Annotated in this window: 41 protein-coding genes and 1 pseudogene; 23 read left to right on the forward strand and 19 right to left on the reverse strand. The window is 66.6% G+C overall.

Annotated elements, in window-relative coordinates:
• From J0I42_RS22165 to J0I42_RS22205, 9 genes and pseudogenes are all read left to right on the forward strand, one after another.
• Window positions 1-400 (forward strand): annotated as a pseudogene (locus tag J0I42_RS22165) (aconitate hydratase); the annotation flags it as partial.
• A 205-nt stretch (window positions 401-605) separates the two neighbouring features.
• Window positions 606-887: an acyl carrier protein gene (locus J0I42_RS22170; RefSeq protein WP_047580420.1), complete on the forward strand. Its 282-nt coding sequence runs from the start codon at window positions 606-608 to the stop codon at window positions 885-887.
• A 228-nt stretch (window positions 888-1,115) separates the two neighbouring features.
• Entirely contained in the window at window positions 1,116-1,580 is a 465-nt protein-coding gene (locus J0I42_RS22175; RefSeq protein ID WP_291658138.1) for a 3-hydroxyacyl-ACP dehydratase FabZ family protein, read from the forward strand.
• A complete protein-coding gene (locus tag J0I42_RS22180) occupies window positions 1,577-2,710 on the forward strand; it encodes a beta-ketoacyl-ACP synthase (RefSeq protein ID WP_291658140.1) in 1,134 nt (377 codons plus the stop codon). Before J0I42_RS22175 ends, J0I42_RS22180 begins: the two co-directional genes overlap by 4 nt.
• 11 nt (window positions 2,711-2,721) lie before the next feature.
• Window positions 2,722-4,002 carry a beta-ketoacyl-ACP synthase gene (locus J0I42_RS22185; RefSeq protein ID WP_291658141.1) on the forward strand — a complete coding sequence of 427 codons (1,281 nt, stop codon included), beginning with the start codon at window positions 2,722-2,724 and terminating at the stop codon, window positions 4,000-4,002.
• The gene (locus J0I42_RS22190; protein ID WP_291658143.1) at window positions 3,999-4,745 is read left to right on the forward strand and encodes an SDR family oxidoreductase; all 747 of its coding nucleotides are present in this window, start codon (window positions 3,999-4,001) and stop codon (window positions 4,743-4,745) included. The genes J0I42_RS22185 and J0I42_RS22190 overlap by 4 nt, the downstream gene beginning before the upstream one ends.
• Window positions 4,746-4,773: 28 nt before the next feature.
• A complete protein-coding gene (locus tag J0I42_RS22195; protein WP_291658144.1) occupies window positions 4,774-5,796 on the forward strand; it encodes a zinc-binding dehydrogenase in 1,023 nt (340 codons plus the stop codon).
• Between the two features lie 212 nt (window positions 5,797-6,008).
• Window positions 6,009-6,989 carry a lipid A biosynthesis lauroyl acyltransferase gene (locus J0I42_RS22200; protein ID WP_291658146.1) on the forward strand — a complete coding sequence of 327 codons (981 nt, stop codon included), beginning with the start codon at window positions 6,009-6,011 and terminating at the stop codon, window positions 6,987-6,989.
• 68 nt (window positions 6,990-7,057) lie between these two features.
• Window positions 7,058-7,831 (forward strand): DUF1223 domain-containing protein, encoded by a 774-nt coding sequence (locus J0I42_RS22205; protein ID WP_291658148.1) that lies wholly within the window; start codon window positions 7,058-7,060, stop codon window positions 7,829-7,831.
• A gap of 18 nt (window positions 7,832-7,849) precedes the next feature.
• On the opposite strand, the gene J0I42_RS22210 is transcribed toward J0I42_RS22205, so the two are convergent.
• The 3 genes from J0I42_RS22210 to J0I42_RS22220 form a co-directional block, all read right to left on the reverse strand.
• The gene (locus J0I42_RS22210; protein WP_291658149.1) at window positions 7,850-8,455 is read right to left on the reverse strand and encodes a TPM domain-containing protein; all 606 of its coding nucleotides are present in this window, start codon (window positions 8,453-8,455) and stop codon (window positions 7,850-7,852) included.
• The gene (locus J0I42_RS22215; RefSeq protein WP_291658151.1) at window positions 8,455-9,255 is read right to left on the reverse strand and encodes a TPM domain-containing protein; all 801 of its coding nucleotides are present in this window, start codon (window positions 9,253-9,255) and stop codon (window positions 8,455-8,457) included. The genes J0I42_RS22210 and J0I42_RS22215 overlap by 1 nt, the downstream gene beginning before the upstream one ends.
• A gap of 106 nt (window positions 9,256-9,361) precedes the next feature.
• The gene (locus tag J0I42_RS22220; protein WP_291658197.1) at window positions 9,362-9,913 is read right to left on the reverse strand and encodes a LemA family protein; all 552 of its coding nucleotides are present in this window, start codon (window positions 9,911-9,913) and stop codon (window positions 9,362-9,364) included.
• Window positions 9,914-10,087: 174 nt separating this feature from the next.
• On the opposite strand from J0I42_RS22220, the gene ggt reads away from it, so the two are divergent.
• Window positions 10,088-11,824, forward strand: a complete 1,737-nt coding sequence (gene ggt, locus J0I42_RS22225; protein WP_291658153.1) for a gamma-glutamyltransferase — start codon at window positions 10,088-10,090, stop codon at window positions 11,822-11,824.
• Window positions 11,825-11,830: 6 nt separating this feature from the next.
• Here ggt and J0I42_RS22230 read toward each other — a convergent pair whose 3' ends face one another.
• From J0I42_RS22230 to J0I42_RS22245, 4 genes are all read right to left on the reverse strand, one after another.
• Window positions 11,831-12,310, reverse strand: a complete 480-nt coding sequence (locus J0I42_RS22230) for a hypothetical protein (RefSeq protein ID WP_291658155.1) — start codon at window positions 12,308-12,310, stop codon at window positions 11,831-11,833.
• A gap of 3 nt (window positions 12,311-12,313) precedes the next feature.
• Window positions 12,314-13,540 carry a dual-specificity RNA methyltransferase RlmN gene (rlmN, locus tag J0I42_RS22235; protein WP_291658158.1) on the reverse strand — a complete coding sequence of 409 codons (1,227 nt, stop codon included), beginning with the start codon at window positions 13,538-13,540 and terminating at the stop codon, window positions 12,314-12,316.
• Window positions 13,541-13,642: 102 nt separating this feature from the next.
• Window positions 13,643-14,065, reverse strand: a complete 423-nt coding sequence (locus J0I42_RS22240) for a GFA family protein (protein ID WP_291658160.1) — start codon at window positions 14,063-14,065, stop codon at window positions 13,643-13,645.
• 13 nt (window positions 14,066-14,078) lie between these two features.
• Window positions 14,079-14,678, reverse strand: a complete 600-nt coding sequence (locus J0I42_RS22245; protein ID WP_291658162.1) for a hypothetical protein — start codon at window positions 14,676-14,678, stop codon at window positions 14,079-14,081.
• 186 nt (window positions 14,679-14,864) lie between these two features.
• Here J0I42_RS22245 and J0I42_RS22250 point away from each other — a divergent pair, with 186 nt between their 5' ends.
• Complete coding sequence (locus J0I42_RS22250) at window positions 14,865-15,839, forward strand: NADPH:quinone oxidoreductase family protein (protein WP_291658166.1); 975 nt, start codon at window positions 14,865-14,867, stop codon at window positions 15,837-15,839.
• A gap of 6 nt (window positions 15,840-15,845) precedes the next feature.
• Here J0I42_RS22250 and J0I42_RS22255 read toward each other — a convergent pair whose 3' ends face one another.
• Window positions 15,846-16,181 carry a YkvA family protein gene (locus J0I42_RS22255; RefSeq protein WP_291658199.1) on the reverse strand — a complete coding sequence of 112 codons (336 nt, stop codon included), beginning with the start codon at window positions 16,179-16,181 and terminating at the stop codon, window positions 15,846-15,848.
• A 218-nt stretch (window positions 16,182-16,399) separates the two neighbouring features.
• Here J0I42_RS22255 and J0I42_RS22260 point away from each other — a divergent pair, with 218 nt between their 5' ends.
• Window positions 16,400-17,185, forward strand: coding sequence for an SDR family NAD(P)-dependent oxidoreductase (locus J0I42_RS22260; RefSeq protein ID WP_291658167.1), 786 nt, complete (start codon window positions 16,400-16,402; stop codon window positions 17,183-17,185).
• Between the two features lie 3 nt (window positions 17,186-17,188).
• Here the strand turns inward: J0I42_RS22260 and J0I42_RS22265 are convergent, their stop codons facing one another.
• The 4 genes from J0I42_RS22265 to ftsY all read right to left on the reverse strand — a co-directional run bounded on the left by J0I42_RS22265 (window position 17,189) and on the right by ftsY (window position 20,282).
• Window positions 17,189-17,902: an RES family NAD+ phosphorylase gene (locus tag J0I42_RS22265; RefSeq protein WP_291658169.1), complete on the reverse strand. Its 714-nt coding sequence runs from the start codon at window positions 17,900-17,902 to the stop codon at window positions 17,189-17,191.
• On the reverse strand, window positions 17,899-18,312 hold the full coding sequence (locus J0I42_RS22270) for an MbcA/ParS/Xre antitoxin family protein (RefSeq protein ID WP_291658171.1): 414 nt from the start codon (window positions 18,310-18,312) through the stop codon (window positions 17,899-17,901). Before J0I42_RS22270 ends, J0I42_RS22265 begins: the two co-directional genes overlap by 4 nt.
• Window positions 18,313-18,381: 69 nt before the next feature.
• Window positions 18,382-19,005 (reverse strand): septation protein A, encoded by a 624-nt coding sequence (locus tag J0I42_RS22275; protein WP_291658200.1) that lies wholly within the window; start codon window positions 19,003-19,005, stop codon window positions 18,382-18,384.
• 8 nt (window positions 19,006-19,013) lie between these two features.
• Complete coding sequence (gene ftsY / locus J0I42_RS22280; RefSeq protein WP_291658173.1) at window positions 19,014-20,282, reverse strand: signal recognition particle-docking protein FtsY; 1,269 nt, start codon at window positions 20,280-20,282, stop codon at window positions 19,014-19,016.
• Between the two features lie 157 nt (window positions 20,283-20,439).
• Between ftsY and J0I42_RS22285 the strand changes: the two genes are divergently transcribed.
• On the forward strand, window positions 20,440-21,105 hold the full coding sequence (locus J0I42_RS22285) for an RluA family pseudouridine synthase (RefSeq protein ID WP_291658201.1): 666 nt from the start codon (window positions 20,440-20,442) through the stop codon (window positions 21,103-21,105).
• A 6-nt stretch (window positions 21,106-21,111) separates the two neighbouring features.
• Here J0I42_RS22285 and J0I42_RS22290 read toward each other — a convergent pair whose 3' ends face one another.
• The 4 genes from J0I42_RS22290 to J0I42_RS22305 all read right to left on the reverse strand — a co-directional run bounded on the left by J0I42_RS22290 (window position 21,112) and on the right by J0I42_RS22305 (window position 23,961).
• Window positions 21,112-21,408 carry a 4a-hydroxytetrahydrobiopterin dehydratase gene (locus tag J0I42_RS22290; protein WP_291658175.1) on the reverse strand — a complete coding sequence of 99 codons (297 nt, stop codon included), beginning with the start codon at window positions 21,406-21,408 and terminating at the stop codon, window positions 21,112-21,114.
• Window positions 21,405-21,977: an RNA 2',3'-cyclic phosphodiesterase gene (gene thpR, locus J0I42_RS22295; RefSeq protein ID WP_291658177.1), complete on the reverse strand. Its 573-nt coding sequence runs from the start codon at window positions 21,975-21,977 to the stop codon at window positions 21,405-21,407. The genes J0I42_RS22290 and thpR overlap by 4 nt, the downstream gene beginning before the upstream one ends.
• A gap of 238 nt (window positions 21,978-22,215) precedes the next feature.
• Entirely contained in the window at window positions 22,216-23,271 is a 1,056-nt protein-coding gene (locus tag J0I42_RS22300; protein WP_291658179.1) for an NADP(H)-dependent aldo-keto reductase, read from the reverse strand.
• Window positions 23,272-23,352: 81 nt separating this feature from the next.
• A complete protein-coding gene (locus J0I42_RS22305; protein ID WP_291658181.1) occupies window positions 23,353-23,961 on the reverse strand; it encodes an arylesterase in 609 nt (202 codons plus the stop codon).
• A gap of 180 nt (window positions 23,962-24,141) precedes the next feature.
• Here J0I42_RS22305 and J0I42_RS22310 point away from each other — a divergent pair, with 180 nt between their 5' ends.
• The 4 genes from J0I42_RS22310 (at window position 24,142) to J0I42_RS22325 (ending at window position 29,076) form a co-directional block, all read left to right on the forward strand.
• Window positions 24,142-24,843, forward strand: a complete 702-nt coding sequence (locus tag J0I42_RS22310) for an ABC transporter ATP-binding protein (RefSeq protein ID WP_291658182.1) — start codon at window positions 24,142-24,144, stop codon at window positions 24,841-24,843.
• A 2-nt stretch (window positions 24,844-24,845) separates the two neighbouring features.
• A complete protein-coding gene (locus tag J0I42_RS22315; protein WP_291658183.1) occupies window positions 24,846-27,431 on the forward strand; it encodes an ABC transporter permease in 2,586 nt (861 codons plus the stop codon).
• 219 nt (window positions 27,432-27,650) lie between these two features.
• Window positions 27,651-28,433 carry a Bax inhibitor-1/YccA family protein gene (locus J0I42_RS22320; RefSeq protein WP_291658185.1) on the forward strand — a complete coding sequence of 261 codons (783 nt, stop codon included), beginning with the start codon at window positions 27,651-27,653 and terminating at the stop codon, window positions 28,431-28,433.
• A gap of 106 nt (window positions 28,434-28,539) precedes the next feature.
• Window positions 28,540-29,076, forward strand: coding sequence for a GNAT family N-acetyltransferase (locus J0I42_RS22325; RefSeq protein ID WP_291658186.1), 537 nt, complete (start codon window positions 28,540-28,542; stop codon window positions 29,074-29,076).
• 146 nt (window positions 29,077-29,222) lie between these two features.
• On the opposite strand, the gene J0I42_RS22330 is transcribed toward J0I42_RS22325, so the two are convergent.
• Window positions 29,223-29,591, reverse strand: a complete 369-nt coding sequence (locus J0I42_RS22330) for a DUF2794 domain-containing protein (RefSeq protein ID WP_291658188.1) — start codon at window positions 29,589-29,591, stop codon at window positions 29,223-29,225.
• A 523-nt stretch (window positions 29,592-30,114) separates the two neighbouring features.
• Window positions 30,115-30,663 (reverse strand): peroxidase-related enzyme, encoded by a 549-nt coding sequence (locus tag J0I42_RS22335; RefSeq protein WP_291658202.1) that lies wholly within the window; start codon window positions 30,661-30,663, stop codon window positions 30,115-30,117.
• A gap of 180 nt (window positions 30,664-30,843) precedes the next feature.
• Between J0I42_RS22335 and J0I42_RS22340 the strand changes: the two genes are divergently transcribed.
• Both J0I42_RS22340 and J0I42_RS22345 read left to right on the forward strand, forming a co-directional pair.
• Complete coding sequence (locus J0I42_RS22340; protein WP_465247713.1) at window positions 30,844-35,676, forward strand: NAD-glutamate dehydrogenase; 4,833 nt, start codon at window positions 30,844-30,846, stop codon at window positions 35,674-35,676.
• A gap of 107 nt (window positions 35,677-35,783) precedes the next feature.
• Window positions 35,784-35,981: a Trm112 family protein gene (locus J0I42_RS22345; protein ID WP_047580901.1), complete on the forward strand. Its 198-nt coding sequence runs from the start codon at window positions 35,784-35,786 to the stop codon at window positions 35,979-35,981.
• Window positions 35,982-36,095: 114 nt separating this feature from the next.
• Here the strand turns inward: J0I42_RS22345 and J0I42_RS22350 are convergent, their stop codons facing one another.
• Complete coding sequence (locus tag J0I42_RS22350; RefSeq protein ID WP_291658190.1) at window positions 36,096-37,346, reverse strand: ubiquinone biosynthesis hydroxylase; 1,251 nt, start codon at window positions 37,344-37,346, stop codon at window positions 36,096-36,098.
• 123 nt (window positions 37,347-37,469) lie between these two features.
• Between J0I42_RS22350 and tesB the strand changes: the two genes are divergently transcribed.
• From tesB to J0I42_RS22370, 4 genes are all read left to right on the forward strand, one after another.
• The gene (gene tesB, locus J0I42_RS22355) at window positions 37,470-38,336 is read left to right on the forward strand and encodes an acyl-CoA thioesterase II (RefSeq protein ID WP_291658205.1); all 867 of its coding nucleotides are present in this window, start codon (window positions 37,470-37,472) and stop codon (window positions 38,334-38,336) included.
• A 239-nt stretch (window positions 38,337-38,575) separates the two neighbouring features.
• A complete protein-coding gene (locus tag J0I42_RS22360) occupies window positions 38,576-38,914 on the forward strand; it encodes a P-II family nitrogen regulator (RefSeq protein ID WP_291658193.1) in 339 nt (112 codons plus the stop codon).
• Window positions 38,915-38,942: 28 nt separating this feature from the next.
• Entirely contained in the window at window positions 38,943-40,286 is a 1,344-nt protein-coding gene (locus J0I42_RS22365; protein WP_291658194.1) for an ammonium transporter, read from the forward strand.
• Window positions 40,287-40,440: 154 nt separating this feature from the next.
• Window positions 40,441-41,861: DNA translocase FtsK (locus J0I42_RS22370; protein ID WP_291658196.1), on the forward strand; the 1,421-nt coding region annotated here is incomplete at its 3' end.

Raw genomic sequence — 41,861 nt, forward strand, 5'->3', positions numbered from 1 at the left:
GGAGAAGGTGCCGCTGGTGATCTTCGCCGGCGTCGAATACGGCAACGGCTCCTCGCGCGACTGGGCCGCGAAGGGCACGAACCTTCTCGGCGTCAAGGCGGTCATCGCCCAGAGCTTCGAGCGTATCCACCGCTCGAACCTGGTCGGCATGGGCGTCGTCCCGTTCACCCTGCAGGAAGGCACGAGCTGGGCCTCGCTCGACCTGAAGGGCGACGAGATGGTCACCATCCATGGCCTGGCCAACGTCAAGCCGCGCCAGATGATGGAAGCCGAGATCACCTATGCCGACGGCTCCGTGAAGAAGGTGCCGATCCTCTGCCGCATCGATACGCTGGACGAGATCGACTACTTCAAGAACGCCGGCATCCTGCATTACGTGCTGCGCGGCCTCGCCGCGTAAGCCGCAAACGCAGCAACGAGACAGGTCATGGCCGGCGCAAGCCGGCCATGATTCATTGGGGGCGCCTCCCGGTTGTCCTCGCGCCCGCCGCAGTGTAAGGGGGCGGTTCAGTCATCCTCGGTGGCGACTTGGGGCAGGCGCTGGGCGATATCCCGCGCTCGGATGTCGTCCGCCATCACCGACAACAGACGGGAGCACCCGCAGCATGTCCGCCACGTTCGAGACGGTCGCCGGCATCATTTCCGAAACCTGCGATATTCCGCGGGAGAAGATCACGCCGCAGAGCCACGCGATCGAAGATCTCGGCATCGATTCCCTGGCCTTCCTCGACATCGCCTTCGCGATCGACAAGGCCTTCGGCATCAAGCTGCCGCTCGAGCAGTGGACGCAGGAAGTCAACGAAGGCAAGGCCCCGGCCGAGCAGTATTTCGTGCTCGAGAACCTCTGCAAGCGCATCGACGACCTCGTCGCCGCCAAGAAGGCGTGACCCCTGCGCGAGCCGCCGGACTTGAGCCAGCGCCTCGCTCCCGATAGAGCATAGGGGCCGTTGCGCGGATCATCCGATCCGTGCCGCGGCCTTGCGCCGTTCTAGAGCATTTTCGAGCGAAGTGGGCACCGGTTCGCGTGAAGAAAATGCGACCCAACAAAGAGTAGGAGGATACCCGCGCCTCGAAGAATCGCGGATATCCTCCAAGCCGACAGAGCCAAGGATCACATGCGTCTCGAATATTTCGACATGATCGACAGGGTCGTGACCTTCGATCCGTCGCAGAAGCGCATCGTGACGCGCTCCACCGTCCCCGCCGAGAGCCCGGTCTTCGAAGGCCACTTCCCCGGCCATCCGCTGGTGCCCGGCGTGCTCCTGACCGAGACCATGGCGCAGGCCTCCGGCTATCTCCTGCTCGGCCTCAACGGCCTCTCGCAGATGCCGTTCCTGATGACGGTCGACAAGGCGCGCTTCCGCACCTTCGTCGAGCCCCGCACCGAGCTGGAAGCCAGCGCCGAGCTCGTCATCGAGGGCTCCGGCTACGCCGCGACCAAGGTGAAGCTGACCAGCGAAGGCAAGCCGATCTGCGATGCCGATCTGCGCTTCCGCCTGATGCCTTTCCCCGCCGATATGCGCGCGCTGATGCTAAGCCGCATCAAGACAATCGGCCTGACGCCGGAGCCTGCCCCATGAGCCGCCGCGACGTGGTCATCACCGGCATCGGCATCGCGTCGAGTCTCGGCGAAGGCGTCGAGGCCCATGCCGCCGCGCTTGCCGCGGGCTGTCCGCCGGTCGTCGATACCGAGAGCTTCAAACCCTATCCGCTCCATCCACTGGCGGCGCTGGAGCTCGACAGGCAGATCCCGAAGAAATCCGATCAGCGCCAGATGGAGCCCTGGCAGCGGCTCGGCGTCTATTCGGCAGGCCTTGCCCTCGATTCCGCCGGGCTGAAGGACGATGCCGAGGCCAAGAGCGCCCTGCAGGTCATCGTCGCCGCCGGCGGCGGCGAGCGTGATCATGCCGTCGATGCGGCGATCCTCGAAGGCCTGCGCGGCGCCAACGACCCCGGCGCCTTCCTCAACGAGCGCCTGATGAGCGATCTCAGGCCGACCCTCTTCCTGGCCCAGCTCTCCAACCTGCTCGCCGGCAATATCGCCATCGTCCATGGCATCACCGGCCCGTCGCGCACCTTCATGGGCGAGGAACAGGCCGGCGTCGACGCGATCCGCACCGCTCATGCCCGCATCGCCTCCGGCCAGTCCGACCTGATGCTGGTCGGCGGCGCCTACAATGCCGAGCGCCGCGACATGCTGCTGCTCTTCGAACTCGGCGGCTATCTGCACCGCGACGATTTCAAGCCTGTCTTCGAACGCGAGAATGCACCCGGCCTGATCACCGGCAGCGCCGGTGCCTTCCTCGTGCTCGAATCGGCTGAACGCGCCGCCGCCCGCGGCGCCAGGGCCTATGCGAAGCTGAGCCAGACCAGCGCTGCCCGCAGCCGCCGCGAGGCCGGCTCGATCCGGTCGGCGCTGGCGAAACTGCTCGGCGACTTCGGCCCGATCGCGGGCGACGCGCTCGCCATCTCCGCCGCCACCGGCTGCGCCGGTATCACCGGTGAAGAAGCGGCCGCCATCGCCGCTGCTGCTCCTTCCGCGAAGCGCATCGCGACCGGCGATCTCGTGGGCCATGCCGTCGAAGCGGCTTTCCCGGTTTCGGTGGCGCTCGCCGCGATCGCCCTGTCGGCCGGGCAAGCCAGGGAAGCGATCGTCACCGGCGCCGGCCATTGGCGTGGCGAAGGCGCCGCGCATCTTGTTCAAGCGTGAGGGTTGAAGCCATGACCACGCATCGCGACGCCAAGGGCCGTCCGCTCGTCGCCGTCACCGGGCTCGGCGTCGTCACCTCGCTCGGCCAGGGCAAGGAGACCAACTGGCAGGCCCTCACATCAGGCCAATCCGGCATCCACCGCATCGAGCGTTTCCCCACCGAAGGGCTGAAGACCAGCATCGGCGGCACCGTCGATTTCCTGTTCGACGGCCCGTTCTCCGCTCCTGAACTCTCAGAGAAGCTCGCGACGCTCGCCGCTGAAGAAGCGGTCGGTCAGAGTGGTCTCGGCACCAACGGCGATTTCCCCGGCGAGCTGTTCATGGCCGTCCCGCCCGTCGAGATGGAATGGCCGCAGAAGCAAGAGATGGCCCAGGCCGTCTCCGGCGAGGTCGATTATGACGGGCTGCTGCGCGCTGCCGCGACCGGCAAATACCGGGCGATGCACGAACTCTTCGTCTTCGGCGGCGTCGCCGACCATATCGCCGACCGCTTCGGCACCAAGGGCTCGCCGATCTCGCTCTCGACCGCCTGCTCCTCCGGCGCGACCGCAATTCAGATGGGCGTCGAGGCGATCAGGAGGGGCGATACTCAGGCAGCCTTGTGCATAGGCACCGACGGCTCGATCCATGCCGAGGCGCTGATCCGCTTCTCGCTGCTCTCGGCGCTCTCGACCCAGAACGACCCGCCGGAAGGCGCCGCCAAGCCGTTCTCGAAGAACCGCGACGGCTTCGTCATGGGCGAGGGCGCGGGCGCGCTGGTGCTGGAGGATTACGACCATGCGCTCGCGCGCGGCGCGACCATCCTCGGCATCGTCGCCGGCTGCGGCGAACGCGGCGACGGCTTCCACCGCACGCGGTCGAGCCCGGACGGCAAGCCCGCCATCCTCGCCATGCAGGATGCGATCGCCGATGCCGGCCTGACGCCAGACGACGTCGACTACATCAACGCCCACGGCACCTCGACGCCCGAAAACGACAAGATGGAGGCGATGAGCTGCGCCGCCGTCTTCGGCGAGCGCATGGCGAGCCTGCCGATCTCCTCCAACAAATCGATGATCGGCCATACGCTGACGGCAGCCGGCGCGGTCGAGGCGGTGATCTCCTTCCTGACCATCGCCAACGGCACGATCCCGCCGACGATCAATTATGTGAACCCCGATCCCGCCATCGCACTCGACGTCGTGCCGAACACGGCGCGCAAGGCGAAGGTGCGCACGGTGATCTCGAATTCCTTCGGCTTCGGCGGCCAGAACACCTGCCTTGTGCTGACGGCGCCTCCGGAGGCCGCATGACCAAAATTCTCGTCACCGGCGGCGCCAAGGGTGTCGGCGCCGCGATCGTGCGCGCGCTCGCAGCCGCCGGCCACGATGTCGACTTCACCTTCCGCTCCTCCGCCGATCAGGCGAAGGCGCTGGCCGGGGAGATCACGGCAAGCCATCCCGACCGCAGCATCACCGCGCTGCCGCTCGACCTCTCCGACAAGGAAGCGCTCGACGCCTTCTGCGAGGCGCGCGAGGGCGAGAGCTATTTCGGCCTCGTCCACAATGCCGGCCAGCCCTATGATTCGCTCGCCGCGATGATGACGCAGGACAAGGCGGAAGCGGCGATGCAGGTCAATTTCTGGGCTTTCACCCGCCTCGCCAAGAGCCTGATGCGTACCATGATCCGCGCCCGCTCCGGCCGCATCGTCGCGATCGGCTCGGTCGCCGCGCTGCGCGGCAACCCGGGCAACGCGGCCTATGCGGCATCCAAGGGCGCATTGATCTCCTATGCGAAGACGCTCGCGGTCGAGACCGGCAAGCGCGGCGTCACCGTCAACGTGATCGCGCCGGGCTTCGTCGACACCGACATGATGGCGCCCTATGCCGCCTATCGCGACAAGATGCAGGCACAGATTCCGGCCGGACGCTTCGCCAAGCCGGAAGAGGTCGCCGGCCTGGCGGCCTTCCTGATGAGCGAGCCCGCCGCCTATATCAGCGGCACCGTGCTGCCGATCGACGGCGGCCTGACCGCGCAGCTCGGCGTCCACCGCTGATACCTTTGTTCTGAAAGGTCGAAAACCGATGCGTTCCCTCCAGCTCCACGGCGATCGCGACCTGCGCCTGGAAGAGATCGAGCCGCCGCCGCCGCCTGCTCCGGGTGAGGTGCAGATCCGCATCAAGGCGGTCGGACTGAACTATCTCGACCTCTGGGGCTTCCGTGGCATGGCTTTTGCCAAGCGCAAGATGCCGCAGGCGGCGGGCGTCGAGGCGGCCGGCGAGATCGTCTGCGTCGGCGAGGGCGTCACCGGCTTTGCGCCGGGCGACACCGTCACCGCCTATGGCGCCGATACCTGCGGCCAGTGCAAGGCCTGCCGCGAAGGCCGCGACAATCTCTGCGAGAACGTCGCCGGCATCATGGGCTTCCATATCGACGGCTTCGCCCGCGAATTGCTGAACCGCCCGGCCCGCCTGATCATCAAGGCGCCGAAGGGCGTCTCCTTCGAGGATGCGGCCTGCGCGCCGATCGGCTTTGGTACCGTCCAGCACATGCTCTTCGACAACGCCAGGCTGGAGCCGGGCGAATCCGTGCTCGTCCATGCCGGCGGCTCCGGCATCGGCACGGCCGCGATTCTGATGGCAAAGGCGATCGGCTGCACGGTCTACACCACCGTCGGCGACGACGAGAAAGGTGCCAAGGCCAAGGCGCTCGGAGCCGATCATGTCATCAACTATCGCGAGGACCGCTTCGAGGGCGTCGTCCGCAAGCTCACCGGCCGCAAGGGTGTCGATGTCGTGTTCGAGCATGTCGGCGCCGACACCTGGAACGGCTCGCTGCTTTGCCTGAAGCGCGGCGGCCGGCTCGTCACCTGCGGCGCGACCTCCGGTCCCTCGGCCACGATCAACCTGATGCAGCTCTTCCAGCAGCAATACCGCATCACCGGCTCCTTCGGCTGCCGGATCGAGAACATCGCGCAGTCGCTGGAGAAGATGGCCGGCGGCATGAAACCGGTGATCGATTCGGTTTTCCCGCTCGCCGAATTCGAGAAGGGCCTCGCCCGGATCGAGGGCCGCAAGGTCTTCGGCAAGGTCGTCATCGCCTTCTGACCGGGACCTGTTTCCCGCCAAGCACTTGACGCGGACCGCTTCCTGCCCCAGATCGCCGGTTTAAGGCCCGGTCTTGCTCTCGGCACGGGCGAGTTAGAGCATTTTCAAGCGAAGTGGATACCGGTTCGCGTGAAGAAAATGCCACCAAACGAAGAGGTAGAGCAGGTGTGCGTTGCGCAGCGACGCGGGCCTGCTCTGGGGCAGGACCGACCTTGAGACGATTGAAGGCTATCGCCGCGCGCGCCGGCGCCGCGGTGATGATCGGCGTGATCCGCGCCCTGTTCGGCTTCCTGCGCCTGCTCGGCCCCGAGCGCGCCAGCGATCTCGGCGGCTGGCTGCTGCGAACCGCGAGCCCCCTGATTCCGGTCAACCGCGTCGCGCTGGCCAATATCCGCGCAGCCTTTCCCGAGAAGGACGAGGCTGAGGTCAAGCGCATCGCGCGCGGCGCCTGGGAAAATCTCGGCCGCGTCGCCGGCGAATACGCCCATCTCAAGACACTCTTCGATTACGATTACCTCAATCCCGACAAGCCCTCGCGCGTCGAGGTCACGGGCATCGAGCATTTCATTGCGCTCAAGGACGACGAGAAGCCGGGGCTGATCTTCTCGACCCATCTCGCCAACTGGGAGCTGCCGGCGATCTGCGCCGAGGCCTATGATCTCGAGACCACCGCGGTCTTCCGTGCGCCCAACGATCCCGCGATCGCCGCCGTCGTCCACGAGATCCGTTCCGGCACGATGGGCGGGCTGGCTGCCGCGAAACAGGGCGCGGCCTTCGCGATGCAGGGCGTGCTGGAGAATGGCGGCCATCTGGGCATGCTGATCGACCAGCATTTCACCCGCGGCGTCGTCGTGCCGTTCTTCGGCCGCCCCGCCCTGACCAATCCGATCATGGGCAAATTCGCCAGGCGCTTCGAATGCCCGGTCCATGGCGTGCGCGTCATCCGCCTGCCGAACCACCGCTTCCGGCTGGAATTGACGCCACCGCTCGATCTGCCGCGCGACGCCAATGGCGAGATCGACGTACAGGGCGCGATGGCGATGATGACCGCCGTCGTCGAGGGTTGGGTGCGCGAATATCCCGAGCAATGGCTCTGGATGCATCGCCGCTGGCGGCCCAACATGATCCCGGCCACAGCGCGCGAAGCCTTCGATCACGCCAGCGCGACCATCCCCGTTTTCAAGGCAACGTGATTTCCCTCGCGCGCCGATTGCGGGCTTTGGTAACCTCAGGAAAAGAAGTCGTCCGCAGAGTCCAGAACATGTTCCCTCGCCCGCGCCATCTCGCAGCGACCGTTGCCGCCTTTGCCTTCGGCATGGCAGCAGCACAGGCGCTGGCGCAAGCGCCCGCGAAACCAGTGAAGGCGGTGATCGAACTCTTCACCAGCCAGGGTTGCTCTTCCTGCCCGCCGGCCGATGCACTTGTCGTCGAATTGGCCAAGGAGCCCGAACTGATCGCGCTCACCCTGCCCGTGACCTATTGGGACTATCTCGGCTGGAAGGACACGCTCGGCAAGGATTCCTTCGCCAAGCGTCAGAAATTCTACGCCAAGGCCCGCGGCGACGGACAGGTCTATACCCCGCAGGTCGTGATCAACGGCGCCGCCCATGCGATCGGCTCGGAACGGACGGAAATCGAGAAGACGGTGAATCAGCTCGCGGCGACCGGCTTCGCCGCCACGGTCGACTTGAAGGAGGAGAACGGCGCTCTCCAGATCCGGGTCACTCCAACCGGAGGCGAGAGCGAGACCAGCGCCGGCATCTGGGTCCTGCCGACCACGCATCAGGCGGCAGTTCCGGTCACGCGCGGCGAGAACCAGGGCCGCACGCTGTCTTACGCCAATGTCGTGCGCGGCATGGTCCGTGTCGGCGACTGGACCGGCAAGGAAACGATTGTCACCGCGCCGCTCTCAGCAACCCAGGCACCCGAGGCGGACGGCTATGTCGTCGTCGTCCAGGCCGAGCGACCCGGCAAGCATGGCCTGATGATGCCCGGCGCGATCCTTGGCGCCGCCAAGGGTCTGGCGAAGCGCTGAGCATTTCAGCACTGCTGCCTAAAGCAGGATCACCTTGTTCGAGAGTTCGTCGACATCGCCGGGCACGGGCGGCGCATGCTGCGCCAGCACGGTCCCGACCGAGCCGACGGCCACGATCAACCCCTCGGTCAGGCGATCCTCGCGCGCGGCAGCAAGCAGCGGCTCGATGATACCGCGCCAGGTATTCTTCTCGACCAGCCCGTCGATGCCGGTATCGGCGAGGATTTCGGCATAGCGTTCCTGCAGGGCGATATAGAGCAGCACACCGGTGCGCCCCTTCGTCCGAGTCAGGCCACGCGCCGTGAATTCGCGCAATGCCACATCATGCGCCCGCCCGCGCTTCACGAAGCCGGGTACGAAACGCCCGCCCCGGCCGTACCAGAGCAGACTCGCCAGCAGGGCGGCGGCGCAGATCAACTGAAGCAGGAAGATGCGCGGCGCGCTCATCACCGTCAGCCACAAGAGCGGCCAGGGCACGAAGAGCGCGAGCGCGAGCGCCATGATCACCGGGACATTGCGATAACTCGACGCCGCCCGGTCGATCACCACGACGATCTCGCCCGCCGTCTGCAATTCGGCCCGGCGCACAGCCTCCGCGATCGCATCCCTGTCGGCTGCATCCATCACCAGTCTCCCGAAGCCCCGCCGCCGCCCGAGGAGCCGCCGCCACCTGAAAATCCGCCGCCCCCCGAGCTCCAGCCGCCTCCACCGCTCCAGCCCGAGCTGGACCCCGAGCCAGTGCTCCAGCCCGTGCTCTGCGGCAGCGTCACCCATTGTCCGTTGCGCAGGCGGTGGCGGCGCAAGCCGCCCTGCTGGTTCAGGCCGCGCAGGAACGCGACGATGAACAGGAAGATGAAGATCATCGCGATGACAACGGCGATATCCTCGCCCAGCGTGCTCTCGTCCGAGCGCACCTCGGCCTTGCGCTGCCATTCCTCGGCATCGCCCGCGAGGATGGTCAGGATGGCGTCGACGCCGGCCTCGATCCCCCCGGCGAAATCGCCGCTCTTGAACTTCGGCGCGATCGCCGTGGTGATGATGACCTTCGAAAGCGCGTCAGTCAGCGCCCCTTCGACGCCATAGCCGACTTCGATGCGGACCTTGCGCTCCTTCGGTGCGACGATCAGCAGGACACCGTTGTTCTTGGCCTTCTGGCCAAGCTTCCAGTGCCGGAAGAGCCCGTTGGCGAAATCCTCGATGGCGACGTCCTGAAGCGACGGCACCGTCGCGACGACGACCTGATCGGAGGTCTTGTCCTCATGCGCCTTGAGCTTGTCCTCGAGCCGCTGCCGGATATCGGGCGCGAGCAGGTTGGCGCCATCGACGACCCGCCCCGTCAGCGCGGGATAGGAAGGCTCGGCGGCGAGGGCGAAGCTGCTCCAGAGCAAAAGCAGTAAAAGCGCAACTGCATGCCAAGGCGTCATTCTCGGGCGGACCGAAATGCAAACCCGAGAATCTCTGTCAGGAAATGCCCGGGTCAGGCCCGGACATGACGGGCTGGTCGTGACCACAGGTTTCAGCCGGCCGACCTTAGAACTTCACCGCTGGCGGCCGTTCCGCGCCGGCGGTCGCCGTAAAGGTCTCCATCGGCTTGGCGCCCCAGAACAGCTTCGCCCAGATCACACCCGGGAAGGTGCGGATCTCGGTGTTGAAGGCCTGTACCGCCTGGATGTAGTCGCGCCGGGCCACCGCGACGCGGTTTTCGGTGCCTTCGAGCTGCGACTGCAAGGCGAGGAAATTCTGGTTGGACTTCAGCTCCGGGTAGCGTTCGACCGTGACGAGCAGCCGACCGAGCGCGCCGGTGAGCTGGTTCTGCGCGTCCTGATACTCCTTGAATTTCGCGGGGTCGTTAATGGTCGAGGCATCGACCTTGACCTGGCTCGCCTTGGCGCGAGCCTCGATCACGGCGGTGAGGACCTCGCGCTCCTGCGCGGCATAGCCCTTCACCGTCTCGACGAGATTCGGGATCAGGTCGGCGCGGCGCTGGTACTGGTTCTGCACCTCGGACCAGGCGGCTTTCGCCTTTTCCTCCAGCGTCGGCACGTTGTTGTAGCCGCAGCCGGCGAGCGCGATGCCGAGCATGCCGAGGATGAGCCAGGTGAGCGGCCGGCGAAGTTGAGTCACAATCGACATGCCGAAAACCCCTTTTGGCAACGTCAGAACAAGCGATTCGGACTTTAACCGCCAGCGCCCGTCCATCCAAGCTGTCAGGCCGCGGCGAATAGCCTATCCTGCATGCTTCACCGGAGCTTCGCCATGCGCCTGTCTCTCCTCCTCTCCCTGACGCCCGCCCTGCTCGCCGCCCAGATCGCCGTCGCCCAGCCACAGGCTCCCGCTCCCGAGGCCGCAACCGGGCGAGCCGTCAAATCGCTGGGAACCGCCCAGCGCTTCATGGCCGCAGCTGCCAATCCGCTGGCCGCGACGGCCGGACGCGACATCCTGCACGCCGGCGGCAGCGCGACGGACGCCGCCATCGCGATCCAGCTCGTCCTCAATCTCGTCGAGCCGCAGAGCTCCGGAATCGGCGGCGGCGCCTTCTTCATCCATTGGGACGAGGCCGGCCGGAAGGTGACGACGCTGGACGGCCGCGAAACCGCACCCGCCGCCGCGAAGCCCGATCGCTTCATGAGGGACGGCAAGCCGATGCCGTTCCGGGAGGCGGTGGTCGGCGGCCGATCTGTCGGCGTGCCCGGCACGCTGAAGCTGCTGGAAGAGGCACATCGCCGCTGGGGCAAGCTGCCCTGGGCCGATGTCGTCGCGCCCGCGCTGAAGCTGGCAGAAGGAGGCTTCGCGATCTCGCCGCGACTCAACGGCCTGCTCGCTGGTGAAAAGGACCTGCCCAAGAATGCGCTCGCCGCCGCCTATTTCTACGAGCCGGACGGCAAGCCCAAGGCCGTCGGCACCGTCCTTAAGAACCTGGCCTTCGCAGCAACGCTGCGGGCCGTGGCGGCGCAAGGCTCAGAGGCCTTCTACAAGGGCGCGATCGCCGAGGACATCGTCGCGACGGTAACCAGCCACCCGACCAATCCCGGCGACATGACCCTCGCCGATCTCGCCGCCTACAAGATCGAGGAGCGCGAGGCCGTCTGCGGCGCCTATCGCATCTGGCGACTCTGCGGCATGGGCCCGCCGAGCTCGGGCGCCGTCGCGCTCCAGCAGATGCTCGGCGTCCTCGAAGGCCAGGATCTGCGCCGCATGGGACCGGGCGCGGACGCCGCGCACTGGTTCAGCGAGGCCGGCCGGCTCGCCTTCGCCGATCGCGCGCTCTACCTCGCCGACCCCGCCTTCATCAGCGTGCCAGTACGCGGCTTGATCGACCGCGACTATATCCGCTCGCGCGCCGGCCTTGTCAGTCCCGAGCGCTCGATGGGCCGCGCCAAGCCCGGCGACCCGCCGCATCGGCGTGCGCAGCTCCTCGCGCCCTCCGACGGCATCGAGAACGGCACCAGCCATATCTCGGTGGTCGATGCCGACGGCAATGCCGTCGCCATGACCACGACGATCGAGGACGGCTTCGGCTCCCGGCTGATGACCAGGGGCGGCTTCCTGCTCAATAACGAGCTGACCGATTTCAACTTCGCCCCCGAGGAGGACGGCAAGCCCGTCGCCAATCGCGTCGAGCCCGGCAAGCGGCCGCGTTCCTCGATGGCGCCGACGCTTGTCTTCGACGCTTTCGGCCGGCTCCATGCCGTGGTCGGCTCGCCCGGCGGCAGCCAGATCATCGGCTATGTCGCCAAGACCTTGGTCGCCCTGCTCGACTGGAAGATGGACCCGCAGCAGGCCGTCGATTTCGGCAATTTCGGCAGCCGCAACGGCCCGACCGAGCTGGAGAAGGGCACCGAGGCCGAGGCCTGGAAGGCCGCGCTGGAGGCGAAGGGCCACGAGGTCCGCCTGCTGGAGATGACCTCCGGCACGCAGGCCATCGTCAAGACGCCTGAAGGCTTTCTCGGCGGCGCCGATGGCCGGCGCGAAGGCGTCGCGATCGGGGACTGAGCAGCGTTACGGCTGCGCCGGGCGCTCGCCACCCGCACCGCGCCCGGCGATCAGCCAATAGACGAAGCCCGTCGCCGCACCGACCAGGAAGAGGCCGGAGATGATCTGGATTTCGGCCGTGCTCGGCGCCCGCGACAGCCTGAGCATGGCGAGAGGCAGCAGCGCGGCCAGGAGCCCGGTGAAGCCGCTCTGGAGCAGGCCGCTGCGCAAGCGAAACAGTTCCGAACCGACTGCCACCAGCACGACTGGTGCGACAATGATCGCCAGTCCGAGTTTCCCGATCAGCGCGAAGGCCGCCTGCGCGGCCGGCGCCGGATCGATCCCGCTCTCGGCGAGCCCGAACAGGATGTCGACCAACCGCTCGATGCCGCCGCCGATCAGCATGGCCACGGCCGGCGAAGCGAAGCTCGCCATGCCCAGGAAGAACACGCCCGCCCCCATCGCGACGAGGCAGGCGAACGGGATCAGCAGCAGCCAGCGCAGCAAGGCTTATTCCGCCGCAACGGCAGGAGCGTCAACCTGCGCCTCGTCCAGCATCAGCCGTGCGCGGGCGGAGAGCTTCTCGGTCTCGCTCTTGAGCTGGCCGCAGGCGGCGAGGATGTCGCGCCCACGCGGCGTCCTCACCGGCGAGGCATAGCCCGCACGGAAGACGATCTCGGAGAAGCGCTCGATCCGGTCCCAGTCCGAGCACTCGTATTTGGTGCCGGGCCACGGGTTGAACGGGATCAGGTTGATCTTGGCCGGAATGCCCTTGAGCAGGCGGACGAGCTCGCGTGCCTCGGCATCGGAATCGTTCACGCCCTTCAGCATGACGTACTCAAACGTGATGCGCTTCGCGTTCGACAGGCCGGGATAGTTCCGGCAGGCCTCGAGCAGGTCCTTGATCGGGTATTTCTTGTTGAGCGGCACCAGCTCGTTGCGCAGGTCGTCGCGCACCGCATGCAGCGAGATCGCCAGCATCGTGCCCATCTCCTCGCCGAGCGGGCCGATCTGCGGCACCACGCCCGAGGTCGAGACGGTGATGCGGCGGCGCCCGATCGACAGGCCCTGATCGTCCGTGATCACGGCGATCGCATCGCGCACGCCCTCGAAATTGTAGAGCGGCTCGCCCATGCCCATGAAGACGATGTTCGAGACGAAGCGCCCGCCATCGTTCGGCACGAAGGCGCCGTCCGGTGCCGCGCGGTTCGGGAAATCGCCGAGCCGGTCGCGCGCCACCATCACCTGCGCCACGATCTCCTCGGTCTTGAGATTGCGCACCAGGCGCTGCGTGCCCGTGTGGCAGAAGGTGCAGGTCAGCGTGCAGCCGACCTGGCTGGAGACGCAGAGCGTGCCGCGGTCGACCTCGGGGATATAGACGCATTCGATCTCGGCGCCGCGGTCATGCGGGCCGGTCGAGGGCATGCGCATCAGCCATTTGCGGGTGCCGTCGGTCGAGACCTGTTCGGCGGTGACAGTGGGCAGATCGAGCGAGAAACGCTCGGCGAGCTGCCCACGCAGGCCCTTGCCGATCGTCGTCATCGCGTCGAAATCGCGCACGCCGTAATGATAGATCCAGTTCCAGAGCTGGCCGACGCGCATGCGCCGTTCCTTCTCGGGCACGCCGATCTCGGCCAACGCCTCGATGAGGCCGGTGCGCGTGCGCCCGACCAGCGAGGGGCGTCGCAAAACAGGTTCGGCCGCCGGGGCGGCGGTAGCGGAAACGGTTGCGGTCATCGGAGCTCTGTCGTCGCCCATCGGGGAAGGCGCGGGATTTCGCGGCTCCCTAGCACAATTCGGGAAGAATCGGAAATTGCACGATTCGCGGGCGCCATCCGCCTAGGGGGAATACCCTTCGAATTGTGGCAGATCGTCGGTGATCTCGTACCAGGGCGCCTTCGAGCCGACGAAGATGTGATGGCTGGGACGGATGCCCGGCGTGTCTTCCAGCGTGCCGAGCGCGACATGGACATAAGCCCCGTCGCGGACCACCGAGAATAGTAGCGAGCCACAGCGGCCGCAATGCGCATCGTGCGTGTCGGGCTCGCCGACGATCAGCAGGGCATCCGCGCCCGCAGTGAACGCAAGTTTCGTCCGCTCGATCCCGGCGAATGGCTTGAAAGCCGATCCCGTCGTGCGACGGCATTGTGAGCAATGGCAATTGGCGGCGTAGCGGAAGGCATCCGCGACCTCGAAATGCGACTGCCCACAGAAGCAGCGGCCCTTCAGCCGGCGCTCCACCGCGGCTGCGCCCGCAGCCATCGCCTGAGGCGCCTTACTTGCAGGCGTCCTCGGCCCGCTTCACGATCTGGCTGATGCCGGCGAGCGAGTACTTGTCGCTGGTCGGGTTGCCGCGCTTGGAGGTGCCCTTGACCTCGAGCCCGGAGCCACGGCGCAGCGCGTCGAGCATGCGCGGCTCCTCGGCCGGGTTCTTCAGCCACATGTTCTGGCCCTTGGCGACCAGCGCGAAGCGCTCGTTGCCGATGATCGCCTGATGTTCGACCCCTTCCTTGAGGTCGAAATTCATCACGAAGCTGATCTCGTTGCGCACACCCTCGCCCGGCCGGCTGGAGACGAAGAGCAAGCCTTCGACATCCTTGAGATTGGCGGGGATGCGGGTCTCGGCCTTGGACAGCGCGTAGCAGACCTTGGAGCGGCCTTGGTGCGACGAGAATGCCTGCCACTTGCCGGCGGTCTCCAACAGCATGGCCTGGCCCTGGCCGGAGCTGGCGGCCGCCGCTGCGGCAGGCTTCGGCTTGGCCGGAGCCGCCTCGGCCGACAGCGTGGCCACGCCGAAAAGCCCGGCCATCAGGCCGAGCGCAATGGCGAAACGGGAAAGAGCGGCGTCGCGGGTGCGGAGGAACGAGCTGATCATGGACCGCCATCAGTCACTAAAAAACTTAATACCGCGTTTACCACCTGTTGATCAGGCAGGCTCGCGCGGGGACGGCGGCATAGAGTGTCACGATCCTGGCGAAAATGCGAATGGTGGCAGGGCGGTTCCGCTGCACCTGTGACCATGGCAGGATCGCCGCCTCGGGCGAGGAATGACGGATCGACGATGAAGGCCCTGCTCTGCGACCATCACGGTCCGGCCGAAGAACTGGCGATTCGGGATCTGCCCGATCCCGAACCCGGCCCCGGAGAGGTCGTCGTCGCAGTAAAGGCAGCCGCCCTGAACTTCTTCGACACGCTGATCATCCAGGGGCGCTATCAGACCAGACCACCCTTCCCGTTCTCGCCCTCGGCCGAATGCGCCGGCACCATCACCGCCATCGGCGAGGGCGTCGCCGGCTGGCAGATCGGCGAGCGCGTCGCGGCCTGGCTGGGCTATGGCGCCGCGCGCGAAAAGGTCGCCGTTTCCGCCGATCAGGTCATCCGTATTCCCGACCGGCTCGACGATGCCCAGGCGGCCGGTCTGTTCGTCACCTATGGCACCGCCATGCATGGGTTGATCCAGCGCGCCGGGCTGAAAGCCGGCGAGACGCTGGCTGTCCTCGGCGCCTCCGGCGGGGCGGGGCTCGCCGCGGTCGAGATCGGCGCCCTGCTCGGGGCCCATGTCATCGCCTGCGCCTCCTCGGTCGACAAGCTGGCGCTCGCCCGCGAGCACGGTGCGCAGGAAGAGATCGATTATGCGCGGGACGATATCCGCGCCGCGCTGAAAAAGATCACCGAAGGCCGCGGCGTCGACGTGCTCTACGACACGGTCGGCGGCGAACTGGCCGAGCCGGCTTTGCGCGCGATGGCATGGGAGGGGCGCTATCTCGTCATCGGCTTCGCCGGCGGTGGGATCCCGAAAATCCCGCTCAACCTGCTCCTGCTGAAGGGCTGCGACCTGCGCGGCGTGTTCTGGGGCCAGTTCGTCGCACGCGACCCGGCCGGCCACCGGCGCAATATGGAGCGCCTGCTGGACTGGGCGGCAGGCGGCCATATCCGCGCCCATGTCCACGCCGCGATCCCGCTCGAACGCTGGACCGAGGCCTATGCGCTGATCGCCGACCGCAAGGCCAAGGGCAAGGTCGTGCTGACGCTGTGACGAGCCTTACAGCTCCGTCATCGCCTTCTTGGCCCGCTCGCGATGCTCGATCGTGATCGAGCCGGCAACGGCCGCGATGGCAGCCGCGATCACCGCTGCGTCGTCGGTGAAACCGAGCAGCGGCATGATGTCGGGAATGGCGTCGATCGGCAGCACGAAATAGCCGAGCGCGGCGAGCAGCGTCAGCCGCACGCGCCGCGGCGTCGCCGGATCGCGCGCACAGAACCACGCCGCCAGCAGATCCTCCGCAAACGGAATACGCTTCGCGACGCGCTTGAGCCGGGCCATGAAATCGGCGCCGAACTTCGACTCGTCACGCAGGCTCTTGCGGATCGCCTCCATCTCCTCGCGGCTGAAGCTTGCGCTGAACCCCTCGCTCATCCCTGTCTTACTCCTTGGCGTTCGATGACGCCGATGATCGCGCGCCTCCCATCGAAGCGCCATGTCGAAAGATGGCCCCGGCGAAATCCTGCACAAGAGGCCATCCGCAAAACCCGCTTGGAGCGAGGCAAAACGACCTCTAAACCGGCTGTCGGAACAGGATTGACGGGAAACGCGCCATGAAACTCGATTCCTCCCTTGCCGCCATCGTCACCGGCGGCGCCTCCGGCCTCGGCGAGGCGACCGCGCGCATGCTGGCCAGCCAGGGCGTCAAGGTCGCGCTGCTTGACCTCAATGCCGAGCGCGGCGAAGCGATCGCCAGGGAGATCGGCGGCGTTTTCGCCCTCTGCGACGTCACCAGCGAGGCGTCGGTCGACGAAGCGCTGGCCAAGGCCCGCGCCGCCCATGGCGTCGCCCGCATCATCGTCAACTGCGCCGGCATCGCGCCGGGCCGCCGCGTCGTCTCGAAGAAGCGCGACACCGGCGAGCTCGTCGCCCATGACCTCGCCACCTTCGAAAAGGCGGTCGCGATCAATCTGACCGGCACCTTCCGCATCATCGCCAAGTCGGCCGTCGCACTCGCCGGGCTCGATCCGGTCACCGAGGATGGCAGCCGCGGCGTCATCATCTGCACGGCCTCGGTCGCGGCCGAGGACGGCCAGATCGGTCAGGCCGCCTATGCCGCCTCCAAGGCTGGCGTCGTCGGCATGACCCTGCCGATCGCGCGCGACCTCGCCGGCGTCGGTATCCGCATCGTCACGATCATGCCTGGCCTGTTCGAGACCCCGATGTTCGCCGGCCTCCCCGACGACGCCAAGGCCTCGCTCGCGGTCTCCGTGCCGCATCCCTCTCGCCTCGGCCGCCCGGCCGAATATGCCGCGCTCGCCCGCAGCATCATCGAAAACGACATGCTGAACGGCACCGCGATCCGCCTCGACGGCGCAATTCGCCTCGCGCCGAAATAGCTTTCAGACGACCCGGAAAACCTCGCCGGCACTGCGGTCCCGGTAGAGGTCCACGCGCTCGCCGTTCCAGTGATAGTCGAGATGCCGGCCCTGCACAGGATGGCTCGCGCCATCCGGATAGAACAGCCCGGCGCATTCCCCGCCGGGGCAGCGCACGCTCGGGTAGGCGATGCCGGCCGAGCCGAGGCCCCTCAAGCCGATACCGAGCACCTGGCTCGCGGCATAGTCGGCGGGGTCGAGCACCGGCGCAGCTTCGGCCCCAAGCGGCCGGATATCGTGAAGCTCCGCGTCGACCTCCAGCACGATCTCGCGGAATTGCGAGGTCCAGCCCGGCGGCTGGGCTGTCGCCAGCATGAAGCGGGCGTGATGGTAGATCGTCTCCAGCAGCGCCACCTCGAAGCGGTCGCCGACATAGAGCACGCCGAAGCTGCCATCGCTGAAGCGGCTCGGCCGGTCCGGGCTGACATGGGTGAAGGGCGCCATCAGCCAGCTCGCGCCCGGCCCCGAGACGCGCCGCTCGGCCGGCACCAGATCGAGATTGCCGATCGTCTCCATCAGGCGCGGATTGGTCTTCTGCTCGGCCGCGATCAGCAGCGGCCAGTCAGCGGGGTCGGCGATGTCCTCGAACAGATCGATCGGCGGGAAGATGCTGCGGATGATCCGGACCGCCCCGCGCCATTCGATCCCGGCGACTGGCAGGCTCGCCGGATCGATCACCAGGCGCCCCGCTCGGCATCGAGCAGGCGGCGCACCCGCATCAGGTCGGTGAGTTCGCCGCCGAGCATGACATCCAGCGCCGATCTGCCACCGAAATCACTGTTGGGTCGCTTGATCCAGTCATAGCCGCGCTGCGGCTCGGTGAAGATCAGGCGCAACGCCTTGTGAATGCCCATCAGGTTGGAGAGCCGGGCCTTGCCGTCGCGCGAGATGCGGCCGATCTCGCCGGCTTTCCAGCGCCGGTAGCTCCTGACCGGCAGATCGACCAGCACCGCCGCTTCCTCGTCGGTGATCCGCCAGAGTCGGAACAGGTTGACCGCGGCGCGGAACATCGCGGCCGCCTCCTCCTCCGTGATCGGATCGGGGACGAAATCGCGCTGAGCCGTTTCGATGCGCAGCAGGCCGGTCATGGCATCGTTCTCCATTTGGCATAAAATGGAGATAGTCTTGCCAAATGGCAAGTAGCCGCGATTTTCGACCTATTCCTCGGTCTTCGCTGGCTTGATCTCGTGCTTCAGGATCAGGGGCGTCTGGGCTAGGGCGAAAGCCATGGTCAGCGGCATCACGCCCCAAACCTTGAAAGCGACCCAGAAATCCTGCGTCTGCGTGCGCCAGACCACCTCGTTCAGCCCCGCCAGCACGAAGAAGAACAGGCCCCAGCGGAAGGTCAGCTTGCGCCAGCCCTCCTCGTCGAGTTGCAGCACCGTTTCCAGCACCAGCGAGAGCAGCGACCGGCCGAAGAACAACCCGCCGAGCAGCACCGAGCCGAACAGCGCGTTCACGATGGTCGGCTTGACCTTGATGAAGAAGGCGTCGTCGAGCGCCAGCGTCAAACCGCCGAAGACGGTGACGACGATCGCGTTCACGATCGCCATGCGCGGCAGGTAGCCCATCAGAGCACGTGACAGCGCCAGTGCGATCAGCGATGCCGCGATGAAGATGCCGGTCGCGACGAAGATGCGCCGGTCCTCGGCGACGTGGAACAGCCGGTCGCCATAGGAATTGGCAAAGAAGAAGATCGCGAGCGGCCCGAACTCCAGCGCGAGCTTGAGCAGCGGATTGACAGTCTTGCCTTTCTCCACCGTCCCGGCCGGTTGCTGCATCGTCTCGCTCACGCCGCCTCTCCCAATCCCGCAACCGCACGCGCAAAATCGCTCGCCGAAAACGGCTCCAGATCCTCGACACTCTCGCCGACGCCAATGAAATGCACGGGTAGGCCGAACTGCGCCGCCAGCGCGACGAGAATGCCGCCGCGCGCCGTGCCGTCGAGCTTGGTCATGACCAGCCCGGTCACGCCCGCCGTCTCGCGGAAGGCTTCGACCTGGCTGATCGCGTTCTGGCCGACGGTGGCGTCCAGAACCAGCAGGGCCGCATGTGGCGCGCTCGCGTCCTGCTTGCGGATGACACGAACAACCTTGGCGAGCTCGTCCATCAGCCCCTGCTTGTTCTGCAGGCGCCCGGCCGTATCGATCAGCAGCACGTCGGTATTGTTCGCCTTGGCTTTCTGCAGCGCCTCGAAGGCGAGGCCAGCCGCGTCGGCGCCCTGCTGGCCGTAGACGACCTCGGCCCCGGTGCGCTCGCCCCAGACCCGCAATTGCTCGATCGCCGCAGCGCGGAAAGTGTCACCAGCCGCGAGCATCACGGATTTGCCCTCGGCACGGAATTTCGCCGCGAGCTTGCCGATCGTCGTGGTCTTGCCGGAACCATTGACCCCGACCATCAGCAGCACGAACGGCTTTTTCGTGGCATCGATCGCCAGCGGCCGGGCGACGGGCACGAGGATCGTCTCGACCTCGCGCGCCAGGATCGCCTTCACCTCGGCCGGATCGATCTGTTTGTCGTAGCGGCCGTCGCCGACGGCCTTGGCGATCTTGGCGGAGGTCACAAGGCCGAGATCGGCCTGGATCAGGATGTCTTCCAGGTCCTCCAGCGTGCCGGCATCGAGCTTGCGCTTGGTGAAAAGGTCGGTGATCCCCGTCGTTAGCGCCGAGGATGTCCGCGACAGCCCCTCGGTCAGCCGCCGCCACCAGCTCCGCTTCGGCTGCGGCGCCGGGGCGGGAGCAGGCTCGGGAGCAACGATCGGCTGGGGCTGCGGAGCCACGGCGGTGACAGGTTCCGGCTCCGGCTCGACCGCAGGCGCAACCTCCTCAACCGGAACAGGTGGCGGGACAGGCTCGGCAGCCGGTGCTTCGATGACAGGCGCTTCAGCCTCCGCGACCGGCGGAGGAGCCGCCTCTTCGACCTCCGGCTTCGGCTCCTCGACAGGCTCGATGGCCTGTTTGGTCACCGTCTCCGGGGCAGGAGCCGGCTTGGACGGTTCCTCGTCACGCCCGAACAGCCTCGAAAAGAAGCCGCGCTTCTTCGGTTCCGTCTCGCTCATCGTCATCCTGTCTTCGGTTCGGCAGGCATCTTTGGTTGCGCCGCCGGGCCGGCTTCGCTAGCGCAATGCCATGGCGCAGCCGGACCGACCAGAAAATTCGTACCCTGACGGGCAGATCGACGGGGAGCTGCCGGTGCCGCTGCTCTATCGCGACGCCATGATGCTCGTCATCGACAAGCCCGCCGGGTTGCCTTCGCATCGCGGGCCGCAGGCCAAGCGCCGCATCATTCCCGTCCTGACCGACTACCTCGACGCCTTGCGCTTCGGCCTGCCGCGCAAGCCCGAAGCGGCCCACCGGCTCGACAAGGACACCTCCGGCTGCCTCGTGCTCGGCCGGCATCCCCGCGCCATGGCCGAGCTCAACCAGATGTTTCGCGACGGGCGCATCGACAAGACCTATTGGGCGATCGTGCAGGGCGAGCCTGCACGGGACGAGGGATTAATCGACCTGCCCCTCGCCAAACGCTCGCCCGAGCGTGGCTGGTGGATGAAGGTCGATCCCGCCGGCCTGCCCTCCCAGACTCGCTACCGCGTGCTCGGTCGCGGCAAGAGCGAACACGGACCTCTGGCCTGGCTGGCGCTGGAGCCGCTGACGGGGCGGACGCATCAATTGCGTGTCCACTGCCAGGCTTCCGGCTGGCCCATGCTCGGCGACGAGATCTATGGCGATGCTCCGCGCGAGGGCGGCCCCGGCCTCCAGCTTCATGCTCGCGCAATCACCGTGCCGCTCTACAAGAAGCGCGATCCGATCACGGTCGAAGCCCCGCCGCCACCACATATGTTGGCCGCGCTGCGGGCTTGCGGGTGGGAGCCTCGGGGCTGAGCCGCTTCAGCTCGCGAGTGCGTCAATCGCCTTGGCGAGCTTGACGTCGAGCTCGGTGAGACCGCCGGCATCATGGGTCGCCAGCGTGACATCCACGGTGCGGTAGACATTCGACCATTCCGGATGGTGGTTCATGGCCTCGGCCAGCAAAGCGACCCGTGTCATCCAGCCGAAGGCCTCGCTGAAATCGCGGAAGACGAAGCGCTTGGCGATGGCCTCGCGCCCTTGCGCCAGCTTCCAGCCGGTCAGGGTTGCCAGCGCTTCAGCCTGTGCCTCAGGCGAGAGTCGCTTCGGCCGCGTCATCGGCGCATCTCCCGCGACAGGCGATTCGGGTAGGAGGGGCCGAGCGGATAGGCTGCCTCCAGCACATAGGGCCCACCGCCGATCGAATCGCGCGATGACATCAGGGCCACCCGGCGCGCCGTGAAGGTGAAGGGGCGGACGATCGGGTGCAGGCTCAGAAAATGCGCGAGCTCGATGGGAGTCGTGTCGCGCAGGCGCGCCAGGGTGACATGCGGCACGAATTTGCGTCCCTCTGCCGATAGGCCGAGGCGGCGCATCTGGCGTTCGAGATCGCTCTGCAAATCGGTCAGCGCCTTGCTCGGCTGTACCCGAGCGAACAGAGCCCGCGGCTTGTCACCGCCAAAGCTGCCGAGCGCATCGAGCGTGATCTCGAACGGATAGGCCGAAAGGTCGGAGAGCATATAGTCGATATCGTTCGCCATGCGTCGGTCGACATCGCCCAGGAATCGCAGTGTGATGTGATAGTCGGCCGGCTCGATCCAGCGCGCACCCGACAATCCGCCGCGATGCAATGTCAGCCCGGTCGCGACCTCGGCGGGGATTTCCAGAGCGATGAACAGTCTCGGCATGAGCGAATCCCTGCCAAGTGATTGTGACTCTGGCGAGACGGTAGTGCAGGAAGCCGGCTCAGGGGAATTGTTTTTGGACCATGACCGTAACTGATCCCCACCGCGTCATCCCGGACAAGCCGCACAGCGACGCCGATATGGAAGCCATGCAGGAGCGCCTCCGGTCGAGGTTCAGGCATGAATCCCGGGTCGACCTGTGGTCACCCGGGATAGCTGCGTTCAGGTTGGAACCAAGCCGTTACGGGCAGGGATTGCCGAAGAGCTGGTGAATCGCATCGATTCCCGCTTCGACGTCCGGCGAAAGTCTCACGTCGATCGAGGCGATATCGGTCTTGAGCTGCTCCATCGTGGTCGCGCCGATGATGTTGGCGGTGACGAAGGAACGGCTGTTGACGAAGGCGAGCGCCATCTGGGCCGGATCGAGTCCGGCATCACGGGCGAGCGCGACATAGCGCTTGATCGCCGCCTCGGCGCCTTCCGTCTGGTAGCGCTGGCCACGATCGAACAGGGTTGTGCGCGCACCCGCCGGACGGGCTCCGTCGAGATATTTGCCGGTGAGATAGCCCTGCGCCAGCGGCGAGTAGGCGAGAAGGCCGACGTCCTCGTGCAAAGCGACCTCGGCGAGAGCCGTCTCGAAGGTGCGGTTGAGCAGGCTGTAGGCGTTCTGGATCGACTGCACGCGCGGCGTGCCGCGCCGTTCCGAATCGGCCACGAAGCGCATCGTGCCCCAGGCGCTCTCGTTGGACAGGCCGAGATGGCGGATCTTGCCAGCCTTGATCACCTCGGCGAAGGCGTCGAGCTGCTCGGCGATCGAGGTCTCATCGGCCGCCGAGGCATAGGCGTCCTTGGAGAAGCGCGTCGGGTTCGAGCCCCAGGGCATCGGCCGCTCGGGGAAATGAACCTGGTAGAGATCGATATAATCCGTCTGCAGCCTTTCCAGGCTCTTGTCGACGGCCTCGAAGACCTGCTTGCGTGTCACGCGCGTCGGGCTCTTGTCGTCGCGGAACCAGGTATTGCCGCCGCGCCCGCAGACCTTCGATGCCAGAATGATCTGATCGCGCTTGCCCCGCGCCTTGAACCAGTTGCCGATGATCCGTTCGGTCGAGCCTTGCGTCTCCGGCTTGGGCGGAATCGAGTACAGCTCGGCCGTATCGAAGAAATTGATGCCCTGCTCGAGAGCGTAATCCATCTGGGCATGGCCTTCGGCCTCGGTGTTCTGCTCCCCCCAGGTCATGGTTCCCAGGCAGATCACCGAGACCTTGAGATCGGTGCGTCCAAGGCGGCGGTATTCCATGGCGAAGCAACTCCGGAGGCAGGGGCCGGCAGGCGGCAATGCAAGAATCGGGGATACGCAAGCGGAGAACCCGCTGGCGGATCAGGATCTGGGCGGCAGGGAGGCGATGAAGCGCTCGACCGTCGGCAGGATGGTCCGGACGATGACGGCGACGCCCTCGGCCGTGGGATGAAGCCCATCCGCCTGGTTCAGGGCGCGGTCACCCGCGATGCCTTCCAGGAAGAACGGGTAAAGCACCAGCCCGTGTTGTTTCGCAAGCTCGGGATAGATCGCATCGAAGCGCTTGGCGAAATCCTCGCCGAGATTGCGCGGCGCATACATGCCCGCGAGCAGCACCGGAATTTTCCGCTCGCTCAGCCGGGCGATGATCGCTCCGAGGTTTTTCCGGGTCAGGGACGGGTCGACGCCGCGCAAGGCATCGTTGGCGCCGAGTTCGAGAATGACGCCGTCGGTGCCATCCGGCACCGACCAGTCGAGGCGTTCGAGCCCGCCTTGCGTTGTGTCGCCGGACACGCCGGCGTTCACGATTTCGACAGCAAGGCCATTCTGGCGCAGGGTCTTCTCCAGCACCGCCGGAAAGGCCGCGCTGGCCGGCAGATTGTACCCGGCCGACAGCGAATCGCCGAAGGCGACGAGCTTCAGCGGGCGCCCTGTACTCGCGTTGGACGGAGACGTCTGGGCGCCGGCCATGTCTGTGAACCCGACAAAAAGCAGCATGAAGGCGACGAAAAACGTCGCAGCCGATTGGACAAGCACGAAACGGCGCCCATATGGCCGCAGACCGTGCCGTGCCGAGAGCCTGCCCCGTTCGGGGCGCGATTCCGTGCGAGCGGGGATGGCGATGGGTAGCGAAGTCGGGATCATGGCGTGATGAGCGGGAAAGCCGTTTCGGCAATCGAGTTGCAGGATGTCCACCTGAGTTTGGGGCGTGGCGCCGCCCGCGTCCATATCCTCAAGGGCGTCTCGGTGTCGCTGGCGGATGGCGAGGCAACCGGCCTCGTCGGCCCCTCAGGCTCCGGCAAGTCGACGCTGCTGATGACCATGGCCGGGCTGGAGCGCCCGGATTCCGGCCTCGTCAAGGTCGCGGGCCAGGATCTCGGCGCCCTCGACGAGGACGGGCTCGCGGTCTTCCGCGGCCGGCATATCGGCATCGTCTTCCAGTCCTTCCATCTCGTGCCGACCATGACGGCCCGCGAGAACGTCGCGCTACCGCTGGAACTCGCCGGGCATCCCGACGCCTTCACCCGCGCCGAAGCGGAACTGCGCAATGTCGGGCTCGGCCATCGCATGGACCATTACCCGGCCCAGCTCTCCGGCGGCGAGCAGCAGCGCGTCGCCATCGCGCGCGCCGTCGCGCCGGACCCGGCGATCCTCGTCGCCGACGAGCCGACCGGCAATCTCGACGAATCGACGGGCCGTTCGATCGTGGACCTGATCTTTGCGCTCAAGCGCGAGCGCGGCGCCACACTGGTTCTCGTGACCCATGATCTCTCGCTCGCCGCTCTCTGCGAGCGCACCGTCCGCCTGCGTTCCGGCGTGATCGAGGCCGAACCCGAGACGGCGGTCGCCTGACGATGCATGCACCCGTCAAGTCGACCCCGCCCCCTCCTGCCCGCTCTCCCGGGATCGGTCTCGTCCTGCGTCTCGCCATCCGCGATCTGCGCGCCGGCGTGCGGGGCTTCGGCATCTTCATCGCCTGTTTGGCACTCGGTGTCATGACCATCGCCGCCGTCGCCTCCGCCTCGCGCGGCCTGACCGAAGGGCTCGCCCGCGAAGGCCGCCGCATCCTCGGTGGCGACGCCGCTTTCAGCCTGATCCATCGTGAAGCCACGCCGGCGGAGCTTGCCTTCCTCACTGCGCGCGGCACCGTCTCCAGCATCGCGACCATGCGCGGCATGGCCAATGCCGGAGAGAAGGGCGCGGCTCTCGTCGAGATCAAGGCGGTAGACGCGGCCTATCCGAGCATCGGCACGGTCGAGACCGATCCGCAGGCGCCATTGCCCGGCCTGCTCGGTCAACGCGACGGAGCCTATGGCGCCGTCGCCGATCCCGTCCTGTTCGGCCGGCTCGATCTCAAACCCGGCGATACCGTTACGGTCGGCGGCGCCAGGATTCAGCTCCGCGCCAATCTGGTTTCCGAGCCCGACAAGATCGCGGCCGGCGTCGGCTTCGGCCCACGCCTCCTCATGTCGCAGGAGGCGCTGAAGGCGACCGGCCTGATCCAGCCCGGCAGCCTGATTCGCTGGACCTACCGCCTCCAGCTCCCGCAGACAGCGACCAGCGATGCCGACCTCGACAAGCTGATCGCTGACGCAGGCACGCAACAGCGCGAAGCCGGCTGGGAAATCCGCTCCCGCGCCAATGCCGCGCCGAGCTTCCAGCGCAATCTCGAACGTTTCACCCAGTTCCTGACGCTGGTCGGCCTCACCGCGCTGCTGGTCGGCGGCGTCGGCGTCGCCAATGCCGTGCGCCGCTTCGTCGAGGCCAAGAAGCTCGATTTCGCCACGATGAAAGCGGTCGGTGCCACCGGAGGCCGCGTCGTCGCGATCCACCTGACCGAGGTCATGCTCGTCGCCACGATCGGCACCGCCATCGGCCTCGCGCTCGGCGCCGCCGCGCCCTTCGGCCTCGGTGCGGTCGTCCAGAGCATCCTGCCGGTGCCGTTTGAGCCGACGCTGGCGCCGGGCGAGCTCACCATCGCGGCGCTCTACGGCCTGCTGACCGCGCTTGTTTTCGCGATCATCCCGCTCGGCCGCGCCCATGACACCCCGGTCTCCGCCCTCTTCCGCGACAAGGTCGAACCCGATCCGCGCCGCCCGCGCACGATCTATCTCGCTGTTTGTGCGCTCGCACTGGCAGGCCTTGCCGGCGTCGCCATCGGCTTCGCCTATGATCGCCGGATCGCGCTGATCTATATCGGCGTGATGTTCGGCGTATTCCTGTTGTTGCGCGCGGTCTCGCTTGGCCTGATAGCGCTGGCCCGCCGCATCCCGCGCCCGCGCCGCCCGGCCCTGCGCATGGCGCTCGCCAACAGCCACCGCCCGGGCGCGCTGACGCCGGCCCTCGTGCTCTCGCTGGGCCTGGGCGTCGCCCTGCTCTCGGCGCTCTCCTTCATCGATGTCAGCCTGACCCGGCAGCTCACCGGGGCCCTGCCCGACAAGGCCCCGAGCTTCTTCTTCCTCGACGTTCCCAGCCGGGATTCCGAGCGTTTCGACGCCTTCCTCGCAGCGGAGCGGCCGGGCGCCAAGACCGAGCGCGTGCCGATGATGCGCGGCCGCATCGTCTCCGTGAACGAGACCCGCGCCGAGGATATCAAGGCGAGCGAGCAATCCGCCTGGGTGCTCGACGGCGACCGCGGCATCACCTATTCCGCCACGCTGCCGGAAGGCTCGCGCATCGCGGCGGGCGAATGGTGGCCAGCCGATTACCGCGGCGAGCCGCTGGTCTCCTTCGACGCTCAGAACGCCGCCGGCATCGGTCTGAAGATCGGCGACAGGCTTACCGTCAACGTGCTCGGCCGCAACATCACCGCCCGCGTCGCCAATTTCCGCACGGTCGACTGGCGCTCCTTCGGCATCAACTTCGTCATGGTATTCTCGCCCAACACCTTCGCCGGCGCGCCGCACACCAATCTCGCCACCGTTGCGACAAGCCCGGACGGCAAGGGCGCGACCGACGCAGCCCTCATGCGCCGCCTCGCGCTCGACTTCCCGGCCGTCACGGCGGTGCGGGTCAAGGACGCGCTCGAGGCGGTCAACACGATCGTCGCCCAGCTCGCCATGGCGATCCGCGGCGCCTCCGGCCTCGCCATCGCGGCCAGCCTCCTCGTGCTCGGCGGCGCGCTCGCCGCCGGACAACGGGCGCGGCTCTATGACGCGATGATCCTGAAGACACTCGGCGCGACCCGCCGCTTCATACTTTCGTCGTACGCCCTTGAATACGCCGCGATCGGCCTCGTCGCCGCCCTCTTCGGCGTTCTCGCGGGTACAGCCGCGGGATGGGGCATCGTCACGCAAGTGATGCGAATCGAATTCGTCAGTGATCCCAGAGGAGCGATACTGGCTGCGACTGCCGCTGTTGGCGTTACCGTCCTGTTCGGGCTCGTCGGGACGATAAAAATACTGACGAAAGCGCCGGCTTCTCATCTCAGAAATTTATGATGACTATCTGAGGCCCTGACTCGATAGACATTAAAATCCTGTAATTCTGCATGGTCGTCGTGCCGAACTTCTATGAACCGGCCGGCCTTAACCATGGCGGGGTCTTGTAAGGAAGGCGAAAGCCCCTCATATTCCCGTTATCGCGACGATCGATCGCGAGGACGGCTGGCGCCTGGGCGTCTTCCGTCGTCCGAAACACCGTCAGGGGAAACTCGCTTAATGAGCAACTTCGACCGCAATGCTCCAGTCTGGGGTGCCGGCCGCGCACAGCAGACCAGCGCCGTCGAGATGGATCAGGGCCTGCGCTCGTTCATGCTCGGCGTCTACAACAACATGGTGATCGGCCTTGCGATCTCGGCGCTGTTCGCGCTGGGCATCAACAAGATGGCCGTGACCGATCAGGCCAACGCCGCCGCCAGGATCGGCAACACCTATCTCACCTCCTTCGGCCAGCTGCTTTACGGCACGCCGCTGATGTGGGTTGTGGCGCTGGCGCCGCTGGCCTTCATCTTCTTCTTCTCGTTCCGCGCCGACAAGATGTCGGCCTCGTCCGCCCGGACGATGTTCTTCGCCTTCGCGGCGGTGATGGGCGTCTCGCTTTCGACGATCCTGATTCGCTACACCGGCGCGTCGGTGGTGCAGGTCTTCTTCATCACCGCGGCGGCCTTCGGTGGCCTCAGCCTTTACGGCTACACCACCTCGAAGTCGCTCTCCGGCATGGGCTCGTTCCTGGTCATGGGCCTGATCGGCCTGATCCTGGCCTCGATCGTGAACATTTTCCTGGCCTCGGGCGCTCTGGGCTTCGTCATCTCGCTGGTCGGTGTCGGCATCTTCGCCGGTCTGACCGCCTGGGACACCCAGCGCCTGAAGGAGATGTATCTCTACTCCGAGCTCGGCCCGGAGGAAGCTGCGAAGCTCTCGGTGAACGGCGCGCTGTCGCTCTACCTGAACTTCATCAACATGTTCCAGTTTCTGCTCTCGCTGATGGGCAACCGCGAGTGAGAACGACTGGCTCCTGAACGGGAGCGACGAGCCCCGGCCTCACGGCCGGGGCTTTTTCTTTGGGCAAGCCTTTCCTTTTGGCACGCAGATTGCTCATGCTGCGGGCATGACGACGCCCTTGATCCGCCCGGCCTTGCCGGGCGACGTCCCCGCCATCACCGCGATCTATGCCCATGCGGTCCTGCACGGCACCGCCTCCTGGGAGCTGGAGCCACCGGATCAGGCGGAGATGCTGCGGCGCTTCGAAGCCGTCCTGGCCGGCGGGTACCCCTATCTCGTCGCGCAGCGGGACGGCGGAATCCTCGGCTATGCCTATGCCGGCGCATACCGGCCGCGCCCTGCCTATCGCAGCACCGTCGAAAATTCGATCTATGTCGCGCCGGCCGCGCAGGGGCGCGGCATCGGCAGCCTGCTGCTCGATGCTCTCATGCAGGCCTGCACCGAGCGCGGCTTCCGCCAGATGATCGCGGTGATCGGCGACGGTACCGGCGCCTCGGTCGGCTCGCACCGCCTGCATGAGCGCGCCGGCTTCCGCCTGATTGGCGTGGCCGAAAAGGTCGGCTTCAAGCACGGCCGCTGGCTCGACCAGATGCTGATGCAGAAGGAACTGGGCGAGGGCGACCGCAGGCCGCCGCGATTCTGACCCACCGACAGACCTTGTCCTGAGGAGCCGCGGAGCAGGGTCTCGACGGAAGGTCCAGGTGGTTCGGGAGCCTCCTGAAGAGCCCATCGAGACGCGCCTCCGGCGCTCCTCGGAATGAGGCTCGGCCAAAACCTATCCTCGGCGCATCAGTTCACGACCCTGAGCTTGTTGTCGAGCACCTTGAGCACGCGCGAGAGTTCCGAGCCGCGCTTCAGGACCAGCCCCGTCGCAGCGACGACCGAATAGGCGCCCTGCCGCCGCGCCAATGCCGGATCCTTGACGATCCGGTAGAGCGGCATCTCCGACGAGCGTCGGAAGACCGAAAACTGCGCTTTGTCCTTCAGGAAATCGATGGCGTAGTCGCGCCATTCGCCGGCCGCGACCATTCGCCCATAGAGGTTGAGCAATTCGCCGAGTTCACGCCGGTCGAAGGTCACGGCCGCAGGCCGCGCGGGGGCCGGAAAATTCACGACCGCACCGGCGGCTTGCTGTTGCGGCGTTTCGCTCTCGCTCATGGCGCCTCCCTGGACGGGGCCTCACCAAATCATGCCCGGATGATGCGCCCGCGCTCCTGCGCTGGCAAGAGACCGCGGACAAGCGACCACGAGCGACGGATCGCGGACCGAGTCGGCATTGCCTGAGAATGCCCCATTTTCGCCGCGAACGCGCCAAGCGAGCGCCAAGTTGCGGCGCTCAACTCCCCTCGTTGCCTCGACGGCCCGGTTTCGCTGATCGCCGGTTTGTCAGCCCCCCAGCCCCCCGGAGTTCGGGCGGAGCCGGGCCACCGAGTCGGGGCCAACTAGCGGCTGGCTTAACGCCGGCCGTTTTTCTTTTTGGGCTTCCGGAGCCGCCGTTATTTCAGCTCCGTCATCCTCACCATCCGGGCGAGCATCCACGTCTTGAACGTGACCTTCGACCGGACCGGCGAAGACGTGGATCGCCGGGACAGGCCCGGCCACAGCGACAAACGCCAACCCGCGGCTGCCGGGCTCTGTGCGCTCTGCGCACAGCCCCGAAATGACGCCCACAGACCGTGTTCTACCGCACTTGCCCGTGATACTCGGCATTGGGTCGCATATCGACCGCCGAAGCCATGCGGTTCGACATGTTGTAGAAGGAGGCGACAGCGCCGATATCCCAGATGTCGCGCTCGCCGAAGCCCGCCTGGCGTAGTGCTTCCCGGTCCTCCTCGCCGATCAGATGCGGCGTCTCCGTCAATTTGACCGAGAAATCGAGCATGGCGCGATGCCGCTCCGAGAGCGCTGCCACCCGGTAATTCATCACCATCAGCTCGCCCAGCACGGGATCGCCCGAGAGCTGCCGTACGGCCGCGCCGTGGGCAGTTAGGCAGTAATAGCAGCGGTTCACGCTGGAGACGGCGACTGCGATCATCTCGCGCTCCAGCTTCGACAGGCCCGAAGGCGCCAGCATCAGGTCGTTGTAGAAGGCTGCGAAGGCGGTGAGCTTGGCGTCGTCATGAGCGTAGGAGGTCAGGACGTTCGGCACAAAGCCGAGCTTCTCCTGGCATTTCGCGAAATAAGCCTGGTTTTCTGCTGAGAGCGCCCCCGGTTCCAGGTTGAGCCCCATCACGGCCGGTGGAGAATCCTGGCGCGCCGGCTCTTCTCCGACCTTGGGTTTGTCATGCTTTGTTGCCATCGTGTGTCCTGTCGAGTCGGAGCGGCGTCGGTTTGCCCTTTTTTCGGGCACGCGAGTTGAAAGGCTCCGCAGCCTATGTCATCGCTGCGGCAAAATAACTGGGGTTGGAATATGGGCAAACGGGTGACGAACGCGACCGCTGGTGCGATCGCAGCGATCGAGGCCGCAGCCACCGGACTGAAGAGTTCGATGCCCGCCGAGTTCCCCCGCCTGCTTTTCGGCCGCTCGGTTGCCGAGGATATCGAGGCCCTTCCGGCCGCGATGCTCGCCCGCACAGCCGCAGCCGCCTTCGAGCACCTCGCCCAGCCGCGCAAGCCCGACACGATCAATCTACGCTTCCGCGACGAGGAATACGGCGAGGGCGAACGCAAGAACCAGCTCACCGTTCTTGAGGTCGTCAACGACAACAAGCCGTTCCTGCTCGATTCGACGCTCGCCGAACTGCAGGAACAGGGCCACGAGCCCCGCCTCGTCGCCCACCCGATCTTGGCCGTCGCCCGCGACGCCAAGGGCAAGTTCACCTCGCTCGCCGGCGAAGCCGCCGGCCGCGCCCCCGAGGGCACGCGACGTGAGAGCCTGCTCCACATCCACGTCCCGCGCATCGATACGCCGGAAGCGCGCGAGAAGCTGCGCGCCGGGCTCGACCACGTCTATGCCGATGTCGCACTCGCCGTCGACGACTGGGCCGCGATGCGCGGCCGCATCACCGAGGTGATCCAGGCCTACCGCGCCAATCCGCCGCCGCTCCCGGAGGACGAGATCAACGAGGCGCTGCAGTTCCTCGAATGGATCGCCGGTGACAACTTCACCCTGCTCGGCATCCGCGCCTATCGCTTCCCCGGCGGCGACGTCGCGGCCGACCCGATCGAGGGCTCGGGCCTCGGCATCCTGCGCGACCCCACCGTCAAGGTTCTGCGCAAGGGCCGCGAGCTGGTCACGGTCACGCCGGAACTGCGCTCCTTCCTGGCCAAGCCCCAGGCGCTCATCATCACCAAGGCCAACGTCAAGAGCCGCGTCCACCGGCGCGTCCATCTGGACTATGTCGGCGTCAAGCTGTTCACGCCGGATGGCCGGCTCGACGGCGAACTCCGCATCGTCGGGCTCCTGACCTCGAACGCCTATACAGGCTCGGCCCGGGCCATCCCCTATCTCCGCCTCAAGGTCGCGCGCGTCGCCAAGAATATCGGCTTCGATCCCGCGAGTTATTCCGGGCGGGCGCTGATGAACGTGCTCGACGCCTATCCCCGCGACGAGCTCTTCCAGATCGACGTGGCGACGCTCGAGCAGTTCGCGCTCGACATCCTCCAGCTCACCGAACGGCCGCGCATCCGCGCGCTCGCCCGCGTCGACGAGTTCGATCGTTTCGTCTCGATCCTCGTCTTCATCCCGAAGGATCGCTACGATACCACGGTCCGCCAGCGCGTCGGCGATTTCCTGGCGCGGATCTATGGCGGGCGCCTCTCGGCCGCCTATCCCGCCTATCCCGAGGGGCCGCTCTCGCGCACCCACTACATCATCGGCCGCGACGAGGGCAAAACCCCGCGCGTCGAGCGCGCCACGCTGGAAGCGGGCATCAGCGCCATCGTCCGCACCTGGGGCGACGGGCTGAAGGACGTACTCGACCAGGAAAAGGCCGGGCCGGCGGCCCGCGCGCTCGCCGAGCGCTATGCCGAGGCCTTCGGCGCCGCCTATCGCGAGCGCTTCTCGGCCGCCGACGCGCTCGTCGACATCGAGATGCTCCAGCAGCTCACGCCTGAGCGGGCACGCGCCGTCAATCTCTACCGGCGCGAGGGCGACGACGCCAAGCGCGCCAATCTCAAGGTCTTCTCGCGCGGCGCGCCGATCTCGCTCTCGGCTCGCGTGCCGGTGCTGGAGAACATGGGTTTCCGCGTCGTCAACGAACGGACCTACAACGTCATGCCGCAGGGCAATGGCGACACCGCCCGCATCTGGCTGCACGATATGACGCTGGAGCGCGCCGACGACGGCGAGATCGATATCGAGCATCTCGATCCGACCATCGAGGCGGCGTTGATGGCGCAGTTCCGCGGCCTTGCCGAATCCGATCGCTTCGACCAGCTCGTACTGGTCGCCGGCCTCGCCTGGCGCGAGGCGGCGCTGCTGCGCGCCTTCGGTCGCTATCTGCGCCAGGCCGGCGCGCCCTATGCGCAGGGCTATATCGCCGATGCCCTGACCCGCCACCCCGACATCGCCTCGGGTCTGGTCGCCTATTTCACCGCCAAGTTCGACCCGCGCATTCCGGCCGGCGAACGCGAGCAGCGCATGGCCCGGAAGCACGCGGAGATCGAGCGAGCGCTCGACGCCGTCACCAGCCTCGACGACGACCGCATCCTGCGTCGCCTCGTCAATCTGATCGATGCCGCGCTGCGGGTGAACTTCTTCCAGATCGGCCCGGACGGCCAGCCGCGCCAGACCATCACCTTCAAGTTCGATTGCGCCAAGGTCGATGGCCTGCCGCTGCCGCGCCCGCTCTACGAGATTTTCGTTTATTCGCCACGGGTCGAGGGCGTGCACATGCGCTTCGGCAAGGTCGCCCGCGGCGGCCTGCGCTGGTCCGACCGACCGCAGGACTTCCGCACCGAGGTGCTCGGCCTCGTCAAGGCGCAGCAGGTCAAGAACGCGGTGATCGTGCCCGTCGGCGCCAAGGGCGGCTTCGTACCGAAGCAGCTCCCGTCCGCCTCGGACCGAGCCGCCTGGCTGGCCGAGGGGACCGAGAGCTACCGGATCTTCATCCGCAATCTGCTCGAGCTCACCGACAATCTCGACGGCGAGACTATCGTGCCGCCGCCCGACACGGTGCGCCATGACGGCGACGATCCCTATCTCGTCGTCGCCGCCGACAAGGGCACGGCGACCTTCTCCGACACCGCCAACGCGATCTCGCTGGAGAAGCACCACTGGCTCGGCGACGCCTTCGCCTCCGGCGGCTCTCAAGGCTATGACCACAAGGGTATGGGCATCACGGCGCGGGGCGCCTGGGAAGCGGTGAAGCGCCATTTCCGCGAGGTCGATGTCGACATCCAGACCACGCCCTTCACCGTCGCTGGCGTCGGCGACATGTCGGGCGACGTCTTCGGCAACGGCATGATGCTTTCACCGGCGATCAAGCTGGTCGCCGCCTTCGATCATCGCGACATCTTCCTCGATCCAGATCCGGAGCCGGCCAGCTCGCTGGCCGAGCGCCAGCGCCTGTTCAGGCTGCCGCGCTCGTCCTGGGCCGACTACGACAAGAGCCTGATCTCGAAGGGCGGGGGCGTATTCTCGCGCCAAGCCAAAAGCATCCCGCTCTCGGCCGAGGTTCGCGCGCTGCTCGACCTCGACAAGAAGGAGGTCTCGCCGCCCGAGCTGATGACGGCGATTCTGAAGGCCCGTGTCGATCTGCTCTGGTTCGGCGGCATCGGCACCTATATCCGCTCGTCCGAAGAGGCCGACGCGCAGGTCGGCGACCGCGCCAATGATCCTATCCGCATCACCGGCAACGACGTTCGGGCGCGCATTATCGGCGAGGGCGCCAATCTCGGCATGACCCAGCGCGGCCGCATCGAGGCCGCCCGCAAGGGCGTGAAGCTCAATACCGACGCCATCGACAATTCGGCCGGCGTCAACACCTCCGACGTCGAGGTCAACATCAAGATCGCGCTGGCCGGCCCGGTGAAGGACGGCCGCCTGAAGGAAGACAAGCGCAACGAATTGCTGGCGGCGATGACCGACGAGGTCGGCGATCTCGTCCTGCGCAACAACTACCTTCAGACGCTGGCGCTCTCGCTGACGGAAGCGCAGGGCTCGGCTGCGACGCCCGGCCTGCGCTTCCTGATGCAGACGCTGGAGCAGGACGGACGGCTTGACCGCTCGGTCGAATACCTGCCCAGCGATGCCCAGCTCGCCGAGCGCGAGAAGCGCAGCGAAGGCCTCACCCGACCCGAGCTTGCGGTACTCCTGGCCTATGCCAAGCTTTCGCTGCACGATGCGCTGCTTGAATCCTCCGTGCCCGACGATCCCTATCTCGCGACCGAACTCGTCCGCTATTTCCCGAAAGCCCTTCGAGAGGCCTATCCGGACGCGATCGCCAGCCACAAACTGCGGCGCGAAATCGTGGCGACGCAGCTTGCCAACGCCATCGTCAACCGCGGCGGCCCGGCCCTTGTGCCGGTCCTGGCGGCGCTGACCCGCTCGGGCGCCCCGGCCATCGCTGCGGCCTACGCCATCGCGCGCGATTCCTTCGATCTCATCGCGCTCAATGGCGAGATCGATGCGCTGGATGCGAAAATTCCCGGCAAGACCCAGCTCAGCCTCTACGCCGCCGCGCAGGAACTCGTCACCAATCGCATGGGCTGGTTCCTGCGGCGCGGCGTCGCCAAGCCCGGCACGATCGAGCAGACCATCGCCCGCTACGCCAGGGGCGTGAAGGAGCTGTCCGAGCAACTCGGCAGCCTGCTGCCCGAGGCCGCATCCCAGGCGAGGCTCGCGCGCATCGCCGTGCTGACCTCGGAGGGCGTGCCGGAAGTCCTCGCCACGCGCATCGCCAGCCTGCCGGCGCTCGCGGAGGCGACCGACATCGTCGATATCGCCGAGCGCAGCAAACGCAAGATCGGCGAGGTCGCCCGCATCCATTTCGGCATCGACGCGCTGTTCGGCCTGTCGAGCCTGAAGGCGGCGGCAGCAGCGGTTCCGGCGACGGACGACTACGAGCGCCTCGCCCGCGAACGGGCGATCGAGACCCTCGACGACGCCCATTCGCACCTGACGCAGGAGGTTTCGGCCTACTCCAAGGGGCAGGGCACGCTGGAGAGCTGGCTGGCCGAGCGCGGCGAGGATGCGGAGCGCACCCGCACCACTGTCAACGCGATCACCAGCTCGGGCCTCACCTTGCCGAAGTTGATGGTGGCGGCCGGCATGCTGGCCGACCTGCCGCGCAAGCATTAGGTTGTGGTGCTCTGCAAGAGCGATGCGATCTGAGATTTGATCATCCCATGGGACCGGAAGGCGGTATCCGCTTTTCGGTCCGATGCACTTCTTGAACGGAAACACCGATGACCGGCGAAGCCGACACGACGACCCGCATCGACCCGAAGCTGCTCGAAATTCTGGTCTGCCCGCTGACCAAGGCGACGCTGGAATACGACGCCGCCAAGCAGGAGCTGATCAGCCGCCCGGCCAAACTCGCCTATCCGATCCGCGATGGCATCCCCATCATGCTGCCGGAAGAGGCTCGTCCGCTGGAGGATTGAGGCTCCATGTCATTCTCGGGCGTCGCGTAGTGGCGACCAGGGAATCTCATGCCGAGAAGCGCGCCATGTCCTTTGAGAGATGCTCGGGTCTAGCCCGAGCATGATGTACGACGCTCAAAGCGTCTCGCCCCTCAACAACCGCGGCGGCGCACCGGCAACACCCGCCGCTTCGCGGATGAAGAAGCGCTTGAGGCCCGGCAGCCGGTCGACGAGGCCGAGGCCGAGATCGCGCGCGAGCCTGAGCGGCGTCGCGTCGTTCGAGAACAGGCGGTTCAAGCCGTCGGTCACCGCGCCCATCGCCACCGTGTCGAAGCGGCGCGCCTTCTCGTAATCCTCCAGCACATCGGCCGAGCCGGGATCGAGCCCCAGACGGGCCGCGTCGACGATGGTCTCGGCCAGCGCTGCGACGTCCTTGAGGCCCAGATTGAGCCCCTGCCCGGCGATCGGATGAATCAGATGCGCGGCATCGCCAAGGAGAGCCAGCCGCTCGCCGACGAAGCGGCGTGCCATGCCGAAGCCGAGCGGATGTGCGCTCACGGCGCTTTCGAGCGCAATCTCGCCGAGTTCCAGCCCGAAGCGCCGCTCGATCTCGGCCAGCATGTCTTGGATATCGAGCGAGAGCAGCGGTTCGACATTCTCCGTCCGCTCCGTCCAGACGATCGAGGAGCGGTGCCCGAGCGAACCGCCATCAGCCAGCGGCAGAATGGCGAACGGCCCCGAGGGCAGGAAATGCTCGACCGCGCGGCCGTCATGTGGTCGCTCGTGCCCGATCGTCGCGACAATGCCGGACTGGCCGTAATCCCAGCCGACCCAACCGATCCCGGCCTGCTCCCGCAGTTTCGAGCGGGCACCGTCGGCCGCGACCAGCAAGGCAGCCCGACAGTGCGTTCCGTCGCTGAAAACAAGCTCGACCGCAGCATCATCGGCGGAGAAGCGTCGCACCCCGGCGCTGTGGAGTTCGACGCCCGCCTTCTCGCAGGCGGCCTTCAACGCTGCGATCAGGGCCGCGTTCTCGACCATATGGGCGAAAGGCTCGCCGGGCTCGACCTCGCCGTCAAAGGTCAGGAAGACCGGGCGTACGGCATCCTCGGTGCGGCTGTCGGATACGACCATCTCCAGCATCGGCTGGGTGGCATGGGTAATACCCTCCCAGATACCCAGCGTCTGCAGCATCGCCCGGCCGCCGGCAGCGACCGCAAAGGCGCGGTTATCGGCGCGGGGCGCAGCCGCCAGTACCGGATCGGCGAGCGTGATTGAAAAATCCTCGCCCAGCCCCTGTTTCAGCGCGAGCGCGAGCGCGAGGCCGGCGATGCCGCCGCCCGCGATGACGATGCGCATGGCGCCGCTGCCCTGCTCGATAGCCATGTCGTCCTTCTCTCCACGCCGACTTGACGCCACGGGATGCCTCGGTGCTGATGCCAGGCGAAACCGGATGACCCTGTGCGGGCCACCGGCCATTCCGTCAACCTGACCGCGATGCCGCCGACCATGTCACAGATCAGCGCCTCCCTGACGGCGATTCTCGACCTCGAGCCGCTCGAGCGCAACCTGTTCCGCGGTCGCAGTCCGAAATCGACCTGGCCACGCGTCTTCGGCGGGCAGGTGATCGCGCAATCGCTTTATGCAGCCTGCAAGACGGTCGAGGGCCGGCAGCCGCATTCGCTGCATGCCTATTTCCTGCTACCCGGCGATCCCGAAGTGCCGATCGTTTACGAGGTGGATCGCCTGCGCGACGGCCGCTCCTTCACGACGCGCCGCGTGCTCGCCGTGCAGAAGGGGGAAGCGATCTTCGCCATGTCGGCCTCCTTTCAGGTCAACGAGCCCGGCTACGAACACCAGATGCCGATGCCGAAGGTGCCGATGCCGGAGGAGCTGCCGGACCGCGAGGAGATGACGAAGATGTTCACTTCGCTGCAACCCAATCCGCTGCAGACCTTCTATCAGCGCGAGCGTCCGATCGAGATCCGCCCGGTCGAACTGGAACGCTACCGGGGCGCCGCCAATCTGGAGCCGAAATTCAACGTCTGGATCCGGGCGATCGAGCCCCTGCCCGACGAGCCGGCCTTCCATCAGAGCGTGCTCGCCTATGCCTCCGACCTCCTGCTGCTCGATTCCAGCCTCATCGCCCATGGTGCGACGGTCTTCGACCAGAAGATCCAGGCCGCCAGTCTCGATCACGCGATCTGGTTTCATCGTCCGTTCCGCGCCGACGACTGGCTACTCTATTCACAGGACAGCCCCTCGACCTCAGGCGCGCGCGGGTTTTCGCGAGGTCTCGTCTTCGACCGGCAGGGCCGCCTCGTCGCCTCGGTGGCGCAGGAAGGGCTGGTTCGGCCCCGCCCCGATCTCGGCTGATCGAGTTTCAGGCACCTGCGCAGAATCCGGACGGATGCCTGATTTTTGGGCAGCAATAGCGGTTCGTCTCCTGTTTTCTCGATGATCTCGCCTCCGGATGCGGCTTTGCCGCGCCCGGAATGGGTTGGCACGTCCCTTGAATTGCATGTTGCGACGCAACTGCGGTCCCGCAGGTGCGAGAGGTGCAACGAGATCGCCGGGGCTGACGACCAGGCGGCGCAGACGGGGAAACCCAGCTCATGAAAATCGTGATGGCGATCATCAAGCCGTTCAAGCTGGAGGAGGTGCGCGACGGGCTCACCGCCGTCGGCATCCATGGCCTGACCGTGACCGAGGTGAAGGGCTACGGCCGCCAGAAAGGTCATACGGAAATCTATCGCGGCGCCGAATACGCCGTGAGCTTCCTGCCCAAGATCAAGATCGAGGTCGCGGTCTCCGACGAGCTCGTCGACCGGGTGATCGAAACGATCACCGCCGCCGCCCGCACCGGCCAGATCGGCGATGGCAAGATCTTCGTCTCCTCGATCGAGAAGGCCGTGCGCATCCGCACCGGCGAGACCGATGCCGACGCGCTTTGAGCCCTGCCCCCTTCAGGAGTTTTCGACGATGGTTTTCAGGACTTCTTTGCGGGCTGGATCGATCGGCCTCGCCGTCGCTGCCCTCTCAACCGGTGCCGCTCTGGCGCAGGTTCCCGCCACTGCGGCCGCTGCCGTGCCGAACAAGGGTGATACGGCCTGGATGCTGGTCTCGACCTTGCTCGTGCTGTTCATGACGCTGCCAGGCCTCGCGCTGTTCTATGGTGGCCTCACCCGCTCGAAGAACATGCTCTCGGTGATGAGCCAGATCACGGCCACCGCCGCCGTGATGTGCATCGTCTGGGTCGTCTACGGCTACAGTCTCGCCTTCACCGGAGGCGGCGCGCTGACCAGCTTCGTCGGCTCCTTCTCGAAGGCCTTCCTCGCCGGCGTCACCAACGAGACCACCTCGGACACCTTCACCAAGGGCGTTGTCATCCCCGAATACGTCTTCATCTGCTTCCAGATGACCTTCGCCATGATCACGCCGGCGCTGATCGTCGGCGGCTTCGTCGAGCGCATGAAGTTCTCGGCCCTACTGCTCTTCGTCCTGCTCTGGGCGACCATCGTCTATTTCCCGATGGCGCACATGGTCTGGTTCTCGGAGGGCTATCTCTTCACCCTCGGTGCGCTCGATTTCGCCGGCGGCACAGTCGTCCATATCAATGCCGGCATCGCGGCCTTGGTCGGCGCCCTCGTGATCGGCAAACGCATCGGCTACGGCCGGGAATTGATGTCGCCGCACTCGCTGACGATGACCTTCATCGGCACCGCCGTGCTCTGGGTCGGCTGGTTCGGCTTCAATGCCGGCTCGAATCTCGAAGCAACAGGCGGTGCGGCGCTCGCCATGATCAACACCTTCACGGCGACCGCCGCCGCGGCGCTTGGCTGGCTCTTCATCGAATGGATCGTCAAGGGCAAGCCCTCACTGCTCGGCATGCTCTCCGGCATCGTCGCCGGCCTCGTCGCCGTCACGCCGGCCGCCGGCCTGGTGGGACCGATGGGCGCGATCGTGCTTGGCTCCATTGCCGGCGTGGTCTGTTTCTTCTTCTGCACCACGGTGAAGAACGCGCTCGGCTACGATGATTCGCTCGATGTCTTCGGCGTCCATGGCGTCGGCGGCATCATCGGCTCGATCGGCACCGGCATCTTCGTCGCTCCCGCGCTTGGCGGCATCGGCGTCGCCGATTACGCCATGGGCGCCCAGGTCTGGAAGCAGTTCGTCGCGGTCGTCATCGCGGTCGCCTGGTCCGGCATCGGCTCCTTTGTCCTGTTCAAGATCATCGACGCAGTGATCGGCCTGCGCGTCACCTCCGACCAGGAACGCGAGGGCCTCGACATCGCCGAGCATGGCGAGCGCGCCTACAACATCTGATCCTCCTGCCGCATCCGATAAAACCTCGTCCCCGGCGGGCAACCGCCGGGGTTTTTCTTAGGATCGCCGCTCCCCCCGCCAGAATGACGGCGCACCGTCCGGCAAGGTTAAGCGGGTCTTAACCTCGGCTTCCTAACCTTCCGCGGATGGCCGAATGGTGCGGCCCGACAGTCCGGACAAGACCCGAAACCGCATGCGCACGATCCGCCGCTCCCAATCGCTCATGGACCGCCTGCCCGACCCGGTGCGCGAGTTCCTGTCGCGCCGTGCCTCGGAGCTGACCGGGATGGGCGTCCTTGCCCTGATGATCGCGGTGTCCACGGCGCTGGCAAGCTGGTCGGTCGACGATCCCAGTCTCAACAACGCCACCAGCGGCGCCGTCCGCAACTGGCTCGGCCGCCCGGGCGCCATGGTCGCCGACCTGCTGATGCAGCTCATCGGCCTCGGCGTCATCGCCCTGCTGTTCCCACCGGTGATCTGGGCGCTCCGCCTCGTCCGCTTCCACATGTTCGACCGTGGCGCGCTGAAGCTCGGCCTCTGGGTTGTGGGTGTCGCCGCGACCGCCGCGGTCGCCAGCGCGCTCCCTGCGACCCCGCGCTGGCCGCTGCCCACCGGCATGGGCGGCGTCATCGGCGATGGCCTGTTGTTCGGCACACGCAATATCGCAGGCATCGCCGGCAGCGCCGTCGGCAGCCTGGTTGGCTTCCTTTATGCCGGCGTCGCCATCCTCGCCGTCACCGCCGCGGCCGGCTTCGGCTTCGTCACCGACGAGGACCCTGCTCTCGACAGCGACGAGGCCGAGGATAGCTGGTCCGATAGCGAGGAGCGTCGCGACGACGAGCCCGGCATCGCCGTCATCCTGATCGGCTGGCTCGCCCATGGAGCGATGGCCTTGCGCGCCGCGATCCTGCGCCGCCTGCCGCAGCCGCCCGAGCCAGCGATCGATACCGGCGTCGTTCCGACCCGCGACAGCAGCCGCGTGCGCCGCGAGCCGCAATTCGGCGAAGCCCCGGCCGGCCGCCGCAGCCTGCCCGATTTCGATCCCGAGCCGCTGCCCGGCGCCCGCTCCGTTACGGGTCCGAATCGAGTATCCGACGATTCCGACGCGCCCTTCGACCTCGACGACGAGCCGCAGGATCTGCGCGACCTCAATGCCCCGCGCGTCACCATGCCCCGCCCGGCGCCCAAACCCGGCAAGCGCATGCAGCGCGAGGCGCAGCCCTCGCTGCTCGACCGCGACACGTTCGAATTGCCGCCGCTGACCTATCTGGCCGAGCCGAAGAAGGTCGCAGCCAACGCGGTATCGACCGACGCGCTGGAGCAGAATGCCACGCTCCTCGAAGGCGTTCTGGAGGATTTCGGCGTTCGCGGCGAGATCTCGCAGGTACGTCCTGGCCCGGTCGTCACCCTGTACGAACTGGAGCCCGCTCCCGGCACGAAATCCTCCCGCGTGATTTCCCTGGCGGACGACATCGCGCGTTCGATGAGCGCTGTGTCGGCACGCGTCGCGGTGGTTCAGGGCAAGAACGCGATCGGGATCGAGTTGCCCAACACCCGCCGCGAGACCGTCTTCCT

Origin of the sequence: Allobosea sp. (assembly GCF_017308015.1) — a bacterium.
Lineage (GTDB): Bacteria > Pseudomonadota > Alphaproteobacteria > Rhizobiales > Beijerinckiaceae > Allobosea.

Bases quoted from the DNA above. Each gene is read 5' to 3' on its own strand.
- J0I42_RS22170 (WP_047580420.1), top strand. From the start codon at position 606: ATGTCCGCCACGTTCGAGACGGTCGCCGGCATCATTTCCGAAACCTGC.
- J0I42_RS22175 (WP_291658138.1), top strand. From the start codon at position 1,116: ATGCGTCTCGAATATTTCGACATGATCGACAGGGTCGTGACCTTCGAT.
- J0I42_RS22180 (WP_291658140.1), top strand. From the start codon at position 1,577: ATGAGCCGCCGCGACGTGGTCATCACCGGCATCGGCATCGCGTCGAGT.
- J0I42_RS22185 (WP_291658141.1), top strand. From the start codon at position 2,722: ATGACCACGCATCGCGACGCCAAGGGCCGTCCGCTCGTCGCCGTCACC.
- J0I42_RS22190 (WP_291658143.1), top strand. From the start codon at position 3,999: ATGACCAAAATTCTCGTCACCGGCGGCGCCAAGGGTGTCGGCGCCGCG.
- J0I42_RS22195 (WP_291658144.1), top strand. From the start codon at position 4,774: ATGCGTTCCCTCCAGCTCCACGGCGATCGCGACCTGCGCCTGGAAGAG.
- J0I42_RS22205 (WP_291658148.1), top strand. From the start codon at position 7,058: ATGTTCCCTCGCCCGCGCCATCTCGCAGCGACCGTTGCCGCCTTTGCC.
- J0I42_RS22210 (WP_291658149.1), bottom strand. From the start codon at position 8,455: ATGGATGCAGCCGACAGGGATGCGATCGCGGAGGCTGTGCGCCGGGCC.
- J0I42_RS22215 (WP_291658151.1), bottom strand. From the start codon at position 9,255: ATGACGCCTTGGCATGCAGTTGCGCTTTTACTGCTTTTGCTCTGGAGC.
- J0I42_RS22220 (WP_291658197.1), bottom strand. From the start codon at position 9,913: ATGCTCGGCATCGCGCTCGCCGGCTGCGGCTACAACAACGTGCCGACG.
- ggt (WP_291658153.1), top strand. From the start codon at position 10,088: ATGCGCCTGTCTCTCCTCCTCTCCCTGACGCCCGCCCTGCTCGCCGCC.
- rlmN (WP_291658158.1), bottom strand. From the start codon at position 13,540: ATGACCGCAACCGTTTCCGCTACCGCCGCCCCGGCGGCCGAACCTGTT.
- J0I42_RS22240 (WP_291658160.1), bottom strand. From the start codon at position 14,065: ATGGCTGCGGGCGCAGCCGCGGTGGAGCGCCGGCTGAAGGGCCGCTGC.
- J0I42_RS22245 (WP_291658162.1), bottom strand. From the start codon at position 14,678: ATGATCAGCTCGTTCCTCCGCACCCGCGACGCCGCTCTTTCCCGTTTC.
- J0I42_RS22250 (WP_291658166.1), top strand. From the start codon at position 14,865: ATGAAGGCCCTGCTCTGCGACCATCACGGTCCGGCCGAAGAACTGGCG.
- J0I42_RS22255 (WP_291658199.1), bottom strand. From the start codon at position 16,181: ATGGAGGCGATCCGCAAGAGCCTGCGTGACGAGTCGAAGTTCGGCGCC.
- J0I42_RS22260 (WP_291658167.1), top strand. From the start codon at position 16,400: ATGAAACTCGATTCCTCCCTTGCCGCCATCGTCACCGGCGGCGCCTCC.
- J0I42_RS22270 (WP_291658171.1), bottom strand. From the start codon at position 18,312: ATGACCGGCCTGCTGCGCATCGAAACGGCTCAGCGCGATTTCGTCCCC.
- J0I42_RS22275 (WP_291658200.1), bottom strand. From the start codon at position 19,005: ATGCAGCAACCGGCCGGGACGGTGGAGAAAGGCAAGACTGTCAATCCG.
- ftsY (WP_291658173.1), bottom strand. From the start codon at position 20,282: ATGAGCGAGACGGAACCGAAGAAGCGCGGCTTCTTTTCGAGGCTGTTC.
- J0I42_RS22285 (WP_291658201.1), top strand. From the start codon at position 20,440: ATGATGCTCGTCATCGACAAGCCCGCCGGGTTGCCTTCGCATCGCGGG.
- J0I42_RS22290 (WP_291658175.1), bottom strand. From the start codon at position 21,408: ATGACGCGGCCGAAGCGACTCTCGCCTGAGGCACAGGCTGAAGCGCTG.
- thpR (WP_291658177.1), bottom strand. From the start codon at position 21,977: ATGCCGAGACTGTTCATCGCTCTGGAAATCCCCGCCGAGGTCGCGACC.
- J0I42_RS22300 (WP_291658179.1), bottom strand. From the start codon at position 23,271: ATGGAATACCGCCGCCTTGGACGCACCGATCTCAAGGTCTCGGTGATC.
- J0I42_RS22305 (WP_291658181.1), bottom strand. From the start codon at position 23,961: ATGGCCGGCGCCCAGACGTCTCCGTCCAACGCGAGTACAGGGCGCCCG.
- J0I42_RS22310 (WP_291658182.1), top strand. From the start codon at position 24,142: ATGAGCGGGAAAGCCGTTTCGGCAATCGAGTTGCAGGATGTCCACCTG.
- J0I42_RS22315 (WP_291658183.1), top strand. From the start codon at position 24,846: ATGCATGCACCCGTCAAGTCGACCCCGCCCCCTCCTGCCCGCTCTCCC.
- J0I42_RS22320 (WP_291658185.1), top strand. From the start codon at position 27,651: ATGAGCAACTTCGACCGCAATGCTCCAGTCTGGGGTGCCGGCCGCGCA.
- J0I42_RS22325 (WP_291658186.1), top strand. From the start codon at position 28,540: ATGACGACGCCCTTGATCCGCCCGGCCTTGCCGGGCGACGTCCCCGCC.
- J0I42_RS22330 (WP_291658188.1), bottom strand. From the start codon at position 29,591: ATGAGCGAGAGCGAAACGCCGCAACAGCAAGCCGCCGGTGCGGTCGTG.
- J0I42_RS22335 (WP_291658202.1), bottom strand. From the start codon at position 30,663: ATGGGGCTCAACCTGGAACCGGGGGCGCTCTCAGCAGAAAACCAGGCT.
- J0I42_RS22340 (WP_465247713.1), top strand. From the start codon at position 30,844: ATGGGCAAACGGGTGACGAACGCGACCGCTGGTGCGATCGCAGCGATC.
- J0I42_RS22345 (WP_047580901.1), top strand. From the start codon at position 35,784: ATGACCGGCGAAGCCGACACGACGACCCGCATCGACCCGAAGCTGCTC.
- J0I42_RS22350 (WP_291658190.1), bottom strand. From the start codon at position 37,346: ATGGCTATCGAGCAGGGCAGCGGCGCCATGCGCATCGTCATCGCGGGC.
- tesB (WP_291658205.1), top strand. From the start codon at position 37,470: ATGTCACAGATCAGCGCCTCCCTGACGGCGATTCTCGACCTCGAGCCG.
- J0I42_RS22360 (WP_291658193.1), top strand. From the start codon at position 38,576: ATGAAAATCGTGATGGCGATCATCAAGCCGTTCAAGCTGGAGGAGGTG.
- J0I42_RS22365 (WP_291658194.1), top strand. From the start codon at position 38,943: ATGGTTTTCAGGACTTCTTTGCGGGCTGGATCGATCGGCCTCGCCGTC.